49 protein-coding genes, 5 tRNA genes and 1 rRNA gene (1 of these 55 only partly in view) are annotated in these 48,854 nt (G+C 47.7%); 30 read left to right on the top strand and 25 right to left on the bottom strand.

Going from position 1 to position 48,854, the window contains the following annotated elements; genetic code table 11:
* From FJM67_RS03995 to FJM67_RS03980, 4 genes are all read right to left on the bottom strand, one after another.
* A 16S ribosomal RNA gene (locus tag FJM67_RS03995) occupies positions 1-79 on the bottom strand; the annotation flags it as partial.
* A 366-nt stretch (positions 80-445) separates the two neighbouring features.
* Positions 446-1,804 (bottom strand): aldehyde dehydrogenase family protein, encoded by a 1,359-nt coding sequence (locus tag FJM67_RS03990; RefSeq protein WP_140587375.1) that lies wholly within the window; start codon positions 1,802-1,804, stop codon positions 446-448.
* Positions 1,805-1,881: 77 nt separating this feature from the next.
* Positions 1,882-3,108, bottom strand: a complete 1,227-nt coding sequence (locus FJM67_RS03985; protein WP_140587374.1) for an MFS transporter — start codon at positions 3,106-3,108, stop codon at positions 1,882-1,884.
* 24 nt (positions 3,109-3,132) lie between these two features.
* Positions 3,133-4,719: a GMC family oxidoreductase gene (locus tag FJM67_RS03980; RefSeq protein ID WP_140587373.1), complete on the bottom strand. Its 1,587-nt coding sequence runs from the start codon at positions 4,717-4,719 to the stop codon at positions 3,133-3,135.
* A gap of 245 nt (positions 4,720-4,964) precedes the next feature.
* Between FJM67_RS03980 and FJM67_RS03975 the strand changes: the two genes are divergently transcribed.
* The 3 genes from FJM67_RS03975 to hpaR all read left to right on the top strand — a co-directional run bounded on the left by FJM67_RS03975 (position 4,965) and on the right by hpaR (position 7,599).
* Entirely contained in the window at positions 4,965-5,906 is a 942-nt protein-coding gene (locus tag FJM67_RS03975) for a helix-turn-helix domain-containing protein (protein ID WP_181161424.1), read from the top strand.
* Between the two features lie 30 nt (positions 5,907-5,936).
* Positions 5,937-7,112: an MFS transporter gene (locus FJM67_RS03970; protein ID WP_140587371.1), complete on the top strand. Its 1,176-nt coding sequence runs from the start codon at positions 5,937-5,939 to the stop codon at positions 7,110-7,112.
* Between the two features lie 64 nt (positions 7,113-7,176).
* On the top strand, positions 7,177-7,599 hold the full coding sequence (hpaR, locus tag FJM67_RS03965; protein WP_140587370.1) for a homoprotocatechuate degradation operon regulator HpaR: 423 nt from the start codon (positions 7,177-7,179) through the stop codon (positions 7,597-7,599).
* Between the two features lie 95 nt (positions 7,600-7,694).
* Here hpaR and tyrS read toward each other — a convergent pair whose 3' ends face one another.
* Positions 7,695-8,999 carry a tyrosine--tRNA ligase gene (gene tyrS / locus FJM67_RS03960; RefSeq protein WP_140587369.1) on the bottom strand — a complete coding sequence of 435 codons (1,305 nt, stop codon included), beginning with the start codon at positions 8,997-8,999 and terminating at the stop codon, positions 7,695-7,697.
* Between the two features lie 99 nt (positions 9,000-9,098).
* Between tyrS and FJM67_RS03955 the strand changes: the two genes are divergently transcribed.
* Complete coding sequence (locus tag FJM67_RS03955; protein ID WP_140587368.1) at positions 9,099-10,379, top strand: peptidoglycan DD-metalloendopeptidase family protein; 1,281 nt, start codon at positions 9,099-9,101, stop codon at positions 10,377-10,379.
* A gap of 142 nt (positions 10,380-10,521) precedes the next feature.
* Here the strand turns inward: FJM67_RS03955 and trxA are convergent, their stop codons facing one another.
* From trxA to lptM, 6 genes are all read right to left on the bottom strand, one after another.
* Complete coding sequence (trxA, locus tag FJM67_RS03950) at positions 10,522-10,848, bottom strand: thioredoxin TrxA (protein WP_140587367.1); 327 nt, start codon at positions 10,846-10,848, stop codon at positions 10,522-10,524.
* A gap of 101 nt (positions 10,849-10,949) precedes the next feature.
* Complete coding sequence (locus FJM67_RS03945) at positions 10,950-11,651, bottom strand: HAD family hydrolase (RefSeq protein ID WP_140587366.1); 702 nt, start codon at positions 11,649-11,651, stop codon at positions 10,950-10,952.
* A 6-nt stretch (positions 11,652-11,657) separates the two neighbouring features.
* A complete protein-coding gene (locus FJM67_RS03940; protein ID WP_140587365.1) occupies positions 11,658-12,326 on the bottom strand; it encodes a DUF484 family protein in 669 nt (222 codons plus the stop codon).
* Positions 12,327-12,335: 9 nt separating this feature from the next.
* Entirely contained in the window at positions 12,336-13,166 is an 831-nt protein-coding gene (gene dapF, locus FJM67_RS03935) for a diaminopimelate epimerase (protein WP_140587364.1), read from the bottom strand.
* 11 nt (positions 13,167-13,177) lie between these two features.
* Positions 13,178-14,431: a diaminopimelate decarboxylase gene (lysA, locus tag FJM67_RS03930; RefSeq protein WP_140587363.1), complete on the bottom strand. Its 1,254-nt coding sequence runs from the start codon at positions 14,429-14,431 to the stop codon at positions 13,178-13,180.
* 18 nt (positions 14,432-14,449) lie between these two features.
* Positions 14,450-14,566 (bottom strand): LPS translocon maturation chaperone LptM, encoded by a 117-nt coding sequence (lptM, locus tag FJM67_RS03925; RefSeq protein ID WP_140587362.1) that lies wholly within the window; start codon positions 14,564-14,566, stop codon positions 14,450-14,452.
* A gap of 259 nt (positions 14,567-14,825) precedes the next feature.
* Between lptM and FJM67_RS17470 the strand changes: the two genes are divergently transcribed.
* Positions 14,826-15,560, top strand: a complete 735-nt coding sequence (locus FJM67_RS17470; protein ID WP_181161423.1) for a hypothetical protein — start codon at positions 14,826-14,828, stop codon at positions 15,558-15,560.
* Between the two features lie 63 nt (positions 15,561-15,623).
* Here FJM67_RS17470 and argH read toward each other — a convergent pair whose 3' ends face one another.
* Positions 15,624-17,024, bottom strand: coding sequence for an argininosuccinate lyase (gene argH / locus FJM67_RS03915; RefSeq protein ID WP_140587361.1), 1,401 nt, complete (start codon positions 17,022-17,024; stop codon positions 15,624-15,626).
* A 151-nt stretch (positions 17,025-17,175) separates the two neighbouring features.
* On the opposite strand from argH, the gene hemC reads away from it, so the two are divergent.
* From hemC to FJM67_RS03895, 4 genes are read left to right on the top strand one after another with little or no spacing between them, the layout of a single operon-like run.
* Positions 17,176-18,105: a hydroxymethylbilane synthase gene (gene hemC / locus FJM67_RS03910; protein WP_140587360.1), complete on the top strand. Its 930-nt coding sequence runs from the start codon at positions 17,176-17,178 to the stop codon at positions 18,103-18,105.
* A 2-nt stretch (positions 18,106-18,107) separates the two neighbouring features.
* A complete protein-coding gene (locus tag FJM67_RS03905; protein WP_140587359.1) occupies positions 18,108-18,860 on the top strand; it encodes a uroporphyrinogen-III synthase in 753 nt (250 codons plus the stop codon).
* Positions 18,860-20,056: a uroporphyrinogen-III C-methyltransferase gene (locus FJM67_RS03900; protein WP_181161422.1), complete on the top strand. Its 1,197-nt coding sequence runs from the start codon at positions 18,860-18,862 to the stop codon at positions 20,054-20,056. The genes FJM67_RS03905 and FJM67_RS03900 overlap by 1 nt, the downstream gene beginning before the upstream one ends.
* Positions 20,053-21,282 (top strand): heme biosynthesis HemY N-terminal domain-containing protein, encoded by a 1,230-nt coding sequence (locus tag FJM67_RS03895; protein ID WP_140587357.1) that lies wholly within the window; start codon positions 20,053-20,055, stop codon positions 21,280-21,282. The genes FJM67_RS03900 and FJM67_RS03895 overlap by 4 nt, the downstream gene beginning before the upstream one ends.
* A gap of 44 nt (positions 21,283-21,326) precedes the next feature.
* Here FJM67_RS03895 and FJM67_RS03890 read toward each other — a convergent pair whose 3' ends face one another.
* On the bottom strand, positions 21,327-22,244 hold the full coding sequence (locus FJM67_RS03890) for a hypothetical protein (RefSeq protein ID WP_140587356.1): 918 nt from the start codon (positions 22,242-22,244) through the stop codon (positions 21,327-21,329).
* Positions 22,245-22,298: 54 nt separating this feature from the next.
* Positions 22,299-22,484: a hypothetical protein gene (locus FJM67_RS03885; protein WP_140587355.1), complete on the bottom strand. Its 186-nt coding sequence runs from the start codon at positions 22,482-22,484 to the stop codon at positions 22,299-22,301.
* A gap of 89 nt (positions 22,485-22,573) precedes the next feature.
* Between FJM67_RS03885 and yaaA the strand changes: the two genes are divergently transcribed.
* A complete protein-coding gene (yaaA, locus tag FJM67_RS03880) occupies positions 22,574-23,353 on the top strand; it encodes a peroxide stress protein YaaA (RefSeq protein ID WP_140587354.1) in 780 nt (259 codons plus the stop codon).
* Here the strand turns inward: yaaA and prmC are convergent, their stop codons facing one another.
* From prmC to hemA, 3 genes are read right to left on the bottom strand one after another with little or no spacing between them, the layout of a single operon-like run.
* Entirely contained in the window at positions 23,354-24,202 is an 849-nt protein-coding gene (gene prmC, locus FJM67_RS03875) for a peptide chain release factor N(5)-glutamine methyltransferase (protein WP_140587353.1), read from the bottom strand.
* Between the two features lie 10 nt (positions 24,203-24,212).
* The gene (gene prfA, locus FJM67_RS03870; RefSeq protein WP_140587352.1) at positions 24,213-25,301 is read right to left on the bottom strand and encodes a peptide chain release factor 1; all 1,089 of its coding nucleotides are present in this window, start codon (positions 25,299-25,301) and stop codon (positions 24,213-24,215) included.
* Between the two features lie 3 nt (positions 25,302-25,304).
* Positions 25,305-26,573 (bottom strand): glutamyl-tRNA reductase, encoded by a 1,269-nt coding sequence (gene hemA, locus FJM67_RS03865; protein WP_140587351.1) that lies wholly within the window; start codon positions 26,571-26,573, stop codon positions 25,305-25,307.
* 229 nt (positions 26,574-26,802) lie between these two features.
* On the opposite strand from hemA, the gene FJM67_RS03860 reads away from it, so the two are divergent.
* The 13 genes from FJM67_RS03860 (at position 26,803) to FJM67_RS03800 (ending at position 34,623) form a co-directional block, all read left to right on the top strand.
* Positions 26,803-28,518, top strand: a complete 1,716-nt coding sequence (locus FJM67_RS03860) for a tetratricopeptide repeat protein (protein WP_140587350.1) — start codon at positions 26,803-26,805, stop codon at positions 28,516-28,518.
* Positions 28,508-29,083 carry a lipoprotein insertase outer membrane protein LolB gene (gene lolB, locus FJM67_RS03855; RefSeq protein ID WP_235889976.1) on the top strand — a complete coding sequence of 192 codons (576 nt, stop codon included), beginning with the start codon at positions 28,508-28,510 and terminating at the stop codon, positions 29,081-29,083. The genes FJM67_RS03860 and lolB overlap by 11 nt, the downstream gene beginning before the upstream one ends.
* Positions 29,080-29,949, top strand: coding sequence for a 4-(cytidine 5'-diphospho)-2-C-methyl-D-erythritol kinase (gene ispE, locus FJM67_RS03850; protein WP_140587348.1), 870 nt, complete (start codon positions 29,080-29,082; stop codon positions 29,947-29,949). Before lolB ends, ispE begins: the two co-directional genes overlap by 4 nt.
* 48 nt (positions 29,950-29,997) lie before the next feature.
* Positions 29,998-30,945: a ribose-phosphate diphosphokinase gene (locus tag FJM67_RS03845; RefSeq protein WP_140587347.1), complete on the top strand. Its 948-nt coding sequence runs from the start codon at positions 29,998-30,000 to the stop codon at positions 30,943-30,945.
* 66 nt (positions 30,946-31,011) lie between these two features.
* The gene (locus FJM67_RS03840) at positions 31,012-31,590 is read left to right on the top strand and encodes a 50S ribosomal protein L25/general stress protein Ctc (protein ID WP_140587346.1); all 579 of its coding nucleotides are present in this window, start codon (positions 31,012-31,014) and stop codon (positions 31,588-31,590) included.
* A 16-nt stretch (positions 31,591-31,606) separates the two neighbouring features.
* Entirely contained in the window at positions 31,607-32,191 is a 585-nt protein-coding gene (gene pth / locus FJM67_RS03835; protein ID WP_140587345.1) for an aminoacyl-tRNA hydrolase, read from the top strand.
* A 24-nt stretch (positions 32,192-32,215) separates the two neighbouring features.
* On the top strand, positions 32,216-33,307 hold the full coding sequence (gene ychF / locus FJM67_RS03830; RefSeq protein ID WP_140587344.1) for a redox-regulated ATPase YchF: 1,092 nt from the start codon (positions 32,216-32,218) through the stop codon (positions 33,305-33,307).
* A gap of 101 nt (positions 33,308-33,408) precedes the next feature.
* Positions 33,409-33,483: transfer RNA gene (locus tag FJM67_RS03825), tRNA-Gln, on the top strand.
* A gap of 18 nt (positions 33,484-33,501) precedes the next feature.
* Positions 33,502-33,578, top strand: a tRNA-Met gene (locus FJM67_RS03820).
* Between the two features lie 16 nt (positions 33,579-33,594).
* Positions 33,595-33,669: transfer RNA gene (locus FJM67_RS03815), tRNA-Gln, on the top strand.
* Between the two features lie 12 nt (positions 33,670-33,681).
* A tRNA-Met gene (locus tag FJM67_RS03810) sits at positions 33,682-33,758 on the top strand.
* A 20-nt stretch (positions 33,759-33,778) separates the two neighbouring features.
* Positions 33,779-33,853: transfer RNA gene (locus FJM67_RS03805), tRNA-Gln, on the top strand.
* A 104-nt stretch (positions 33,854-33,957) separates the two neighbouring features.
* Positions 33,958-34,623: a TIGR04219 family outer membrane beta-barrel protein gene (locus FJM67_RS03800; protein WP_140587343.1), complete on the top strand. Its 666-nt coding sequence runs from the start codon at positions 33,958-33,960 to the stop codon at positions 34,621-34,623.
* A gap of 84 nt (positions 34,624-34,707) precedes the next feature.
* Here FJM67_RS03800 and clpB read toward each other — a convergent pair whose 3' ends face one another.
* From clpB to rluD, 3 genes are all read right to left on the bottom strand, one after another.
* Positions 34,708-37,290: an ATP-dependent chaperone ClpB gene (clpB, locus tag FJM67_RS03795; protein WP_140587342.1), complete on the bottom strand. Its 2,583-nt coding sequence runs from the start codon at positions 37,288-37,290 to the stop codon at positions 34,708-34,710.
* A 106-nt stretch (positions 37,291-37,396) separates the two neighbouring features.
* Positions 37,397-38,140, bottom strand: a complete 744-nt coding sequence (pgeF, locus tag FJM67_RS03790; protein WP_140587341.1) for a peptidoglycan editing factor PgeF — start codon at positions 38,138-38,140, stop codon at positions 37,397-37,399.
* Positions 38,141-38,166: 26 nt separating this feature from the next.
* Positions 38,167-39,144 carry a 23S rRNA pseudouridine(1911/1915/1917) synthase RluD gene (rluD, locus tag FJM67_RS03785; RefSeq protein ID WP_140587340.1) on the bottom strand — a complete coding sequence of 326 codons (978 nt, stop codon included), beginning with the start codon at positions 39,142-39,144 and terminating at the stop codon, positions 38,167-38,169.
* Between the two features lie 122 nt (positions 39,145-39,266).
* Here rluD and FJM67_RS03780 point away from each other — a divergent pair, with 122 nt between their 5' ends.
* A complete protein-coding gene (locus FJM67_RS03780; RefSeq protein WP_235889975.1) occupies positions 39,267-40,091 on the top strand; it encodes an outer membrane protein assembly factor BamD in 825 nt (274 codons plus the stop codon).
* A gap of 55 nt (positions 40,092-40,146) precedes the next feature.
* Here the strand turns inward: FJM67_RS03780 and FJM67_RS03775 are convergent, their stop codons facing one another.
* Positions 40,147-40,359 (bottom strand): cold-shock protein, encoded by a 213-nt coding sequence (locus FJM67_RS03775; RefSeq protein WP_140587338.1) that lies wholly within the window; start codon positions 40,357-40,359, stop codon positions 40,147-40,149.
* 471 nt (positions 40,360-40,830) lie between these two features.
* On the opposite strand from FJM67_RS03775, the gene FJM67_RS03770 reads away from it, so the two are divergent.
* The gene (locus FJM67_RS03770) at positions 40,831-42,042 is read left to right on the top strand and encodes an ammonium transporter (protein WP_140587337.1); all 1,212 of its coding nucleotides are present in this window, start codon (positions 40,831-40,833) and stop codon (positions 42,040-42,042) included.
* Between the two features lie 61 nt (positions 42,043-42,103).
* Entirely contained in the window at positions 42,104-42,598 is a 495-nt protein-coding gene (locus FJM67_RS03765) for a tRNA-uridine aminocarboxypropyltransferase (protein WP_140587336.1), read from the top strand.
* On the opposite strand, the gene FJM67_RS03760 is transcribed toward FJM67_RS03765, so the two are convergent.
* The 3 genes from FJM67_RS03760 to FJM67_RS03750 form a co-directional block, all read right to left on the bottom strand.
* The gene (locus FJM67_RS03760; protein WP_140587335.1) at positions 42,595-43,293 is read right to left on the bottom strand and encodes a fumarylacetoacetate hydrolase family protein; all 699 of its coding nucleotides are present in this window, start codon (positions 43,291-43,293) and stop codon (positions 42,595-42,597) included. The genes FJM67_RS03765 and FJM67_RS03760 overlap by 4 nt on opposite strands.
* 6 nt (positions 43,294-43,299) lie before the next feature.
* Positions 43,300-43,845: a DUF2058 domain-containing protein gene (locus FJM67_RS03755; protein ID WP_140587334.1), complete on the bottom strand. Its 546-nt coding sequence runs from the start codon at positions 43,843-43,845 to the stop codon at positions 43,300-43,302.
* A gap of 120 nt (positions 43,846-43,965) precedes the next feature.
* The gene (locus FJM67_RS03750; protein ID WP_140587333.1) at positions 43,966-44,175 is read right to left on the bottom strand and encodes a cold-shock protein; all 210 of its coding nucleotides are present in this window, start codon (positions 44,173-44,175) and stop codon (positions 43,966-43,968) included.
* A 349-nt stretch (positions 44,176-44,524) separates the two neighbouring features.
* Here FJM67_RS03750 and FJM67_RS03745 point away from each other — a divergent pair, with 349 nt between their 5' ends.
* The 3 genes from FJM67_RS03745 (at position 44,525) to FJM67_RS03735 (ending at position 47,528) form a co-directional block, all read left to right on the top strand.
* Positions 44,525-45,526 carry a 2-hydroxyacid dehydrogenase gene (locus tag FJM67_RS03745; RefSeq protein ID WP_140587332.1) on the top strand — a complete coding sequence of 334 codons (1,002 nt, stop codon included), beginning with the start codon at positions 44,525-44,527 and terminating at the stop codon, positions 45,524-45,526.
* 64 nt (positions 45,527-45,590) lie between these two features.
* Positions 45,591-46,463 carry a LysR substrate-binding domain-containing protein gene (locus FJM67_RS03740; RefSeq protein WP_140587331.1) on the top strand — a complete coding sequence of 291 codons (873 nt, stop codon included), beginning with the start codon at positions 45,591-45,593 and terminating at the stop codon, positions 46,461-46,463.
* Between the two features lie 111 nt (positions 46,464-46,574).
* Entirely contained in the window at positions 46,575-47,528 is a 954-nt protein-coding gene (locus FJM67_RS03735; protein ID WP_140587330.1) for a LysR family transcriptional regulator, read from the top strand.
* A gap of 61 nt (positions 47,529-47,589) precedes the next feature.
* Here the strand turns inward: FJM67_RS03735 and grxD are convergent, their stop codons facing one another.
* Positions 47,590-47,922: a Grx4 family monothiol glutaredoxin gene (gene grxD, locus FJM67_RS03730; RefSeq protein ID WP_140587329.1), complete on the bottom strand. Its 333-nt coding sequence runs from the start codon at positions 47,920-47,922 to the stop codon at positions 47,590-47,592.
* 200 nt (positions 47,923-48,122) lie between these two features.
* Between grxD and argF the strand changes: the two genes are divergently transcribed.
* Positions 48,123-48,854: the 5' portion of an ornithine carbamoyltransferase gene (argF, locus tag FJM67_RS03725; protein ID WP_140587328.1), read on the top strand. The gene runs 174 nt beyond the window's last position; 732 of the gene's 906 nt are visible here — the first part of the coding sequence; it begins with the start codon at positions 48,123-48,125; the stop codon falls past the right edge of the window.

Genomic DNA, 48,854 nt, shown 5'->3' with positions numbered 1-48,854 from the left:
CTCTGTGCTACCGCTCGACTTGCATGTGTTAAGCCTGCCGCCAGCGTTCAATCTGAGCCATGATCAAACTCTTCAGTTTAAAAAGTTTGCTCACACTCGTGAATCACGTCTGACTTTAACTATATTCTTCAACCCGAAGATTAAAGAACGTAAAGCGAATTGACATGGTCACTCGTATAAGACTTCAAGTTTTTTGAGAAGTCTCCAGCGAGCGCCCACACAAATTATCTGATTATCTATTTTAAAGAGCGGTGACACCTCAAACATCAGCTAATCTAGCTAGTGTTTTGCAGTCCTTAGCGACCTGCCGTGTCAGTGGGTGCGTATATTACAGCCGAGAATTTTTAACGCAAGCACTTTTTTTCAATTATTTTAAAAAATCTAAAAAAAGCCCGGAAACGCTATTCGCGCAACCGGGCAAAGACACTCAGCGAGAGTGAGTCGTTTACTTAGCTCGGTTCACTACTTTACGAACCGTATATTCCAATAGACCTTCTTTACCAAATTCAACACCAAGACCTGACTGCTTGTTACCACCAAAAGGAACATAAGGTAGCACTTCCGCATGGTTGTTTACCCAAACTGTTCCAGAGTCAAGTTGCTCCACAACCCAATCCAGCTCCTCACCTGGTTCTCCCCACACGGATCCACCAAGCGCAAACTCTTCGTGTTTAGCAAGCGCCATAACTTCTTTCACATCATCGAAAGGAATGATTGGCAATACAGGGCCAAACTGCTCATCGCAGACAACAGGTAGCGCATGTGCTGGGTTTTTAACTAAAGTAGGCGCAATAAAGTAACCATTTAATCCCTCGGGAAGTGCTGGCGCAATTACTTCAGCACCAGCCGCTTTTGCTTGTTCGATCATGGCGGTGACGCTTTCGTACTGCTTTTCATTCTGCACTGGACCAAAAGTTACACCCTCTTCCATGCCATTGCCGACGACTTGCGCTGCGGCGATGTTAGCCAGTGCTTCACACATTGCATCGTAGTTCGAACGATGAACGTACAAACGCTTCAAGCAGGCACAGGTTTGCCCCATGTTCAAGAATGAAGTCATAAATACTTTTTCAGCAATTTCCGTGACATTGGCACTTTCTAAAACGATGCCAGCATCATTGCCACCCAATTCTAAGGTGACTTTTTTCAGATCAGAAACGGCCAAGCCAGCCAGATGCTTACCTACACCAGTCGATCCGGTAAACACTAGTTTTTTCACACCTTGATGCTGGACTAAAGGTTCACCGATTTGACGTCCACCAATAACAACCTGAACTAGGTTAGGAATCGTATTCGCGTTGATGATTTCAGCCAAGCGGATGGTGTTCACTGGGGTTAGAGAAGAAGGCTTGATGATCACACTACAACCCGCTTTTAGTGCAGGCATGATATGCCAAACAGCGATCATAAGAGGCCAGTTCCACGGTGTAATGGAAGCCACGACACCCACTGGAAGTCGTTGAACTTCTACGTAGCGCTCTTCACTATCCTCGATAATTTCAGGCTCAATTGATAGATCCGCTGCGTAACGAGTCCAGCCAACCGCCCCACCAACTTCAATCTGTGCAAGGAACAATGGCTTACCCTGCTCACCTACAACAACTTCGGCTAACTCCGGTGCCGCTGCTTCTATCGCATCTGCAATTCGATGTAACGCAGCTGCGCGCTCCTCAACTGAAGTTTGGCGCCATACATTGAATGCTTCATTTGCCGTTGCAACGATTGTATCAAGTTGCTCAATATTGGTTTCGTTAACTTCGGCAAAGATTTCTTTTGTTGCTGGGTTTAATACTTGAATAGACATTGGAATCACCTTGTTATTTTTTGATTAGACGAGAGAGCGTCCCTCTCTCGTCTTGGCATCATTGGTTAAAAAGGAATCTAAGGGGTTGCAAGCGCTACCGGCTTACCTACTTTTACGGGTGCCGTTTCGGTCAACATAAAGGACAACAGTAAGGCAATAACAGAACCACCCGCTGCGATCCACATCACGATATCAAGGCCATAAGCATCAGCCGCGAACCCTGCTAGCACGGGGGTAACAAAGCCCCCAACGATTTCGCCTACACCCATGATTAAACCCAGTGCTGTTGCCACTTGGGTAGAGGAAACAGTTTCCGCTGGGATGGCAACCATAAAGATGGCAAAACATCCCAAGCCAGTGTAGGTAAGGAATATCAATGGCAACATGGTGCTAGCATCATCAACATATAAGAGCACCATCGGGCAGCAAGTTGCGATAACAGTAAAGAATATCAATGTTGGTTTGCGGCCAAAGCGATCAGACAATCCAGGGATCAAAAATCCCCATATAGCCCAAGCAAACCCTAGACTGGTCATTACATTGCCCATGGTTTCCGGCGTAAAGCCTTTCACTTCCATCAAATAAGTTGGAGTAAAAGAAACGATGGTGATAAACCAGGAAATATAGAAACAGGCGATCAGCACGCACAACACGACGTTGCGGTTTTTTAGCAAGGCCTTAATATCGCCTTTGTTGCCAATAGAGTGCCCCATATCCACATCCGCGTGGACATGTTTATTGCGTACTACCAACAACATAAGTGCCGCGATAACTAAACCTGGAATAATGGTGGCGTAAAACGCGCTACGCCAGCCATACTCAGTCGCCAACCAGATAAGGATAGGTGGGGCTAGTACCGCCCCAATTAACCCTGGAGCGGTGGCATTAACAATGCCCACATTGAGACCGCGACGCTTCGGTGCGGATGCAGCGACTAGTAGAGATTGAGAAATAGGCAACACCGGCCCCTCCGCAATCCCCATAAGCGCACGGAAAAACAATAGGCTCAGGAAGCTCGTCACCATACCAGATAGGGCAGAGCACACAGTGAAGCCGATTACGGACAGAATCAAAATGTATTTTTTTGAATCTTTCCGATCCGCATAGGCTCCTAACGTAATCCCTGAAATTGCCCATGCTAAAGCCAGCACTGACGACAGCATACCAAGATGACTGTTATTCAGGTCTAGGTCCTTTGCGACAAACGGAAACAGGAAGGAAAGCGCCAATCGATCGAAGAAAACAAAGCCAAATCCCAAAAATAGGACGGCTAGCAGTCGATTTTCATAGGTATTAATTTTCATCTAAGTGTTCTCTAGATCTTCTTGCTATTTGTTCAACATAAACTCGGCGCAACGCTCGGCGATCATAATGGTCGGAGCATTTGTATTACCAGATACCAACGTTGGCATCACGGAAGCATCACACACGCGCAGCCCCTGAACACCATTGACACGTAGTTCAGTATCCACCACAGCAGTTGCATCTGAGCCCATGCGGCAAGTACCAACTGGGTGATAAACCGTTTTCGCGTGACTACGAACGTGTTCGACGATTTCATCATCAGAAATGTCGTACTTAGCAGATGGAGCCAATTCTTCGGTTACTAGGCCATCGTAAGCTGGCGCCCGTAGAATCTGACGCGCTAACTTGACGCCACGAACCAACGTTTGCACATCGTCTTCATGGGACAATGCACCACTCTCGAAAATCATCGAATCTTTTGGATCGTTGCTACGCAACTTGGCAAAACCACGCGACTTAGGACGCAAGAAACATGGGTTGATAGATAGACCATGTCCTTCCATCGGCTCACGATCCACATCTCCCATTAGAGTTGGAATAACGTGGAACTGCACATCTGGACGACCACAGCCTGAGGTATCAACAAAGCCGCCACACTCCACAACGTTGGAAGTTAGCAGACCAGTTTTGAAGAAAGTCCACTGGAAGCCGTGCTTGAGAGCTTTCAGACCTTGGTCATTACCAAGCAAGCTGATTGGGTCTTTAGTACGAGCGTAGACACTGACTTCCAGATGGTCTTGGTAGTTTTGACCAATTTCTGGAGCATCGTGTAGTAGCGGGATGTTATGTTCAGCCAAATGTGCTTTCGGGCCAACACCGGACAACATCAGAATTTTAGGGGTAGAGAGAGCACCTGCGGCCAATACGATTTCTTTACTTGCTTTAACCACTTCAGTTTGGCCCGCGCCGTTACGCAGCTCTACACCCGTTGCTCGCTTGTTTTCGTCAAAAATGATTTTATTGACATAACAACCAGTACGAATGGTCAGATTCGGGCTGTCTTTTACTTCAGCAAGATAAGTTGCAGCCGTACTGCCGCGACGGCCGTCGAACGTCGTCGTATGGTAGAAACCAACACCCGCTTGGCTTGCACCATTAAAATCATCATTGTAAGGGATGCCAACTTGCTGGGCCGCTTTGATAAAAGCACAGCTAAGAGGATGACGATGACGGGTATCACTGACCTTCAGTGGGCCGTCAGTACCGTGATACTCACCAGCCAGGCGCATGTGGCTCTCGGAGCGTTTGAATGCTTTGAGTACATTATCCCAACCCCAACCAGTACAACCTTGACGCTCCCATTCTTCGTAGTCTTCTTTCTGACCACGAATGTAGACCATCGCATTTAAAGAACTCCCGCCCCCGAGAGTACGCCCTTGTGGAACGTAAGTGATACGGTTTCCAGCATCAGGCTGGGGCTCACTGGTATAAATCACTGAGCGTTTCGAACCGATAACCCGCACGAAGGTGGCAGGCATGTGGATAAACAAGGAATCATCCGCTGGACCGTCTTCCAATAGAAGCACTCGGGCACCGGATTTAGTTAAACGATGGGTAATGGCACAGCCGGAAGAGCCGCCACCAACAACGATGTAATCAAAGGACTGCATAGTAAACCTCGTGATTGTTTTTGTTCTTTTTCTGTATGTACAGACTCGAAAATAAGTTTACTCAGCACTACACTTCGATTTTTAACTTAACGGGACAATAGAATTAATCAGGCAAGACGAAAAGCGCATAAAGCCGTCAATTAGTTAACATGTTTACTAATTTTGCTATTCTCGGTATGATCGAGAACTGTCGGCTCTTTAACCATTGACTCTCAACACGCATGACAAGAATAAGAGAGGAAAAGATGTCTTTATCTAACGAAATAGTGATCTCAACGAAGCATGTTCCCGTGGCACAAAGACACGACTTTTGGGTAAGCAACGTTGATAAATATCTCATTGATATTGATTGCCCAGCTCAGCGAAACACTGAAATTGAAGCCATGCTCACTCAGCGGGATTTGGAAGTCCTACGGGTAAATGAAATAGCCGCCAACACTCATTCGGTTCACAGAAGTTGTCTAGGGATCGAGAATGACAAGCGCGACAGTATTTTTGCGTGCCTGATGACAAAAGGGAGCGGTTATTCCTACCAAGGTACGTTAAGTGCTCAGCACTCTCCCGGAGATATGGTGATCTACGACACGAGCCAACCTTACGGCCACGGTTTCCCAGATGACATGAGCATGTACGTATTAGATATGCCCAGACATCTATTTGAGGAAAACCAGCTTCCAAACGGTCAGCTGTTAAAAATTGATAAGCATCTCACCAGTGGTGCCTCATCAACCGAAGCAATATTGAAGCTGCTACGCCAACCTCTTAGTGGCAGAGAAAGCATCATCCGAGCGGAAGAAGTAATCCAGCATATACAGTCTCTGCTAACTGTTGCTACTGGAAAAAAATCCAATAGTTACTTGAGACTACTGTTTCGCCAGTGTCAAGAATACATAGATAGTCATTTGGCAGAAAACGATCTGAGTGTCGACCATCTAAGCCAGCATTTTGCCGTGACCACACGCCAATTATCACGCGCCTTTGAAAGCCACGGGGTAGCCGTCAATCGCTATATCTGGCGCGAGCGCTTGAAGAAAAGCCGAGAAGAGCTGATCTGCTCACCACATCTTTCTATTACCGAGATAGCGTTCCGTTGGGGCTTTAACCACTCGGCACACTTCAGTCGTGCCTATAAGCAGTGCTTTGGCGAAACCCCTAGACAAACACAAACGCGCTTTAATCCACACTAAATAGGTGTGAACTTCAATATAGGAGACAAAATGAAGCCAACCCCCATGCCAACCCTGGTATTAATGGCGATGGTCAGCCCAATTGCATTAAACGCGGTATTACCCGCGCTGCCACTGATCTCTGACGACTTGTCTGTCTCCACGGGTGTCGCCCAGCTTAGTCTATCCCTGTATCTAGCGGCATTAGCAATTGGCCAACTTTCTATCGGGGGATTGACGAGTAACTTTGGTTTGAAACGCAGCCTTCATATCGGTCTGTTTAGTTTTCTTATTGGTAGTGTCTTTGCGTTGATGCACTGGAGCATCGAGATGTTATTGCTGGGGCGCATCCTTCAAGGGTTTGGCGGTGCAGCGATGATGTCCATTTCTCGAGCACTATTAGTAGAGAGTTATGGCTCGAAGGTAGCCCCGCAAAAAATGGGCTACATCATCATGGCCATCGCCTTATCACAAAGCATTGCACCGCTATTGGGCAGTTATATTAGCAATTGGTTTGGCTGGGGTTATATTTTCTTGATGTCCGCCATTATGAGTATGGTGCTATTGGTGTTAAGCCACACCCATGTTTCTGCAAACGCGAATAGTGCAAAACGCAGCTCAATAAAGCAAACCTTGCAACAATATCGCACTTTACTCAAAAATAATGAGTTTCGCGCCCACGCTGCAGCGAACACCTTGTTAGCCTGCAGTTTTTACTTTTTCGTTAGCGCTTCTCCCCATTTGACCCGCAACTTTGATGCCGAAGGGATCCATTTTGGCTATTGGTTTATGACCATCACCCTTGCGTTTATGTTAGGTGGCTACCTGAGCACCTACGTGAATCGCTTTTTAGAGGTCAATCAAGCCATCAGTCTTGGTAATATGGTGGCGCTTTCCGGCGCTATTTTGATGGTTGGCGCTGGCGCAGTCTACGAAGTGGGATACGCTTCACTTTTCTTACCGATGTGTTTAGTTACTCTCGGACGTGGTATCAGCCAACCTTCATACCAATCTGCCGCTATCGCTGGCGGTTCCGCCAATGCGGGTATGGCGGCGGGCTTAATGGGGTTCTTACAGCTTGCTTTCGGGGCGGTTTGCTCTCAGGCCTCCCCCACTCTCACTCAAGGTTGGGCTCTGGCTTTGCCGATTTTAGTGCTACTTTGTACGTTTTTTGCATCAGGAGTGCATCACATCGCTAGGCGCAAACAAGTGCTATCAACTCCGTGATTTGCCTTTATAATCGCCTTTTTTATCAAACCCTGTTGGATCAGTATCACCATAAGCCCAATTTATGAAAAAACTTGAAGAATCTCTTACCCTACAACTGCTTCGTGCACGGGAATCGGCGATGACTTTTTTCCGCCCGGTACTCCAAGAAGCCGGCTTCACAGAACAACAATGGCGCGTTTTGAGGGTATTGAATGACCACGGCGAGCTTGAAGCAAAACAACTTGCCGACCTATGCTGCATACTGAGCCCTAGCCTTACTCGCATTATCAATCGCTTTGTAGAAGATGGCATGATAAGCCGCCGACGCTCATCACAAGATCAGCGTATTACACTGCTCGAACTCACCGACGCAGCACGAAAGCTGGTTGACGATCATAGCCCTGATGTGGATGCAGCCTACGCCAAACTTATTGGCCAGTTAGGGGAAAAGAAATTAAATCAGTTAAGTAAATTGTTGGATGAAGTCATCAAGCTCGACCCTTAATCCGCTAAAGCTGATAGAGTTTACTAGAAGCTTCTCACCCAAAATAAAAAGCCCGCTTTTGAAGCGGGCATTATTATTGGATGCTAGAGCAATGCTTACAGTGCAAAAAGGTGGTGTTTTTTCTTACCAAGCTTCACGAGGAAGTACTTGCCGTAGTAACCATTTTCCGCCACAAAGATATCAGCAGCACTCATATTGTCATCCATGCCTTTGGCAACACCGTTAATGAAGACAGAATTGCGTTGAAGCGCATCTTTTACCTGTTTACCACTGGCAGCAAGGCCAGCGTCGGCGAGCAAGGTGGTTAGTGGGGTATTCGCAAGCTCTACTCCAGCGAGGGAACTACTTGGTAAACCATCCAACTGAATTTGCTCTAAATCCTGTTCACTCAGTTCAGCCACATCGCCGCTAAATAGCGCTTTGGTAATGCGTTCAGCAGCGGCCAAACCTTCTTCGCCGTGTACCAAACGCGTTACCTCACGGGCCAAAATTGCTTGCGCCTGCGGCTTACCGCCACTGTCTTTGTCAGCTTGCTCGATCGCTTGAATCTCTGCCACTGGCAAGAAAGTAAAGTAGTTGAGGAACTTGTACACGTCCGCATCTGCAGTATTCATCCAGAACTGGTAGAAGGCATATTGAGACGTTTTCGCAGGGTCAAGCCAAACGGCGCCAGATTCTGTCTTACCAAATTTAGTACCATCTGCTTTGGTCACTAAAGGCACTGTCATGCCAAATGCTTGGGATTGATTTTGGCGACGTGAAAGATCAATACCACCAACGATATTACCCCATTGGTCACTGCCACCAATTTGTAAAGTACAACCGTACTCACGATTCAATTCAGCAAAGTCCATCCCTTGCAACAGGGCATACGAAAACTCGGTAAAAGAAATCCCAGCCCCTTCACGATTCAAGCGCTGCTGTACCGACTCTTTGTTGATCATGGCGTTAACAGAAAAGTGCTTACCCACATCACGTAGGAAGTCCAACACATTCATATTGCCAGCCCAATCCAAGTTGTTTACCACACGAGCTGGGTTGGCACACTCTTCGAATTTGATAAATTGACTGACTTGCCCGCGGATTTTATCTGCCCAGCCAGCCACCACATCTGGGGTGTTTAATTGACGTTCAGAGGCTTTAAAACTTGGGTCACCGATCAAACCAGTGGCACCGCCAACTAGGGCAATCGGGTGGTGTCCAGCATCTTGGAAACGCTTCAGCACCAGTAGTGGTACCAAATGGCCTAGGTGTAAACTGTCCGCGGTAGGATCGAAGCCACAATACAGGGTACGAGAGCCTTCGGCCAGATGAGCACGCAGCTCCTCTTCAGATGTCATTTGAGCAATCAGCCCACGGGCTTGTAAATCAGCCAAAAGGTCGAAGTTACCTACTGTCATTGTTGATCCATTTCCTGTTTAGTTGATGGTTAAGGCCTGCCATTATATAGGCAAGATTGATAGAATTCTAAGCACTTAATATAAATTTTCAGGTGCGTTTTGAGACGATATATCTTGCCGTTGCTATCCGTTGTGCTCGTGGGCACCGGCGCTGGGTTATTACTCAGCCCTTCATCTGATCCTGTATTATTGACGCAGACTCAAGTCGCCACCAATCAACCGGTCACAACCCTTATCAGTCAGCCCACAACCAACCAAAGCCCCACCTACGCGCCACCGACCCAGTTAAACATTAGCGTTAAGCCGGGTGACTCCCTTTCAGCCATTTTTCAAAGCCATGGACTCGACGCGGCTCAATCCTACCAGTTGTTACAAACGGAGCACGGAGCACTTCTTAATAAACTGCAACCTGGACAAGAAATTGAAATTCGTTATACACAAAGAGATAACCACGTACATCAACTGATACTTCGCTCCGGTGACGCGACTGAAACGCACTTTAGCTTCCAAGATAATGGTTGTCATAGTAAGCAAATAGCGTTGGCTGTCGAATCAAACAAAGACTATCGAGAGGTATCTATCTCGCGGTCGCTACAGCAAGATGCGCAGGCGGCAGGCCTCTCGGCGGCAACGATTCAAACCATCAGCCAAATTCTTGCCTCAGAGATCGATTTTGCGCTCGATTTACGCACTGGAGACCACCTCGCCGTTCTACTTAACCGTCATACTCGTAACGGCAAAACTGTATCCTCACCCACAATTGAGGCGCTCGCTTTTTTTAACAATGGCAGATATTTTGAGGCTTTTCGCTTCGAAGGTGAAAGCAACACCTACTATCTGACCGCAGATGGCTTATCTCTACAACGGCGTTTTTTACGTGCCCCTCTCGACTATCGGCGAGTGTCTTCGCGATTTAACCCGAATCGGTTGCATCCAATCTTTAAGACGCAACGTCCACATAACGGCATCGATTATGCGGCACCAGAAGGGATTCCAGTACTTGCAGCGGGCAGCGGCAGAATCAGCTTTATCGGGGAGCAAAAAGGGTATGGCAATGTTGTGATCGTCGATCATGGGCAGAGTTACTCTACCTTGTATGCCCACCTGAGTGGTTTTGCAGCAGGGTTACAAGCAGGCGATGACGTATCTCAAGGTGATGAAATCGCCTATGTCGGCCAGACAGGTTGGGCGACTGGCCCCCATTTACACTACGAATTCCGCATTCACGGTCAACACAAAAATCCGTCCACCGTGACGATCCCATACGATGCCCCTTTATCAAAACAAGAGCTAATGACCTTTTTGCAGCAGGTGGCGGGGATCAAACGGGACTTTACCAGTCGTTTCTCAACTCAGTTGAAAAGTAAGATCAATCGATAATTAAAGGGTTAAATCATTTAATAGCAACACAACGGACGATACGAAAGCCATGTTGAGGCAAAATTTGGGCATAAAAAAACCCCAGCTTTGCTGAGGTTTTGAAACAGACCACGTCACTAATGACTGACCTGGTCGAATTAGATTAGATCGCGCTTTCTACGAACTCGACTAGCTGAGACTTGGAAACAGCACCGACTTTAGTCGCTACCACTTCACCGCCTTTCACAACTAGCAACGTTGGGATACCACGTACGTTGTACTTAGGAGCCGTTTCTTGGTTCTCATCAACGTTGATTTTCACAACTTTGACACGACCAGAGAATTCAGCCGCAACATCTTCAAGAACTGGCGCAATCATTTTACAAGGACCACACCATGGTGCCCAGAAGTCAACTACAACAGGCACATCAGAGTTCAAAACTTCTTCAGCGAATTGCGCGTCGGTAATTTGGATAGTGTTTTCGCTCATTACATTTATTCCTTCAATCTAGTTTCGATTTAGCGCTAGTCTACCATCAAAACGGCTCGGTAAAAATCGTAATATCCTAATTACGCTATAGTTGTTTGCTATTAGACAAGTTGCGCCAGTACCTCTGGTAGTTCGTACAAATTATGAATTTCTGCATCCGGTACACAGTCGTCTCGCAACCAACGTCCGGCGCCATGGCGGTTAAACCAGATCGCACGAGCACCAGCATTTAATGCACCAAAAATATCGTCGTCTGGGTTGTCGCCCACGTGAATCAACGAGGTCACCGGTACGGATTTTTGCTTTGCCGCCATAACAAAAATTTCTGGGTCTGGCTTAGCAACCCCCACCTGATCTGCCCGCAAAGCGAACTCAAAATATTCGTTTAGGCTGATATGTGGGTGATGGACATCGGCATTGCCATTAGTAATGACTGCCATAGCATACTGGTCGCGCAACTGCTGTAATACATCTCGCGCTCCAGGATACAAATCAACCCGTTGGCGCCAATCATAAAAGGCGTCAAATGCCATGCGCGCAAAGGATTCCGCTTCTTCCGCTGGCAGACCATAGTCTTTCAACATACGGGTATAGATCAACAAACGTACCCGGGAAACATTGAAGCTGATTGCAGGCTCATCCAGCAGTACTTCATGGCGGTAATGGCTTACGCCACGCTCTCCGAGTGCGCCATAAAAATTCGGGAATCTGTCCTCAAACCAGTGACGCATCGCTAGTTCTGCCCGCATTAATGTGGGATCCACGTCCCACAGGGTATTGTCTAAATCGAAGGTCACTAGCATGCCGTATTACCTCAACAGTCGGAGCACCATAGCACTCAATAAATCGGATAGAAAATCTAAGAACAAGGAGCCCTTGTCTTTATCAAAATGATTCAGTCGGTTAGAGCCAAGCGCTAATACCCCGTGATACACCAGTTGGCCTCCCTCATGGGAAATAAGCGGAAGAATCGCCGATGACATCACTCGATCGCTATCATCAATAAACAGAAACTCCGACTCTCGCACCGAGAGCACGCCGCAGTAGCAACCCTGTTTAGATAGCATAGCCTTAAGGATTGGCTCTGCATCCCGCCAAGGCGCGGTACGCACAGCGCCATCTAGCGGTTCATCACGAAACAACACCAAGGATTGGTAATGCACCTGAAAGTCTTCGGCCATTGACTCACTGACAGCGGCGACAAAATCATCAAGATCCTGACAAGTCAGACACTTGAGTACCAAGCGTCGACTTTTTTTCATGATTGCTTCGTTTTCACGGGCAACGTCCACCAGCCGCTCAAATTGGGCTTTGAAATCGGCCGTAGAAGTACGCAGCAACATTACTTGATGCTCAAGCAGGGAAATGGCTTTACCGGTATTAGGGTGCGGAATAGTTAACTCTTCCAACAAGCCTTGATGACGCGTGAAAAAATCGGGATTTTTCTCTAAAAAGGCAACCACTTCCGCTTCTTGCATTACTGAACCTTATAGATAAATTTGACCATCAAAAACTTTAGTAGCGGGGCCAGTCATGAGAATGGAACTTCCCTCTCCTTGCCAATCGATACGTAGATCACCGCCAGGCAGATGCACCAACACACTAGGAGCCAACCAACCTTGCTTAATTCCAGCAACGACAGCGGCGCAAGCACCGGTACCGCAGGCTTGAGTTTCACCTACGCCACGTTCGAACACGCGCAGATTGATCTCGTCCGCAGACAGCACCTGCATAAAGCCTACATTGACTCGGTTGGGAAACCAGTCATGGGATTCTAGCTGCGGACCAATACGTTCTACCAAGGCATCGCTAAGTTCATCCACCTTCAGTACTGCATGGGGATTACCCACCGAAACCGGTGTCAACTCGACGCTCTCAGCTCCCACTGGCACAGTGTAAAGCGATGCAGTTGTAGCAGGAGTGAAAGGCAGGTCAGCAGGGACAAAACTTGGAGCTCCCATGTCAACCTGCACGTCGCCATTAGCTTGGATATTCAACTGGGCACGACCACGTTTGGTTTCCACCAAAATCGTATTTTTATTGGTCAAGCCTTTCTCGGTAACAAACTTGGCAAAACAGCGAGCACCATTACCACAGTGCTCAACTTCAGAACCATCGGAGTTAAAGATCCGGTAGCGAAAATCTAACTCAGGGTTGGATGGCGGCTCCACTACCAGTAGTTGATCAAAACCAATGCCGCGATTGCGATCACTCAAACGCTGAATTTGTGCAGGATTAAAATATACCTTACGGGACACTGCGTCGACGACCACAAAGTCGTTACCCAAGCCATGCATTTTTGTAAATTTCAATAACATGCTGGCACTCTCTATGCAGGTAACAAGGATTCGCCAGCAAGCTGGTGATCAATCGTTTCACGGGCACGAATTTCGTGGGCAACATCACCATCTACCATTACCTCGGCAGCGCGATTGCGACTGTTGTAATTGGATGACATGGTAAAGCCATAAGCTCCCGCGGAGCGTACCGCTAGCAAGCTGCCTGCAGTGATATCTAACTCACGCTCTTTACCTAGAAAGTCACCTGTCTCACAAACGGGCCCGACTAAATCATAGACCCGTGAACCTTCGCCAGTCGGCTGTAAAGAAACTGGGATGATATTCATCCACGCGCCGTACAAGGATGGGCGGATTAAATCATTCATCGCCCCATCAATAATGGCGAAGTTCTTATGAGCGGTACATTTTAAAAACTCAACTTTGGTCAACAAGACGCCAGCATTAGCAGCAATGGAGCGCCCTGGCTCGAAGGCTAGCATAATGTCGCGGCCTTTCACTTTTTCTAAAATTAATTGTGCGTATTCCCCCGGCTCTGGTGGTACCTCATCACGGTACCGGACACCTAGACCACCACCTAAGTCCATATGTTTGATCTTAATGCCTTTCTCGGCCAACTGATCAATTAAACCAATAAGACGATCGAAGGTGTCTAGGAAAGGCTGCAGTTCGGTTAACTGAGAGCCAATGTGACAATCCACACCCATTACGTCCAAGTTAGGTAAGGAGTTGGCAACTTCATAGATGCGTACTGCATCCAGAATATCGATACCGAATTTGTTTTCTTTCAAACCGGTAGAAATATAAGGGTGAGTTTTGGCATCCACATCAGGGTTAACACGCAACGACACGGGCGCTTTTTTACCCATTTCCCCAGCCACTTTATCGAGACGATAGAGCTCAGCTTCAGATTCCACGTTGAAGCAATGGATGCCAACTTCCAAGGCACGGGCCATTTCCGCTTCTTGCTTGCCTAGGCCAGAGAACATTACTTTCGCTGGATCGCCACCTGCGCGCAATACTCGTTCCAATTCACCACCGGACACAATGTCGAAACCAGAACCCAGCTTGGCCAACACATTTAGGATGGCAATGTTTGAACAAGCCTTCACTGCATAGCAGATCAAAGTTGGGTGGGATGCAAAAGCATTCGCATAGGCGTTGTAGTGACGCTCGAAAGTTGCACGGGAATAGACATAAGTAGGCGTGCCAAACTGTTCTGCAATAGCGGCAAGTGACACATTTTCGGCATGTAATTCAGTGCCGGAGTAGTTAAAAAAATCCAATTCAGTTACCTCAAAAAACTAGCGATCATTGACCAGCTGTGGCGGTTCATTCACCGGCAAATAAAGGGCCCCTTTATTCCCGCAAGCACTTAGCAAAGCAACTAGCGCCAGACCGATTAAATATTTTTTCGCCATGGTCAAAATCACTCAATATTCAATTTGTTGAACAGTATACCGCCCACTGCAAAGTTTCCTACCCCTATGCCGATATTTGGCAAGATTAATTACGTGTTTTCGTTACCCGGACAATGGGTTTTGATATAGTTGCGTATCAAGTGCAGCCACATAAAAGAAGGAGTGGGCTATTTTCGGGAAAGAGCAAACAAACGGATGGCGCGGTAAAGTCGACTGTGTTTGCAAACCATGGTTGTTGGCCTTTATCGGTGCCGTGATTGTGCATCTGATATTTCTGTTGCTCTGGAAAACTGATGCTATTCCTACCGGTACTCCCCCGAAAACTCAGCGTATTGAAATACGATTGATAGATAGTATTCATCAATCTGACAGCGAACTTTCCACAGAGCCAGAGCCAGAGCCAGAGCCAGAGCCAGAGCCAGAGCCAGAGCCAGAGCCAGAGCCAGAGCCAGAGCCAATGTCGGTTCCTGATGTCAAAGCGTCAAGTCAAAGTGACGAAATCGATCCAACAGTGGAAACCGCAACACCACTTCCTTCAGGTTTTCAAAATACTGAGCAACCCATACTGTTAGAAAACATAGGGGCAGAGGAAGATAACTCGAATCCTCAGCAAGGCATTGATTTCAGTGTAGGAGGCCAGGTTGACCTAGTCAGCCCCCACTCGACCGTGCCAACTGGAACCGAGCCGATCTTCTCTGCCGATACTAGGGAGGCGTTAAAACAAGCCGTACGGGACCAAAAAGCCTATGTGGAAAGCAAAATCAAACAACCAGACTTCCCGATTACGGAGGACGCCGATGGCACCCGTTACGTCAATATCAAAGGGGTTTGCTGGAAAATGCCGCCAGAAGGCGAAAGTGGTGATTGGATGATCGTATTCGCCGGCTGCAGTGGGCAAACTAAGACCTTTCACTTTGAATTTAACATCACGCCGGAATTCATCACTAGCGATCAGTTTAACAACTTGCCTTTCTTGAATGGCGGTAATCAGTAACAAATGAAAAGGGAGCTACCTGGAGCTCCCTTTCACGAGTCATACTTTGCTAACGAGTAAAACCTAGCGTTTAGACAATTCTTCGTGGGCGCGAGCAATAGCAGCTCGAACTTGGGCTGGCGCAGTGCCTCCCACATGATCGCGGGCAGCTACTGAACCTTCCAGCGTTAGCACTTCAAATACATCAGCCTCAATCATAGCACCAAAGCCTTGCAGCTCTTCGAGGGTCATTTCAGATAGGTCACGGCCTTCTTTGACACCAAAACCTACTGCCTTACCAACGATTTCATGGGCGTCACGGAATGCTACGCCTTTACGCACTAAGTAATCCGCCAAGTCAGTAGCGGTACTAAAGCCACGTTTGGCTGCTTCATACATGTATTCTTTGCGGGCTTCGATAGCTGGAATCATATCTGCAAAGGCACGCAATGAACCTTTCAGAGTATCTACGGTATCAAACAATGGCTCTTTGTCTTCTTGGTTATCTTTGTTGTAAGCCAAGCACTGGGACTTCATTAGAGTCAGTAAGCCCATCAGGTGACCATATACGCGACCAGTTTTGCCACGCACTAATTCTGGCACATCAGGGTTTTTCTTCTGCGGCATGATGGAAGAGCCAGTACAAAAACGATCTGGCAAGAAGATGAAGTTGAACTGAGCCGACGTCCACATCACCAGCTCCTCTGCCCAGCGGGATAGGTGCATCATAATAACTGACGCCGCCGCCGTGAATTCAATGGCAAAATCACGATCACTCACGGAATCCAAAGAGTTATAGGTTGGGCGCTCAAAGCCAAGTAAATCGGCGGTCATATAACGATCGATAGGGTAAGTTGTCCCCGCCAATGCGGCAGCGCCGAGTGGTAGAATATTGACGCGCTTGCGGCAATCTAGCAGACGCTCATAATCCCGCTGGGCCATTTCATACCACGCCATTAAATGGTGACCAAAGGTCACTGGCTGAGCGGTTTGCAAGTGGGTAAAGCCAGGCATGACGGTATCTGTATTCTGCTCGGCAAGGGATAAGATCCCCTGTTGCAGACGCGTGACCTCTTCTAACAAGAAGTCTATTTCATCACGCATATACAAGCGAATGTCGGTAGCAACCTGGTCATTACGGGAACGACCAGTGTGGAGCTTTTTGCCCGTGATACCGATTTTTTGGGTCAAGCGCGCCTCAATGTTCATGTGCACGTCTTCCAATTCTACCGACCAGGCGAATTCCCCGGCTACGATTTCCGCTTCGATTTCGGTTAAACCCTGAATGATCTGATCACGTTCTTCTTCGGTTAGTACGCCAACTTTTGCCAACATGGTGGCATGGGCAATCGAACCTTGAATGTCTTGTTTGGCCATACGCTGGTCAAACTCTACCGACGCGGTAAAACGTGCCACGAAGGCATCTACCGGTTCAGAAAAACGTCCACCCCACTGCTGGTTGGTGGTTTTATTTGTATCAGTCATTGCTATAAATCCCAGTGTGAAATCAATGTGCGGCAAGATTACCTGAAGCAGCGGGGTTTATAAAGGCTTACGAGGATGACGCTTGGGATAGCAAAGAGTATGATGTAAGCAATTTTATGCGCCAAATCGGATTGAAGTACCAGGAGAAACCGTGAGAAATAAAATCGTCATCGCAACCCGTGAGAGCCAACTCGCGTTATGGCAAGCTAACAACGTTAAAGCCTCACTCGAAGCTCTCTATCCAGAGGTCAAAGTGGAATTGCTGGGCATGACGACTAAAGGCGATCAGATTTTGGACTCACCCCTTTCTAAAATTGGTGGCAAAGGTTTGTTTGTGAAAGAACTAGAAACCGCGCTCCTTAATGGCACCGCCGATATCGCCGTCCACTCCATGAAGGACGTACCAATGGCCTTCCCCGAAGGCTTGGGATTAGCCGTCATCTGTGAGCGCGAAGACCCTACCGATGCGTTTGTTTCGAATAAATATGACTCTATCGACTCCCTACCAGCCGGTGCGGTGGTTGGCACATCGAGCCTACGTCGCTCTTGCCAGTTACGTATGCAGCGCCCCGATTTAGTGATCAAAGATCTACGTGGCAATGTGAATACTCGCCTAAGAAAATTAGACGATGGCGAATACGATGCCATCATTTTGGCGACCGCGGGCTTATTACGTCTTGAGTTTGCCGATCGCATTCGCCAACGCATCAGTGATGAGTTTTCATTGCCTGCCGGTGGACAAGGTGCCATGGGTATCGAATGCCGCAGCGACGATACCGAACTACTGCAGATGCTCGCACCGCTGCAACACCAAGAAACAGCCTACCGAGTTTTGGCTGAGCGTGCGGTTAATGCCCGCTTAAATGGTGGCTGCCAAGCGCCAATCGCCTGTTTCGCCACCCTGAACGGAGAGCAACTATACCTTCGAGCTTTAGTAGGTAGCCCAGATGGTAAACAAATGGTACGCGGCGAGCTAACCGGCCCAGTCAGTCAGGCGGAACAACTTGGTGTGCAACTGGCAGACGATCTACTAAATCGTGGCGCCAAAGAAATTCTAGACGCTGTTTACGCCAGTGCTTAACCGTGAATACCAATATTCTCATCACCCGTCCCGAACCTGAGAACGCGCTTTCCTGCGCGTTCGTTCGGCAATGCGGCTGGACTCCTGTCCCGTTGCCGATGATGTCTATTACCCCGCTAAATAGTCCAGAGCAACAGGCTGCTATTCGTTCCCAGGTGTTTTGCTTAGATGAGTTCCAGTTCGTCTTTTTCGTGAGCAAAAACGCGGCACGCCTAGCACTTGAGTATATCGACGAATGCTGGCCTATGGCTCCGATCAATACTCAATGGATTGGCATTGGCGCGGGTACGACCGAGTTACTAAAACATGGCGGCCTACCAGCCATTTCTAACCCGGGTAATACTACCGAGCAGCTCTTAGAATGGCTAAAACCCGTCAATATGCGTCACAGCAAAGTACTCATTGTGCGGGGACAAGGGGGGCGGCCTGCCCTTGCTGACGGTTTAGAGGCTAAGGGGGCTAAAGTCACTTATTTAGAACTCTATCAGCGCAGTGAGCCAAGCTATACCGCCCAAGATTTGCTGTTCCTAGACCCATTTGAGCTGATTTGGGCCACCAGTGCCGAAGGGGTAGAGAATTTAACCAAGCTTGCCCAACAACATAATGTAGACATATTTCATCGCCCAATTTTAGTACCCAGCGAACGAGTACGTCGCTTAAGCGCAGAACTTGGCTGGCAAAAGGTGATATGCTCCAACGGAGCAGACGATCAAAGCTTATATTTGGCGACCAAAGACCTGTTAGGACGAACATAATGAGTGAGAAGAAAGACGACAACCAGCCAACTAGCACGGATGTGCAAGCAGATGTAAAACCATCGACCTCACCGTCACCAACACCTCCAAGTAAGTCCAGTAATAGCGCGCTTTCAGGTATCGCACTACTGGTTGCAGTGGCAGCCGCTGGCCTAAGTGGCTTCCAGTATTATCAAAACTATATGGCGAAACAGCAGGACAGTGGTGCGGTAACGGCGCTTTCTAGCCAGGTAGAGCAACTAACCAACACAACCGCCACAACGAGCCAACAACTCAAGCAGCTCACATCGCTACCACAACAAGCCCAGCAACTGGCGCGTCAAGCAGATGCCCTATCGCAGCAGCAAGCGCAAAACCAGTCTCGCATGAGCGAAGAACTCGCCGCTCTGTCGGTTAAAATCAACCAACTAGGTCGTACTAGTAAAGCGGATTGGTCTCTCGCTGAAGCTGAGTACTTGATTCGTTTAGCGAACCAACGATTATTACTAGATCGAGATGTGAACAACGCCTTGGCGCTCTTAACCAGTGCAGATCAAATTCTGGCAGGCTTAAAAGACCCGCTACTATTTGATACTCGCAAAGCGATTACGTCTGATATTCAGAAATTAAAGACCATCGAAGATTTTGACCTCGAAGGTCACTACCTGCAACTTGCCGCCCTTTATGACCAAGTAATGGATTTACCACAACGGGAACCTTCATCCCAGTGGCAAGCACAAAGCCAAACATCAACGCCACTACCAGATGTCAGCGACAATTATGGGCAAATGGCCTTGGACGCTTGGGAAGGTTTAAAATCGTTAGTGGTCATTAACTACAATCAAAAACCCGTAGCAGCACTGTTACCGGCAGAAGATTACCAACATGTTGTTACGGCTATTCAAATGCAGCTTGATATCGCTCAAGTCGCGCTAATTAAAGGCGAAGATACTATCTACGCCAAATCACTAGAGCGGGCTGCCGCAGCGGTGAGCGAATTCTTTGATCCAGAATCGCAAACCACTATCGCGTTTATGACTACGCTAACGGCATTACAGCAAGTTGATCCAACGCCGCAGATTCCATTGCCTCGTCCATCTCTTGAGGCCATGAAAGCACTAATGCTGAAATGGAATCAGAATCCTTCTGCTCCAGTACCAGAAGATGTAGTCGCACCAGCAGTTGATAACGACCAGCAGGAGGCCGCTTCCCTATGAGAAAATTCCTCCTCTCCCTAGTTATCATGCTGATTGCTGGCGGTGCTTTAGGACTCCTCATGAAGCAAGATACGGGTTACGTGATGATTTCTTTCAATCATGTCACCCTAGAAACTAGCGTCTGGGTCTTTAGTGTCCTAGTACTCGCTGGGTACTTTGCTTTTCATTGGCTGTGGCGTTTGGTATGGGTATTACTGCACCCAAACTCTTCTTTGTCGAAAGTGACTGGTGGCATTGCCCAAAAACGCGCTGCTCAAAACACTATCAAAGGCATGTTGGAGCTGGTCGGTGGCAACTGGGATAAAGCCGAGAAACTATTGACTTCCAGTGCCGATAAAGTGAGCTATCCGCTAGTGAACTATATTGGCGCAGCGTATGCGGCCAGTGAGCAAGACGAGCATGAGCGCTCCAAAGCGCTATTACGGGAAGCCCATAAAGTCTCCCCCGACGCGGAGTTTGCTATTGGTTTCGCACAGAGCCAAATTCAGTTAAAACAGGGACATTACGAAGGCGCATTGGCAACCCTGCTGCACCTACATAAGTTGAAGCCAAAACATCGCCAAACGCTAAAAATGTTGGTGACAGTTTATACCAAATTGAAGGACTGGGACGCATTGCAGAAGCTCACTCCCACTCTGAAAAAATACGGTATTTTCAAAGAAGAAAACCTACGGGAACTAGAAGGCAATGCTTTTTTAGCCCTGCTGGAACAACTGAAATTTCGCCGCAAAGTTGGTAAAGACAAGGATCAGTTAGCCGAAGATCTGCAAATCTTGTGGGGAAAACTGGACAGCATCCAATCTGATCCACAAATGCAGTTAACTTATGTGACGGCGCTGATCGAATTTGGTGGTGAAGTACATGCGGAGTCTTACTTACGTCAATTGCTAGGTAAAGCAATCACTCCAGAACTGATCACTTTGTATGGCAAATTAAGCTGTACTGACACCAGCAAAGCGCTCAGTACTGTCGAAAACTGGGTGAAAAAGAACCCTGATAATGCGCCTCTTTTATTGACTGCAGGGCGTATTTGCCAGAAACAAAAACTCTGGGGTAAAGCCAAGGACTATTATGAACGAGCGGTCACACTAGATTACGATAGCGAGGCGGTAGATGAGCTGAGTCGCTTGTTAGAGGCCTTTGGGGATCATAAAGCCAGCCATCAACTCTTGTTATCCCGTGTCCAGGCTAGCCCGAAAACACTAGCACGCTTACCTTTGCCATAATACGAATAATCACCTAAATCTAGGGAGGCGTCTGCCTCCCTTTTTTATGATTTTTTCAATAAGCGACGATGTAGCCAACGGGTAAATACCGGAAGAAAGTAAGTAGGTAGCTGCAACGCCCCTGCCAATGGCAGAAACGCCGGCCCGAGTAATGCTCCCGCGATGGTGTAAGTTAATAATACGTTACGGTTGCCCGAGGTAATCGCCGCCATCAATGCCAATTCATGCCCATGTCGCCGATAGCTGAAAAACGCCACGGCGAAAAATAAGGCAACCGTCACCAGAGCAAGTAACAGGTATCCCAGTGCTAATACCTCGTCGTAATCCCATAACCCACGGAAGTCTCCGATCAAGCCAAACGGGAATGCAAAAACCAGCAGTATGGTATAGGGGGAAATCTTGACCAACAGAGGATCAACCTTAGACTTTGGCAAAAAGCGGCGTACACAATAGGAAATCAGCAGAGGGCCCCCAATAAAGATCCCTAAGCGCATAAAATAGCCACCCCAGTTTAGGCTGCTCTCTCCAGTACCGTAGATAGAAATAGGCACAAGGATGACCGCGGGTAGCAATAATGTTGTCGCAATAGTCATTGCCATGGCCATCAAACTATCCAGCCCGAGCGCCCGAACAATAGCGGGCGTAGCAAACAGAGACCCGGTTGCCCCCACTGCCAGTAAAGCAAGGGTCAGTTCATCCCCCAAGTCCCCCATCCAAGCCACCAATAGCAGCAGCGCCATCGTAACTAGAGCGTGCAAGCCCCCATACCACCACACTAGTGAACGACGCATACAGGTCAGTAAATCCGTTAGCGGCATCCCCAACAATGTCAGCATCATGAGCGTGAATAGAACATAAGGTAAAAATGGAAATACCGCAGCCGACCAAGAGGGTAATATGAAACCGAGTACGGCGCTTAAAAACATACCCAGTAACGAATGACGGATAATAAGGGCTAACACTAGGGTGCCTTTTATAAATGAGAAGTGAACTTAAACGGTGGATAACAGATAAAATCAGGAAAGGCGCTGCTTGCGATTTTCTTCAGGTAACTCAGCCATTTCTATAGGCCAGTCCTTGCAAGCTTGGGCAAATGCATCCCGCAGGCGCTCTAATTCCTTTACGTCTTGCACTGCTAAAGACTTTTCTGCTTTAGGCTGTGCTCGCTTGATATCCGGAAATGGTAATAAATTATCCTTCATGAATCGTCTCTATCAGCTCGATAACTAGAACATTGCTACCACTGTATGGATAATTAAGGTTAAACGCAATGACTCGAAATAGGTATTCAATGAAATATGTGATCTCACCCGCTAAGACTTTAGACTTAGACAGCCAACCTCCAGTAAGCTCGTTGACCGTGCCAGAACACTTAGAATACGCCGCTGAGCTCATCTCCACTCTACGCCAAAAGACACCGGCCGATATCGCCAGCCTTATGAAACTGAGTGACAAATTGTCCACGCTTAATGTGGAACGCTACCATAGCTGGCAACAATTGCACGATAGCAGTAACAGCCGTCCGGCACTGTTTACCTTTATGGGTGATGTTTATACCGGTCTTGATGCCTATTCATTAACCGCTGACCAAATCACCTCAGCACAGCAAAATTTGCGTATCTTGAGCGGCTTGTATGGCATCTTGCGCCCGTTAGACTTAATCCAACCCTACCGTTTGGAAATGGGTACAAAGCTAGAAAATGCTAAAGGTAAGGACCTTTACCAATTTTGGGGAACAAAAATTGCCAAGTTTCTCAATCAGGAAATGGGTGACGATGAAGTCCTAGTCAATTTGGCTTCCAACGAATATTTTAAAGCTGTCAGTAAACAGTACCTAAATCACCAAATAATTACCCCAAACTTCCTAGATGAGAAAAATGGTCAATATAAGGTGATTAGTTTTTATGCAAAAAAAGCACGGGGGATGATGGTGCGCTTCTTGCTAACTAACGCAATCACCAACCCAGAAGACCTCAAGGCATTTGATTATTCGGGTTACCGGTACGATGCAAGTCGCTCCACGGCATTAGAACCGGTATTTATTCGCCCGGAATCAGCCCAAGAAAAATAGTTAAACACCGACGGCTAGCCAGCACCCCATCGTGACGCGCTCATGATTATTTAAGTCCCGCTCAGTTGTCACTTGGTCATAACCAGCGGCAGTGAGGATATCCCTTACTTGCTGCCCTTGATCATAGCCGTGCTCCAGTAACAACCAACCACCTCTAGCCAGAAACTGGCGAGCGTCGGAAGTAATTCGCTCAATATCCGACAAACCGTGATTATCTGCAATCAATGCAGTAAGGGGCTCAAAACGTACATCCCCTTGGGTCAGGTGAACATCTTCTGGGTCGATATACGGAGGGTTAGATACGATAACTTGGTAAGTGGTGCCACTGGAGACTTGGCTGAACCAGTCGCTCTGGTAGAACTCCACCGCTAAGCCATTGCGTTTGGCATTGCGCTGTGCCAGTGCCACCGCATCCGGCTGAAAGTCCAATCCCGTCACCCGTGCTAGAGGTCGCTCACTTGCTAGAGCGAGAGCGATGGCTCCGGTTCCTGTTCCGAGATCAAGCACCTTTAACGTGGTATCTTCAGGGATTTTCTCTAGGGCCAGCTCTACCAAGCGTTCAGTATCCGCCCGGGGAATTAAGGTGCAAGGAGCAACCTCTAAATTCAGCGTCCAAAAATCTTGACTACCAATCAAGTAAGCGACCGGCTCCCCTTGCTTGCGCCGTGTAATTAGCTCAGCGAAAGCACCGCTCTGGGAAGCACTTAGATCCCGATCCGGCCAAGTAAACAGGTAAGTTCGAGGACGATCTAGCACATGGCACAACAAACACTCTGCATCCAAGCGACTGGTGTCAGAGTGTTGCTCTAATTGTTGCTGCGCCCAAGTAAGCGCCTGATCAATACGCATGACAGGAGGGTTAGTTATCGCTACTCAAAGCCGCTAACTGCTCTGCTTGATATTCATTAACCAGAGGATTAATGATGGCATCAAGGTCGCCGGCAATCACTTCGTCTAACTTGTAAAGCGTTAGGTTAATACGATGATCCGTGACACGACCTTGCGGATAGTTGTAGGTGCGGATACGCTCGGAACGATCTCCACTACCGACCAGTGAACGGCGCGCTTCAGATTGCTCAGAAGCCGCTTTTTGTTCCTCTGCTGCACGCAATTTGGACGCCAACAGGGCCATCGCTTTCGCCCGGTTTTTATGCTGGGAACGCTCATCTTGACACTCAACCACGACACCAGTCGGGATGTGAGTGATCCGAATAGCCGAATCGGTTTTGTTAACGTGCTGACCACCAGCACCGGAAGCGCGGAAAGTATCAACACGGATGTCAGCTTTGTTGATGTCTATATCACTAACTTCATCCATTTCCGGCAAGATCGCCACAGTACAGGCAGAAGTGTGAATACGCCCTTGAGACTCGGTGGCTGGCACCCGTTGTACTCGGTGAGCACCGGATTCGAATTTCAATTTGGAGTAGGCACCCTCACCGACAATGCGCGCGATGATTTCTTTATAACCACCGTGCTCACCTTCGCTGGCACTCACTACCTCAACCTTCCAACGTTGTAACTCGGCGTAACGGGAGTACATACGGAACAAATCACCCGAGAAAATCGACGCTTCGTCACCGCCGGTACCGGCACGAACTTCTAGGAATACGTTGCGCGAATCATTCGGATCTTTAGGCAACAATAACTTTTGCAGATCTAGCAATAGTTCTTCTTTTTGCTCCTGACCCGCTTTGTATTCCTCTTGACCCATTTCTTTCAAATCTGGGTCAGAATCCTGCATTAGGACTTTTGCTTCTTCAATGTTTTCAAGGGTTTGTTGATATTGTTCAAAGCACTTTACTACCGGCTCTAGCTCGGCATACTCTTTGGAATAAGCTCGGAACAAATCCTGATCCATGATGACGCTGGCTTCACCAAGGTGCGCCTCTAACTCCTCGTAACGCTCAGCTAAGCTCTCGAGTTTAAATCGGATAGAATCTTTCATAGTTTATAGTTCTTGATGCTCTTTGATACCCAACATAGCCGCAGCCACTTCCAGTGCTTGTTGGTCACCTTCAGCACCGGCGTGTCGTAAAAATTGGGTAGGCTCGTTGATTAGTTTGTTCATCAGACTGTGGGCTAATTTCGCCATCACTTGTTCGGCAGCTTGACCTGATTGCAATGCCCGCAGGGCTTTTTCCAGCTCTGCATTTTTTATTGCTTCTGATTGAGCGCGATAGCTTACAATGAGATCCGCTACTTTGCGAGACTCTTGTTTACGCTTGAACTCAGTAATGCCCTGTTCAATGATCGCTTCTGCGGCTAACGCTGCATCCTGTCGTGCCCGCACGTTTTCCTCAATTACCGAATGCAAATCATCGACGGTATAGAGGTAAGCGTCATCCAGCTCTTCGACTTCTGGCTCAATATCCCGTGGTACGGCGATATCCACCAGCAACATGGGCTTGCGACGGCGTTTAATCATCGCCCGCTCAACCATGCCTTTACCGATAATAGGAAGTTGACTTGCCGTAGAAGAAATTACAATATCCGCCTGAGGTAGAGCGTCAGCAACGTCACCCAATAAAATAGCGTGAGCACCGATTTCCTCCGCCAACACTTGCGCTCGTGTTAATGTCCGATTCGCTACTATGATGCTGCCGACACCAGCTTCCTTTAAATGCTTGGCCACCAATTCAATGGTTTGCCCAGCACCGATTAATAAAGCAGTACTGCGACGGGTATCAGCAAAAATGCGTTGTGCCAAACTCACCGCTGCAAAAGCAATAGAAACCGGGTTCTCACCGATTGCGGTGTCAGTACGCACTTTTTTGGCAATAGAAAATGTTTGCTGGAACAAATGCTGCAACTGTGGGCCGAGGGTTTTACTTTCCTCGGCAACGGCATAGGCTGACTTTACTTGCCCAAGAATTTGAGGCTCACCTAAAATTAGGGAATCCAACCCCGCCGCGACTCTCATCACATGACGAATACTGTCATCATCCGCATAGGTATAACAAAACTTGCTCAGATCCTGCACCGGAATATTGTGGTATTCACTCAACCACTGAATGACTTTCTCAGGGCTTTCCCCTTCGTCGATTGCGCAGTAAAGCTCAGTACGGTTGCAAGTAGAAACAATAACCGCCTCGTTAGCGCTATCCGCATTTACCAAGGAGCTCAGTGCGTCTAACATCTTTTCTGGAGCAAACGACACTCGTTCACGTAAAGCAACAGGGGCGGTTTTGTGGTTAACACCCACGGTTATAAGTGGCATCAAGGCACTCGTTTAAGTCGTTGAAGGTCGCATTTTTGTCACGTTGTATTAACGTAACCTTACAGATTAAGGCGGTATTATAAGTGGAATTTCTACTTAATCGCACCCTATCAGGTCAATAAATCGATTAGAATGAAACCCTTCGGGCAAAATACCCTACTTGTTACTGTGATAGGGTTACCGATTTAAGCGAGCGAAACCGAGAATAACGTCGGATATAGGTGGTGTAATGTTGCGAACTTGCGGAATGATCCTACTAGCCATACCCTTGGCGGTTGCACTCGGCTGCGCCCAGAATCCCACCACGACCCGCAGCAAACCGATTGCCCAACCAAGCCCGACACTTAACGACAGTGCTTTTAGTCGCATTTTAGTCGCGGAATTTACATTACAACGGCACGGCCCTAAGGCCGCACTGCCCCTTTACCTAGCGGAAGCAAAGCGACAATCACAGCTAGACATAATCAAAAAGACAGTGCAGCTAGCACTTATCAGTCAAAGCAACAATGCCTTAGACGAATCCTTGAGCCTCTGGCGAGAGGTCGCCCCTGACGATGAGCACCCTTATGCTCTCGGTTTCAGCCTGGCTCTGGACAATGGTGATATCACACAAGGGGCACAACTGATCCAACAAGCTCAAAACGCCGGTGTCGCCCCCTACTTTGTCATACAATATCTAGATCAAAACTTAAGATCAGAGCAAAAAGTAGCCGATGTCAGCGCCCTATTACAGCAATGGCAAGAGGACGAGAGCCTAGTAAAACAGCTGCTCAGTAATCGGCTGGACTTTATACACGGGGACTACACCAGAGTTGTGACACAGCTGCCAACATTATTGCAACAAGTCCCCGACGCGCAACGGGAACAACTTTATATATTATTGTCATCAAGCTATACCGAACTCGGCGACCTACAACAGAGTCGCAACACGTTAATCAAGGCCCTTGAGGTTTTCCCGAGTAGCCAACGTTTGAGAATCAATCTGCTCGGTTTAGAACTAAAAATGGGACGAGTTGATCAAGCAATCGCTGACTTTCATGCTGCCTCAATGCCGTTGTTCTTACGCCAGCAAGTTGGGTTAAATTTCGCCCAACAACTGTCCGAGAATCATCCAGAAAAAGCGCTGATGCTATTAGAAGAAATCCCCAAGGCTGGGGGGTTGGACTATCAGCTCGATTATCTGAAAGCACAGATCCATCACCAAACTGGTGACTTGGCCGCGGCAATCACCTTGATTAAGGGGGTTTACGGCAACTTAGCTTGGAATGCCACACGAGACTTAGCCACTTGGCTTTACCAAGCCAACCAACCAGAACGCATCAACACCTTAGTGATTGAACGGGCGCAGCAAGATAACGACATTGATCACATTTTAGCCATCAGCCAGCTACACCAACAACAGCAGCGTACAGATTTGACCCTTGCGCTCCTGGATCTGGCACTCGACACACACCCGAATAACATGCAACTGCTGTATCGCAAGGCGATTGTGCTAGAAACCAACGCCCAACCAGCGCAAGCACAGCATATACTAAAGCAGCTAGTTAGGGACTACCCAGACAACGCCGATTATTTGAACGCCTTGGGTTATTCTCTAATGGTCAGTCAACCAGACCAATTAACGCAAGCAATCGTTTATGTAGAAAGAGCTTACTCACTAGACGACAGCAACCCAGCCATTATTGACAGTCTAGGCTGGGGTTATTATCTGCGCGGCGAACTCAATCCCGCTCGCACATACTTAGAGCAGGCTTGGGCTCTACTGAAGGACGCCGAAATAGGTGCCCATTTAGGTGAGGTATTATGGCAACTCGGCGAGAAAGACAACGCCCGAACAATTTGGCAACAGGCACTCGCCCGTGACGCCAACTATCCAGTATTATTAGACACCATTAAACGTTTCGCTCCAGAGCTTTTACTATCAAAGGATGACCATGAAAATTAACTGGACAATCTTAATACTAGTACTCGTCTTAGCGACAGGCTGTAGCACGACGCCTCCACCCCAGGCTCCCAATATTCCTAACGATGTTGCGGCAATACTAGAATGGGAAACGGAAGGGCGCGTTGGTATACGCACTCAAGATGATGCCTTGTCGGGAAACTTTTACTGGCATAAAACTCCGAACGCTTTTGAGCTCAATATCGTCGGTCCGTTTGGACAGGGGGCGACGACCTTAAGCGGTGACGACCATAGCGTGACGCTGAAAACCGATGATCGCAGTGTGACCGGCAACGATGCAGAAACCTTGTTGTTTAATGAGCTAGGCTGGCACTTCCCGATTCGTCAAGTCAACTATTGGATTCGTGGTCTGGCACATCCGACTAGCCCTGCTGATATTGTGTATCGTGCCGATGGCAAGCTAATTGAAAAACTCGTACAAGATGGCTGGACCGTAACATACCGGGACTACACTCAGTTAGAGCACTTATCACTACCGCAACGCATGCAAGTTGAGCGCGCACCTTACCGAGTCAACCTTATCATTACCCAATGGGCGGTAAAATGACTTCTATTACCCTACCAGCCCCAGCAAAACTCAATTTATTCTTACACATCAACGGTCGTCGCCCTGACGGTTATCACAATCTACAAACCATTTTCCAATTCATTGACATTGCCGACACACTGCACTTTTCCCTGCATGAGGGAAGCGGCATTCACTTAGAAAACAGCATTGTCGGCGTGGCAGTAGAAGATAACCTTATTTATAAAGCAGCTAATCTGCTACAACCCTTCGCCAAGTCGCTTGGGGCACTGCATATTCGTATCGACAAGCAGCTGCCAATGGGGGGCGGCTTGGGGGGCGGCAGTTCCGACGCGGCGACGACTCTGCTTGCTGCAAACCAGTTATGGCAATGCGGACTTAGCTTAGATCAACTAGCCGAATTTGGTCGCCAGTTAGGTGCAGATGTCCCTGTGTTCGTACGCGGCCACGCAGCCTTTGCCGAGGGCATTGGAGAACTTCTCACTCCAGTCACCCCCAACACCCCGTACTATCTGGTATTAAAGCCCGATTGCGAAGTCGCAACTGGTCAAATTTTTACCGATAAGGATTTGACAAGAGACACTCCGCCAATCACAATACCGCACGCTTTAAAGCAGGGTGGGCATAACGACTTTCTCAAGGTTGTCTTAGCGCATTATCCTCAAGTAAAAGAAGCATTTGATTGGCTTTCAGACTTCGGGCTGGCAAAACTGACCGGCACCGGAGCATGTTTATTTGTAGCGTTTGACAGTCTTGTTGAGGCGGAGCATGTAAAATCCTCCGTGCCTAATCGCTGGCAAGCTTGGGTTTGTCGCGGGCGCAACGAATCAGCTGCGCACCTTGCCTTAAACCGCTGGCTCGAACAACACGCCCTGACGCCGAATTGAGCTTAGCTAATCTGTCTTTCACTGCTACACATACAAAGGGTATACAAAGTGTCCAAGTTGATGGTTTTTACCGGTAATGCCAACCCTGAACTAGCTCGCAGGGTGGTACGCCGCCTAGGACTACCAATCGGAAACGCCACTGTTGGCAAATTCAGCGATGGAGAAATCGCCGTTGAAATCAATGAAAACGTACGTGGTAAAGATGTTTTCATTATTCAGTCCACTTGTGCCCCTAGTAACGATAATCTAATGGAGCTTATCGTTATGGCCGACGCTTTACGTCGTGCTTCTGCTACCCGAGTTACTGCCGTTATCCCTTACTTTGGCTACGCCCGCCAAGACCGTCGTGTACGTTCTGCTCGAGTACCTATCACAGCCAAAGTAGTAGCCGATATGATTTCTGCCGTTGGCATCAACCGTGTACTAACGGTTGACTTACACGCCGACCAAATCCAAGGCTTTTTCGACATTCCCGTAGATAACGTCTACGCAACTCCTCTTCTGCTAGACGATTTACAACGTCAAGGTCATGAAAACATCACTGTTGTATCTCCAGATGTAGGTGGCGTAGTTCGCGCCCGTGCTTTCGCTAAAATGTTGGATGACGCCGACTTGGCAATCATCGACAAACGTCGCCCACGAGCCAACGAAGCGCAAATTATGCACTTGATCGGTGATGTAAAAGACAAAACGTGTGTGTTGGTCGATGACATGATCGACACCGGTGGCACCTTGTGTGCTGCTGCAAAAGCGCTAAAAGAACATGGCGCGTCAAAGGTATTGGCTTACTGTACTCACCCAGTGCTTTCCGGCAAAGCTATCGAGAATATTAGCAACTCTGTATTAGATGAGCTTATCGTGACAGACACCATTCCCCTGTCTACTGCTGCTCAAAATTGCCCACAAATTCGCCAGTTGTCTATGTCTGACATTTTGGCTGAGGCTGTTCGTCGCGTCTGCAACGAAGAGTCAATTAGTGCCATGTTCGGGGCGTAAACCGGACCCCCTAAGCTCGGAACGGGTCGCAGTTCTGGGCAACCTTAACTTTTTTAGGATATCACTATGTCTCTAGTACTAAACTCTGTAACACGTAACGAAGAAGGTAAAGGTGCGAGCCGCCGCCTTCGTAAACAAGGTCTTGTTCCTGCTGTTGTATACGGTGGTAGCGCTAACCCAGTTTCTGTTACTTTCAAAAATAACGAAGTAGCTAAAGCAGTTGAAAATGCTGCATTCCTAACTGGTGTAGTAACTATCAGCATCGATGGCACTGAAGAATCTGTTATCGTTAAATCTTTGCAACGTCACCCAGCTTCTGGCGAAGTGATGCACATCGATCTACAACGCGTAGAAGCAGACAAGAAAATCGTTACTCGCGTACCGCTTGAGTTTATCAACGCTGCGAAATCTGAAGGTGTTAAATCTCAGGGTGGCCGTCTACAGGTTGAAGCGAAACTTGCTGAAGTTCGCTGCCTACCAAAAGACCTACCTGCTTCTTTGATCGTTGACACTATCAACGGCCAACTAGGCGAAATCTTCCACCTTTCTGATGCTCAACTACCAGAAGGCGTAGAATTGGTTGCTTTGTTGAAAGGCGAAGACCACAACCAACCTATCGCTCGTATCGGTAAAGCTAAGCGTTAATCATTGAGGCATCCTTGTGGCAGGTTTTAGATTACTCGTTGGCTTGGGCAACCCCGGCGCTGAATATGAAGATACCCGCCACAATGCTGGCGCACAATGGATAGAAGCACTGGCTCGTATGAGTCAGTGCTCTCTTCGTAATGAAAAGAAATTTTTTGGCCAATTCGGCAAAGTTTTTATAGGTGGGCAAGAATGCTACTTACTGATTCCTACCACCTATATGAATTTAAGTGGCAAAGCCGTTAGCGCTGTTTGCCAATTCTACAAAGTCTCCCCTGAAGAAGTTCTCGTGATCCACGATGAGCTTGATATCCCCCCCGGCACCGTAAAACTCAAAAAAGGTGGTGGTCATGGCGGACATAACGGCTTAAAAGACATTATCAGCAAACTTGGCAATAATCGTGAGTTCGGGCGCTTACGCATCGGCATAGGTCACCCTGGACACGCCAGTCAAGTAGCGGGCTATGTACTCAAAAAGGCTCCGGCGGAAGAGTACCACAAAATTGAACATACTATTGATGAGTCCTTACGCTACTACAGCGACATTGTTGCTGATAACTGGGGTAGCGTGATGAATCATCTACACAGCTTTAAAGCATAATCTAACAGCTTCTAGGATCTTACCATGGGTTTCAAATGCGGCATCGTCGGCTTACCTAACGTCGGCAAATCAACACTTTTCAATGCTCTTACTAAAGCCGGTATCGGCGCTGAAAACTTCCCATTCTGTACCATTGAACCCAACGCTGGCGTGGTAGCAATGCCTGATCCGCGCCTTGATGCACTGGCAGAAATTGTCAAACCAGAGCGCATCTTAGCGACCACTATGGAGTTTGTTGATATTGCCGGTCTAGTAGAAGGCGCCTCTAAAGGTGAAGGTTTGGGCAACAAGTTTCTAGCCAACATCCGCGAGACCGATGCCATTGCTCACGTGGTGCGCTGCTTTGAAGATGACAATGTCATTCACGTGGCAAACCAAGTAAATCCAAAGGCAGACATCGAAGTCATCAACCTTGAGCTGATTTTTGCGGATATCGAGTCGGTTGAAAAACAGATTTTCCGTACTGCAAAAAATGCGAAATCTGGCAACAAAGAAGCCATCGCCCACAAAGAGTTTCTAGAGCGTATCAAGCTACATCTTGAAGATGGTCAACCAGTGCGCACCATGTCCCTGAGCGATGATGAGAAAAAAGCGGTGAAACTGCTGCACCTGCTGACCAGCAAACCCACCATGTACATTGCCAACGTGGCAGAAGATGGCTTTGAAGACAACCCATTCCTAGAGACAGTGCGTGAAATTGCCGCCCAAGAAGGCGCTATGGTGGTACCAATCTGTAACCAGATGGAAGCTGAAATCTCTGAACTTGACGCCGAGGAAATGAAAGAGTTCCTAGATGAGATGGGCATGGAAGAACCTGGCCTAGATCGCGTTATCCGCGCCGGTTACGAACTTCTGGGCTTGCAGACATACTTTACCGCTGGCGTAAAAGAGGTGCGCGCTTGGACAGTGAAGAAAGGTGCTACCGCACCGCAAGCTGCTGGCGTGATTCACACTGACTTTGAGAAAGGCTTTATCCGTGCCGAAGTGGTTGCATACAACGATTTTATCCAATACAAGGGTGAAAACGGCGCCAAAGATGCCGGCAAATGGCGCTTGGAAGGTAAGGAATACATTGTTAAAGATGGCGATGTAATGCATTTCCGTTTTAACGTATAAAATTTTAGAAAAATGCTTGACCCATGAATGGGTTATATGAATAATATCGCGCCACGGACACAGCGGAAGCATTTGCTAAAACAGTGTTCGATGCAGTCTATTGGGGTGTCGCCAAGCGGTAAGGCAACGGGTTTTGATCCCGTCATGCGTTGGTTCGAATCCAGCCACCCCAGCCACTGACTGTTTAAATTGTTGGCTATGTAGCTCAGTTGGTTAGAGCACATCACTCATAATGATGGGGTCACTAGTTCGAATCTAGTCATAGCCACCAATATCCTTTTTGATGTTGGGGTGTCGCCAAGCGGTAAGGCAACGGGTTTTGATCCCGTCATGCGTTGGTTCGAATCCAGCCACCCCAGCCATCAATATCTAAAGGCTATGTAGCTCAGTTGGTTAGAGCACATCACTCATAATGATGGGGTCACTAGTTCGAATCTAGTCATAGCCACCAATTTAGAAATATCTCCTTATTGGGGTGTCGCCAAGCGGTAAGGCAACGGGTTTTGATCCCGTCATGCGTTGGTTCGAATCCAGCCACCCCAGCCATATTTGCATTATTCTTACCTTTTAGTTTGATTTAAGCACTAGACGCTTACATTCCATAACTTATAATGTCGCTTAACACTCCTCACCCATATGGACGACATGTTATGAAAAAAGCCCTGATCGCTTCATCAATTATTCTTGCTGCCGGTGCAGCCAACGCCGACGTAATCGGCCTGACCGCTGAAGCTGGCTACTATATGCCGGATGCAACATTTACCGGTAAGATTCTAAATACAGAATCCAATCCAAGCATGTCTGCAGAAAGCAGCATGTATTACGGTGTTGCTTTTGAACACCCAGTGCCAGTTATTCCTAACGTACGCGTACAGGGCGTCACCTTTGATACCAAAGCCTCTGGCAGCGAAGACACTAGCTTAAAAATCGACACCACGGATTACACGGCCTACTACGAACTACCAGTAATTCTGCCTTGGTTAGAGCTTGATGTGGGCTTTACCTTACGGGCCATGGATGTAGATATGCGAGTAAAAGGCGCTTCTGAATCTGGCTCTGTGGTACTGCCAACTGGCTATGTAGCTGGTTACGTACACATTCCAGGCCTACCACTAAGCATTGGTGGCGAATTGAAAACCTTAAGCATTGGTGACTCTAGCTTGACTGACACTACCATTAAGGTGAAATACGAGTCTCCATTCTTTGTTGGTGTTGAAGCGGGCTACCGCAATGCCAACATGACTCTAGATACCGATGACTTCTACACCGAAGCGGATTTCTCTGGCGCTTACATCGGTGCCTTTGTGGATTTCTAATGCTATTTAGCTGAGATAACGCACAAAAAAACACCAGCTTAATGCTGGTGTTTTTGTTTGCTATGTAAGCACTAGAGGTGACACCTACTTAGAGAATACAAACTCGCCATTAACCACACTGACCTGCACCTTGTCACCGCTGACAAAGTTGCCCGCTAGCAACTCATTCGCCAACGGATTCTCGATCCATTGCTGGATAGCACGTTTTAATGGGCGAGCACCATAGATGGGGTCATACCCCACTTCGGCAAGTTGCTCCATAGCACTGTCAGATAAGTTCAAACTCATACCCATTTCTTCCATACGAGCATTTAGATGAGCCAACTGAATTTTCGCAATGCCCTTAATCTGATTTTGCATCAACGGATGGAAGACCACCGTCTCGTCAATGCGGTTGATAAATTCCGGGCGGAAATGAGTTCCCACCACCTCCATCACCTTGTTTTTGATTTCTTGGTACTGATCATCGCCACGGTATTCTTGGATCACATCGGAGCCAAGGTTAGAGGTCATGACCACGACCGTGTTACGAAAGTCCACGGTACGACCCTGCCCATCCGTCAACCGCCCGTCATCTAATACCTGCAACAAAATGTTGAAGACGTCGGGGTGTGCTTTTTCGACCTCATCCAGTAGCAATACCGAGTAAGGACGACGGCGCACTGCTTCCGTTAAATAACCCCCCTCTTCATAACCCACATAGCCCGGCGGAGCACCGATCAAACGGGCTACCGAGTGTTTCTCCATAAACTCCGACATATCGACGCGAACCATGGCTTGTTCCGTATCGAACAAAAATTTCGCCAGAGATTTACAGAGCTCAGTTTTACCAACACCAGTGGGGCCGAGAAATAGGAAAGAGCCGTTCGGACGATTCGGGTCAGCCAACCCAGAACGGGAGCGACGCACCGCATTCGAGACAGCGTTTACCGCTTCATCCTGACCAATAACGGACTCATGCAGAGCATCTTCCATGCGCAACAACTTCTCCCGCTCACCTTCCAACATTTTATCAACAGGGATGCCCGTCCAGCGGGAAACCACTGTAGCAATCTCTTCTTCAGTGACACGATTGCGCAGTAACTGATTGGTAGTTGCGCCACTCTCCTCTGCCTGGCTGGCTTTCTCGATCTCTGCCTCAAGCATGGGAATAACGCCATATTGCAGCTCCGACATCTTCGCCAAATTACCTTGGCGACGCGCCTCTTCCATTTCTTGCTTGACTGACTCTAACTCTTCTTTGAGCTTCTGGGCGCCCTGTACTGCCGCTTTTTCCGCATTCCAAATTTCTTCCAAGTCCGAGAACTGCTTTTCTAACTGGTGAATTTCCGCTTCGAGTTCCTTCAGACGCTGTTTAGAAGCTTTATCTTTTTCCTTCTTCAGCGCCTCTTGCTCGATCTTCAACTGGATCAAACGGCGCTCTAAGCGATCCATGTCCTCTGGCTTAGAATCCATTTCCATACGAATACGGCTAGCCGCCTCGTCAATCAAGTCAATGGCTTTGTCTGGCAGCTGGCGGTCGGTGATGTAGCGCTGGGAAAGCTTCGCCGCAGCAATAATCGCCGAGTCAGTGATATCTACTCCGTGATGCACTTCATAGCGCTCTTTCAGACCACGCAGTATGGCAATGGAGTCCAATACCGAAGGTTCTTCCACTAGAACTTTTTGGAAACGACGTTCAAGCGCAGCATCTTTCTCGATATATTGACGGTATTCATCTAAGGTCGTTGCCCCCACACAGTGGAGCTCCCCTCGGGCCAAGGCAGGCTTGAGCATATTGCCGGCATCCATGGAACCTTCTGACTTACCAGCACCCACCATGGTGTGAATCTCATCAATAAAGAGAATCACCTGCCCTTCTTGTTTGGCAAGCTCATTCAATACCGCCTTGAGGCGTTCTTCAAACTCACCGCGATACTTAGCACCAGCAATAAGTGCCCCCATATCCAGCGAAAGCACTTTCTTGTTTTTCAACCCTTCCGGCACTTCGCCATTGACGATACGTTGTGCTAGGCCTTCCACAATCGCCGTCTTACCTACACCAGGCTCACCGATTAATACAGGATTGTTTTTACGACGGCGCTGTAACACTTGAATAGTACGGCGTATTTCATCGTCTCGCCCGATCACTGGATCGAGCTTACCCTGTGCCGCCCGCTCGGTGAGGTCGATGGTATATTTGGATAAGGCTTGACGGCTCTCTTCCGCATTCGGGTCATTCACCGCATCACCACCGCGTACCGAGTCAATCACGGCAACAATGTCACCTTTCGAGACACCGGTAGCTTGCAGTGCTTTGGCTAAATCGCCTTTGCTATCAAACATCGCCAATAGCACGAGTTCGGAGGAAATATACTGGTCTTTGCGCTTCTGGGCTTCTTTATCGGCTAAGTTTAGTAAGCGCCCCATTTCAGGGGACATTTGCACATTGCCGTCGTGATTGTTTACCCGTGGTAAACGCTCTAATAACTCGTTGAGTTTTTCACGAAACTTAGCAACTTGAATGCCGGCCTGCTGTAATATTGGGCGGGTGCTACCGCCTTGCTGATCCAGCAACGCCACCATCAGGTGTAACGGTTCGATATAGTTGTGATCAAGCCCAAGCGCCACCGACTGAGCATCAGAAAGCGCGACTTGGAGTTTGCTAGTTAAACGATCGATACGCATGGGTGTCCTCCGCTGAAACGATCTTAATTCATAGTTACTAGCTTTATAGGACCGAGGAAAAAGTTTTCAATGGTTAGGGTGTCATTTTTTTGACAGTCGTCAGATTCTAGCGATGTTCGAGCCAAATTAATGTGGCCTGACGCCCGGTAACGCCATCGCGACGATAGGAGTAAAAACGCTCCGAATCACTGAATGTGCAGTGCTCACCACCGTAAACCTCGGTCACCCCGACTTGGGCGAGACGCAGCCGCGCTAATTGATAAATATCAGCCAGCCATTTGTTGGCGTTAACGGGATGGGGCACAAACGCCAACTGAGCTTCAGCCTGATGAGAGATGAATGCCTGACGCACGTCTTCACCCACTTCAAAGGCTTGTGAACCAATCGCTGGCCCCAACCACACGAGTACATCGTCGGGATCAGCAAACTTTGCAACAGCTTGCTCCAAGATACCATCACACAGACCACGCCAACCAGCATGCACCGCTGCCACTTGCGTTCCTATCCGGTTAGTTAGCAATACTGGTAAACAGTCTGCTGTCAAAACCACACAGGGTACATGGGGGATTTGTGTCCAAGCCCCGTCTGCCGCCTCGACATCACTCTCGTAAGGCAACTCTTTAACGCGAATACTGTGCGTCTGATTTAGCCAAGCTGCAGAGAGATCAACGCCTACCTGCTGCTGTAACAGGGCCCGATTGCGACCAACCAACTCAGGGTCATCTTGTACATGTAAGCCAAGATTTAGCCCAGAATACTGCCCCTGACTGTAGCCATCACGCCGGGTAGTGGACAACGCCTTCACATGGAAGGGAGCCGGCCATTGGGGGATCAGAAATTCAGTATTCATCGTTACATTCATCCGATTTCATCTAATCAGATAAAATCTGCGTCAGCTACATCACGCAAATCGTTCTCAAGCACACTTAGCAGGTGCTGCATATCTTGCGGTAGACCCACTTCCCATTCCATCCATTCGCCGGTGGCTGGGTGGGTCAACTCTAGACGCTTAGCGTGTAGCGCCTGACGCTTGAATGAGCGCAACGCATCTTGAAGTTCCTCGGAACAACCTTTAGGCATTTTTAAACGCCCAGCATACTGAGGATCACCCACCAAAGGATATTGAATGAAAGCCATATGGACGCGAATCTGGTGGGTACGGCCAGTCTCTAGCTTCAAGCGAATATGGGTATGGTGGTGATAACGTTTAATGAGTCGGTAATGGGTAACCGCATCTTTACCGTGAATCGGCTCCACAGCCATCTTTTGACGGTTATGGGGATGGCGACCAATAGGCTCATCCACCATGCCACCACCGGTCATCACGCCAATAGTTACAGCTTCGTACTCACGGCCCATACTGCGCTCTTGTAACTGCGCCACCAAGTCGGTTTGTGCCAGTAGCGTCTTGGCTACCACCATTAAGCCAGTGGTTTCCTTGTCCAAGCGGTGCACAATACCTGCCCGCGGCACAGATGCGGTCTCTGGCGCATGGTGTAAAATAGCGTTAAGCAAGGTGCCATCTTGATGACCTGCAGCCGGGTGCACAACGACACCCGCCGCTTTATTGATAACTAAGATATGTTCATCTTCGTAGACGATATCTAATGGAATGTCTTGTGCATCATGGTCAGACTGCTCCTCAAGCTCCACATCTAGGGTGATCATCTCGCCGCCAAATAGCTTCTCCTTGGGCTTGGCGGCTACGCCGTTCACCAATAGCACACCATCTTTTATCCAAGACTGGATGCGAGAACGGGAAAAATCACTGAACAGTTCCGTCGCGATTTGGTCAAACCGTTGATTCGCGTATTCAAATGGTACTTGGGCTTCTTTTACTATGCGCTCTGCCATACAATGTCATTACTTATTTAATAGTCGCGATCATCAACACACGGTTGATGCGCTGGATTTTTGTTCGGGCCGACGCCCAGGTAAATGTAAGGTTGTAAGTATACATGGGATTGCTCTCCAATATGTCGCGTACCGCTTTGATATCGGTACTTTTTTTTCTGCTCGCAGGCTGTGCCAGCACTCCGTCTGACGACATTGATCTACCAGAACGCACTTACTACGATAAAGCAATGGAAGCACTGGATGACAATTTGCCAACGACCGCTGCTCGCCATCTTAAGGACTTGGAAACTCGTTACCCCTTTGGTGAATTGACTGAGCGTGCCAAATTAGACTTGATTTATGCTCAGTTTGAAGCGGGTGACTATATTGCTTCCCATGCGACAGCTGAACGCTTTATTCGTAACTATCCAAATCATATCGCCTTAGATTATGTCTACTATATGCGCGCCCTCTCTACCTATAAAGGTGCTGAAACCTTTCTAGGGCGATATCTGGATTTGAATCCAGCAGAACGGGATGCCAACGAGTACAACAAAGCATTTGGTGAGTTTGCTGACCTGCTGCAACGTTATCCCAGTAGTGAGTATGCCCCAGACGCTAAAGCGAGAATGATTTATTTGCGGAACACCATTGCGCAGCACGAAGTGCAGGTCGCCCATTACTATTTCAAGCGTAAAGCGCCTTTATCCGCTTTACGCCGTGGGCAAGAAGTCATTCAGAATTACCCAAGCACACCTGCAGTGGAAGAAGCCTTGGCGGTAACGATTCAGGCTTATATGGATTTAGGCCAGTTAGATTTAGCCAAATTGAATCTATCTGTTTTGATAAACAGCTACCCAGAAAGTCGCTTTGTTGACGATAAACAACGCTTTATTCCGTTCGAACTACCTCGTGAAGCAAATCCTGACACGCTTTATTGGGTCAGCTTAGGGCTGATTGATTAGCTAGAAACAAAAATGCCAGAGCGAGCTCTGGCATTTTTGTTTAAATTCGACAGAATTAAACGATGGTCACATTTTCAGCTTGGGGACCCTTTTGGCCCTGAGTAACTTCGAAAGTCACTTTTTGGCCTTCTTGAAGAGTACGGCGACCAGTGCCGTTGATAGCACGAAAGTGTACAAACACATCCGATCCGCCTTCACGCTCGATAAAGCCGAAGCCTTTCTCATCGTTAAACCATTTGACGATACCGGATACTAATTCACCTGACATAAAAACCTCATTTCTTATTTGCTGATTTAAGATCAGCTTTCATCATTATCATAGCAATTGCTACTTCGTTCCTTGGTGCTGTTGCCCATGATCAACCTTAGCCATCATCGCAACACACTTCGATAATATGCCGAGGCAAACAAAATGGAAAGAGTGTTTTCATTTTCTACGCACACTTATATCGGCATGAATAACCAAGCCGAAAGGCTCAGCCTAACCATCAGGCTAACGCAACAATATGACAATTTTTCGACAGCCAACTCACCATGTCGTCCACTACTACTGCGCGCCCAATATTTGACCACCCCAAAATATAGCGCACTAGCATATAGCACATCGGCACAATTCCTGCATATTTCATCCTAATGCGATGGAATCCCTACCTATAGTTAGCGATTAATGCATCAAACAACAGCATGGATAACAACAATAGCACCCACTTGGTGCAAAAAATTAAATTGAGGACTCTCTGTGGACCACATTAATAGTGCAGTCGAAACGCTTGTTTCGAGTTCCAACACCCTTTTTATCTTGCTCGGCGCCATAATGGTGTTCGCCATGCATGCGGGCTTCGCATTTTTAGAAGTGGGCACCGTTCGCCATAAAAACCAAGTAAACGCCTTGGTAAAAATCATGACCGACTTCGCTATTTCAGCGCTCGTTTACTTTTTCGTCGGTTATCAGATCGCCTATGGCGTCACTTTCTTTGATAGTGCGACGGTACTAGCAGAAAATAACGGCTATGAACTGGTTAAGTTTTTCTTCCTGATGACATTCGCAGCCGCTATCCCTGCCATTATTTCCGGCGGTGTAGCTGAGCGGGCTAGGTTTTATCCCATGCTGATCTCTGCCGCTATCATTGTTGGCGTAGTGTACCCATTTTTTGAGGGCATTATCTGGAATGGTAACTATGGCTTCCAGGACTGGCTCGCAGCTACCTTTGGTGCCAGTTTTCACGATTTCGCCGGCTCTGTCGTTGTTCACGGTGTCGGGGGATGGGTTGCCATTGCGGCGGTAGTGCTGCTTGGCACACGTAATGGTCGCTTCCGTAACGGCCGTTTAGTGGCATTTGCACCTTCCAATATCCCATTTCTTGCTCTCGGTGCGTGGATTCTTTGTATCGGCTGGTTTGGCTTCAATGTGATGTCAGCGCAAACCCTGGACGGTATCAGCGGTTTAGTCGCCGTTAACTCTCTAATGGCTATGGTAGGCGGCATCATCGCAGCCATGCTACTAGGTAAAAATGACCCAGGCTTTATTCACAATGGCCCTCTGGCAGGATTGGTTGCTGTGTGTGCTGGCTCAGATATTATGCACCCCATTGGTGCCTTAGTGACTGGCGCTGTCGCAGGAGCTCTATTTACTTGGTTATTCACGGCGATCCAACAAAAATTAAAAACTGTAGATGACGTCCTTGGGGTTTGGCCATTACACGGAATTTGTGGCGCTTGGGGTGGTATTGCTGCCGGTATTTTTGGTGCTGAATCTTTTGGCGGCTTAGGCGGTGTCAGCTTCTTGACCCAATTAGTTGGCACGCTTACAGGCATTACCGTAGCATTAATCGGTGGGTTTGCGGTTTATGGCGCGACTAAAGCCATCAGCGGCCTACGCCTATCCGAAGAAGACGAGTTTAACGGTGCCGATCTGTCTATCCACAAAATTGGATCTATCGGTAAAGAGTAATTACAAGCGGTTGTGTGAACGTTAAAATGGGAGCTCTCGCTCCCATTTTTGATAACGACTCATGCATATTTGGTTATTAACTCACTCTCAAGAACTGCTTAAGGCGAATGGTACCGGTCAGCTGGTTAAAGCTGTCTTAGGAAATCAATGCCATATTGTCGAATGGAGCAGAGTCAATCCTCCAACCTCCATTCTGGAACTATCGCCAGACGACACGCTACTCATCTATCCAGAGGACACACAAGACTCATTCTCGTCCATCGAGGACGTTGGTAGTGCAACACCATGGAAAAACTTCATTATTCTTGATGGTACATGGCAACAAGCGCGGAAAATTTATAACCGCAGCCCTTATCTACACGGTTTGCGCAAGCACGCTATCGAACATCTTACTTCTAGTTATATCAGACGCCGCAATCAGGTTGTGGGTGGCTTATGTACCGCGGAAATTGCCATTTACTTACTTGAGCAACAACTTGAACGCAAAAATGCAAAAAGCCTCAAAGAGCGCTTCGAGGCCTTTAATAGACAAACTGCTAGCGTCGACGAAAACTAGTTTATCGTCACTTGGATACTACCAAGCCCCGCCACAGTAACCATCATTGTTTCGCCAGCTACTACCGGGCCGACATTCTCAGGAGTTCCGGTCAATATCACATCTCCCGGTGCGAGACTAAACTGCTGAGATAGCTTAACGATTAATTCCGGCACAGACCAAATCAAGCAGGACAAAGTACTGTTCTGTTTCTCAATTCCATCCACAGACAAGCTGATCACGGACTCTGGTGATGGCGCCCAAATAGATTGCGGGACAATTGCGGATATCGGAGCGCTTTGATCAAAGGCTTTACCGGCATCCCAGGGACGCCCTTTAGCTTTAGCGGCACTTTGCAAGTCACGACGGGTCAAATCAATACCTACCGCGTAGCCATATACCGCTGCTTTAGCTTGCTCTAGGGTGAAATCACTCCCCCCTTGGGACAAAGCAACAACAAGTTCCGCTTCATACTCTAACTGCTGAGTGGCGCTGGGGTAAGCGATGCTTACGGACTGATTCAAATCAACAGGAACCACGCACTCTCGGTCTTTACAGAAAAAAAATGGTTCATCTCGGGTTGGATCATCGCCCATCTCAATAGCATGTGCGGCGTAATTTCGTCCTACACAAAAAACGCGACGCACAGGAAAACGCTCAGACGCTCCAACAATGGGCAATAAAACCACCGGAGCGGGATTAAAAACGTAAGACATAAGTCGTTACCACATCAAATCATCAGGAATTTGGAAATCTGCGTACGGGTCATCTTCATCTTCAACCGCATCAGATTTGGTATTCAACACTAGGACAAAGGTTGGCTCTTTTTGCTGAATTTTCTCAGCAATGCCTTTGGGAACCAGCACATATTGTTCATCTGACTTGAGCAACCCTAGGCGCCCTTCTGATAGATCTTTGTGCATTTTCTCAGACAAGTACAATTTTTTGATTTTCTTGTCATCGGTGAAGTTGTACGCAAGATCGCCATCTTCCCGAGCAACCGTGTTCTGAAGAATCATTTGACGAATCTGACCAAGTACCGCAGTGCGCTCTATTTCACGCTGGCGAGCCAGGTTTAACTCTCGATCTTTGGCGGCTTTTTCTTCCCGCTGACGTTGTAGCTCTGCCTTGCGCTCTTCTTCAGCTTTGTTGTCCAGCTTACCATTTTTGATTTTTTGCTTAGTCTGTAGTTTTTCTGCTTTGATTTGGTTGGCTTTTTTCTTGTTAACCACACCGGCTTTGAGCAACTGCTCTTGTAGTGATGCCATAGTTTCCTCCATTGCAATGCAAGGATTATAACGCCATCCATGTTGGGCGCCAGCTTCTCCCAAAAAAACAAAAGGCAGCCAATTGGCTGCCTTTTATGAGTTTAGTTTCTAAAGTAGAAATTAAACTGGAGTAACGTTCTGAGCTTCTGGGCCTTTTTTGCCTTGAGCTACTTGGAACTTAACTTTTTGACCTTCTGCTAGGGTTTTGAAACCGTCAACGTTGATAGCAGAGAAGTGAACGAATACGTCTGGACCTTGTTCTTGAGTGATGAAACCAAAGCCTTTAGTTTCGTTGAAGAATTTAACGGTACCAGTAATTACGTCAGACATTTTTATATCCTGTTTTATCAATAAGTGATTGAGCCGAGGCTCGGTAGTGCTAAAAAAACGCGGTAGTACTTATGATCTAACAGGACCCTATCCTTAGAAAAGATCGAGCAACTCTGGGACATAAATAGTGCCAACTCTTTTTAACGAGCTTCATTGTAGAACTGTTGAAATGAATCGGTCAATCAGCAATCCGATTATTTTTTCTGCAAACGACCAGAAAACGACCATTTTTTTCCAAAACCGATTGAGCAATATCAAACCTTCCCCATGTTAATTCAACAAGCCCTATTTATCCTATCAACCCCTGCTATATTGCAGGCTACTTGGCAATAAACTCAGAGGTGCAACCATGAAAGTAGCCGTTTTCTCGTGCAAACCCTATGATAGACGCACACTGCAACAGGCAGCCGAAGCCTATCCGGATGCGCAGTTGCACTTTTTCGAGAGTCGTTTAAGCATGGAAACCATCTCCCTAGCAGAGGGATTTGATGCCGTATCTTGTTTTGTGAACGATGACGTGAATCGTGAGGTTTTAAATCGCTTACACAACATGGGCATCAAAGGTATCGCCCTACGCTGTGCTGGCTTCAATAACGTCGATCTGTACTTTGCCAAAGCCAATAATATTCCGGTGTATCACGTCCCGGATTACAGCCCTACCTCCGTTGCAGAACATGCTGTGGCACTCATCATGGCGTTAAACCGCAAAACCCACCGCGCCTACCACCGCGTAAAGGAAGGCAATTTCGCTCTTGAAGGACTAATGGGATTCAACCTAGAGGGCAAAACCGTTGGCTGCATTGGTACGGGGCGTATCGGCAAGGCGTTTTGTCGCATCATGTCTGGATTTGGTTGTCATGTATTATGCTATGACATTACTCCTGATGAAGACTTACTCGACCTTGGCTGCGAATATGTAGACTTGGAAACCATATACCAGTCCTCAGACATTATCAGCCTACATTGCCCACTGAATGCCTCTACCCATCACTTAATCAATAAGACTTCTCTCGCTAAGATGAAGCAAGGGGTCATGATCATAAATACCAGCCGTGGCGCTTTAGTTAACGCTCAAGAGGCTATTGATGGCCTGTACTCCGGTAAAATCGGCTATTTGGGATTAGATGTTTATGAACAGGAAGGCGCGATTTTCTTTGAGGATATGTCAGACCACATTATTCAAGATAGCGTTTTTCAGCTGATGCTATCCTTCCCTAACGTGATCGTCACAGGTCATCAGGGGTACTTTACGGATATTGCGTTGAAACATATCGCCGACACGACCATGGAGAACCTAAGAGCCATCGCTAGCGGCGATAGCACCTCTAGGGAACTCACTCACAACCACTAACTCTTGCCCGACAAAAATGTGTGAAGTGGATGCATAACCTGATCTAGACAGTTACTATGCAGGGATGAAGATCACCCTACGTCAACTCCAAATTTTTGTCGCCATAGCCAGAACTGGGTCAGTTACCGCCGCTGCCCAGCAAGTGGCTATTAGCCAGCCAGCGGCATCACAAGCCCTGAGGGAATTGGAATCCCTCCTAGACAAAACTCTGTTTACGCGAAACGGCAAACGCCTGCAAATCACAGAGCAAGGACGATCTCTACTTCCTCAGGCCAGAGCAGTATTAGAACAAATCGATCATATAGAGTCGCAACTCTCTCCCGAAGAACTGACCGGTACGCTTCATATTAGCGCTAGCGTGACCATCGGCAATTATCTTATGCCAGCGATGATCGCTGAATTTCGACAACGACATCCTCAGCTTCACTTCGAGCTCAGCATTTCCAACACACCTGGAGTGATTCGCGATTTGGTCAATGGTAAAGCGGAAATAGGCTTTATCGAAGGTTTTTGCCAGCACCCAGATCTAGAAGCTGAGCTGTGGCAACAAGATGAACTCGTGGTATTTAGTGCTGCTCATAGCGCTATCGCCGATACGCTCGACCTTGATGACCTGCTCAAAGCCGAGTGGGTGATGCGGGAAACAGGCTCTGGAACACGCATTTTATTAGAACAGGCCCTTGGTGCCCGCGTGCAAGACGTGAAGGTTTCATTGTCACTGACGCATATAGAAGCAGTAAAACAAGCGGTGATACAAAACTTGGGCTTAGGCTGCTTATCCCAATTGAGCCTACAACAAGAGCTGCGCATGGGATTGATAAAACATCACCAAACCCCATTACAGCTGACTCGCACTCTGTTAATAATAAAACCTAGAAATAATGCTTTGACCGATAGCGCGACACAGTTCTTGGCCTTTGCTCGGGAATTACGATAACGCCTTCACGAATAATTTTTGTCTCACCATCAAGCTTTAAGGTTGTACTTTCACCATCAGCAGCTAAAATCATTCATTGAATTTTGGGCTGAGCAAAACCATATAAAACATATGAATATTAACAAGATTGATCTGAACCTTTTGATTTACTTGGACGTTCTATTGCGAGAATGCAATGTCACCCGTTCAGCCAATAAGCTCAATATTACTCAGCCTGCTATGAGTAACGGCCTTAAACGTTTGCGCGACCTGCTCGGTGATCCTCTCTTGGTACGCACTAGTGAGGGGATGAAACCCACTGAAAAAGCTCTGCGTTTACAGCCTATTGTGCGTAAAGTACTACTGGAACTAGAAGAAGCATTGCAGCCCGAGGCGGACTTCAACGAGCGCACATCCACTCGCGTATTTCGTATCATGGCCAGCGACTATGCTGCCTCAACTGTCATTCCAAGACTGTTAACGCGATTGCGGGAAAACGCACCCGGCATCACCTTAGACATCATGACCCCAAGCGACGTGACTTTTCATGATGTTGAAGCCGGCAAAATTGATATGGCTATTAACCGCTTTGAAGAGCTACCGCAATCCTTTCATGAAAAAAGCGTTTGGCATGATACTTTTGTCTGCATGATGAGTTCTGAGAACCCGGTGGCGCAAAACTTTACCCTTGATACTTATTTAGAAGCACAACATATCTGGGTAAGTAAAACGGGCTTTGGTGTTGGGGTCGGCATGGACCCGACGGATGTGCAAAAGCTAGGCTGGGTGGATGAAGCCCTACAACAACAGGGACGCAAACGCAGCATTAGGGTATTTACCCGTAGCTACCATACGGCGATGCACTTGGCCCTAGAGCAAGACCTTATCGCTACGTTACCGCGTAAAGTTGCCATGATTAACCGCAAAAATCCCAATCTAGTGATTTTAGAACCCCCGTTTACTATCCCTCCAATTGAATTAAAAATGATTTGGAGCCCTTTATTACATCACGATGCCAGCCATATTTGGTTTCGTAAGCAAGTCATCGAATTGGCAAACGAGTTAAAATCGCAAAGCAAGTTTTAGCTATCACTAACAAAAACGCGCCCACAAGGGGCGCGTTTTTAGTTACAAAATGGACTTGCTATCAAGACTCAGCGCTATCAGCCGCTGCTTCGTTGATCAATGTCTGCAGTTCACCGTTTTGTGCCATTTCAACAATAATGTCACAACCACCTACTAACTCACCTTTCACCCAGAGTTGTGGGAAAGTTGGCCAGTTAGCATATTTAGGTAGCTCAGCGCGAATATCTGGGTTTTCCAAAATGTTCACAAATGCAAAACGCTCGCCACAGGACATCAATGCTTGTACTGCCTGTGCAGAAAAACCACACTGTGGCATACGGGGGGTACCCTTCATGTAAAGCAAAATAGCATTGTTGGAGATTTGCTCTTTAATAGTCTCGATAGTGTTGCTCACGGCATCAACCTCAAATTAAGTAGTTTGGCATCTTCAGCCAAATTTGTTCGCAAAAACGTATGCCAAGTTTATGTGGACGGGCTTTAGTTTTACAACCCCTAAAACGTAATTCTGTTGACATTATGCTCTTTACTAAATGCGACCTCTGTATTAAATTGCTCGATTCCCTTTTAATAAGTAGGTAAATAAAGGAGCAAATTGTGTCGCCGAGACATTTTCTTACTCTGAAGGATTTGTCACCTTCGGAGTTGAAACAGTTGATTTCCCGCGCCTCTGAGCTGAAGGCGATGCATCGGGCAGGGACTGATTACCAGCCACTAAAAAATAAGGTGCTGGCGATGATTTTTGAGAAATCATCAACCCGAACTCGCGTATCGTTTGAAGCTGGTATGGCGCAATTCGGTGGACATGCCTTGTTCTTATCTCCACGCGACACACAATTAGGTCGTGGCGAACCTGTTGAAGACAGTGCTCGGGTTATCTCCAGCATGGTTGACGCTGTGATGATCCGTACTTTCGGACACGACATTGTTGAAACCTTTGCGGCAAATTCTCGTGTCCCAGTTATCAATGCCCTAACGGATGATTACCATCCTTGTCAGTTGTTAGCCGACATGCAGACTTATCAAGAACACCGTGGCAGCATTGAAGGCAAGAAGGTGGTTTGGGTAGGCGATGGTAATAACATGTGCCATTCCTATATGAATGCCGCGAGCATGCTAAATTTCCAATTGGTTGCAGCTTGCCCGAAAGGCTATGAGCCAAATCCCGCTATAGTGGCAGAAAACCAAGCTAACGTGACGGTACTTCATAGTGCTCAAGAAGCAGTAGTGGGTGCAGATTTAGTGGTGACCGATGTATTTGCTTCAATGGGACAAGAAGAAGAGCAGCAGCAACGTCTGCGAGATTTTTCTGGTTTCCAAGTCAACAAA

The sequence above is a fragment of the Maribrevibacterium harenarium genome, from assembly GCF_006385675.1.
Lineage (GTDB): Bacteria > Pseudomonadota > Gammaproteobacteria > Pseudomonadales > Marinomonadaceae > Marinomonas > Marinomonas harenarium.
This window is presented reverse-complemented; position numbering and strand designations above follow the sequence as displayed.

Excerpts from the sequence above, each read along its gene's own strand:
- FJM67_RS03990 (WP_140587375.1), bottom strand. The coding sequence starts at position 1,804 with ATGTCTATTCAAGTATTAAACCCAGCAACAAAAGAAATCTTTGCCGAA.
- FJM67_RS03985 (WP_140587374.1), bottom strand. The coding sequence starts at position 3,108 with ATGAAAATTAATACCTATGAAAATCGACTGCTAGCCGTCCTATTTTTG.
- FJM67_RS03980 (WP_140587373.1), bottom strand. The coding sequence starts at position 4,719 with ATGCAGTCCTTTGATTACATCGTTGTTGGTGGCGGCTCTTCCGGCTGT.
- FJM67_RS03975 (WP_181161424.1), top strand. The coding sequence starts at position 4,965 with ATGTCTTTATCTAACGAAATAGTGATCTCAACGAAGCATGTTCCCGTG.
- FJM67_RS03970 (WP_140587371.1), top strand. The coding sequence starts at position 5,937 with ATGAAGCCAACCCCCATGCCAACCCTGGTATTAATGGCGATGGTCAGC.
- hpaR (WP_140587370.1), top strand. The coding sequence starts at position 7,177 with ATGAAAAAACTTGAAGAATCTCTTACCCTACAACTGCTTCGTGCACGG.
- tyrS (WP_140587369.1), bottom strand. The coding sequence starts at position 8,999 with ATGACAGTAGGTAACTTCGACCTTTTGGCTGATTTACAAGCCCGTGGG.
- trxA (WP_140587367.1), bottom strand. The coding sequence starts at position 10,848 with ATGAGCGAAAACACTATCCAAATTACCGACGCGCAATTCGCTGAAGAA.
- FJM67_RS03945 (WP_140587366.1), bottom strand. The coding sequence starts at position 11,651 with ATGCTAGTGACCTTCGATTTAGACAATACCCTGTGGGACGTGGATCCC.
- FJM67_RS03940 (WP_140587365.1), bottom strand. The coding sequence starts at position 12,326 with ATGCAAGAAGCGGAAGTGGTTGCCTTTTTAGAGAAAAATCCCGATTTT.
- dapF (WP_140587364.1), bottom strand. The coding sequence starts at position 13,166 with ATGTTATTGAAATTTACAAAAATGCATGGCTTGGGTAACGACTTTGTG.
- lptM (WP_140587362.1), bottom strand. The coding sequence starts at position 14,566 with ATGGCGAAAAAATATTTAATCGGTCTGGCGCTAGTTGCTTTGCTAAGT.
- argH (WP_140587361.1), bottom strand. The coding sequence starts at position 17,024 with ATGACTGATACAAATAAAACCACCAACCAGCAGTGGGGTGGACGTTTT.
- FJM67_RS03900 (WP_181161422.1), top strand. The coding sequence starts at position 18,860 with ATGAGTGAGAAGAAAGACGACAACCAGCCAACTAGCACGGATGTGCAA.
- FJM67_RS03895 (WP_140587357.1), top strand. The coding sequence starts at position 20,053 with ATGAGAAAATTCCTCCTCTCCCTAGTTATCATGCTGATTGCTGGCGGT.
- FJM67_RS03885 (WP_140587355.1), bottom strand. The coding sequence starts at position 22,484 with ATGAAGGATAATTTATTACCATTTCCGGATATCAAGCGAGCACAGCCT.
- yaaA (WP_140587354.1), top strand. The coding sequence starts at position 22,574 with ATGAAATATGTGATCTCACCCGCTAAGACTTTAGACTTAGACAGCCAA.
- prmC (WP_140587353.1), bottom strand. The coding sequence starts at position 24,202 with ATGCGTATTGATCAGGCGCTTACTTGGGCGCAGCAACAATTAGAGCAA.
- prfA (WP_140587352.1), bottom strand. The coding sequence starts at position 25,301 with ATGAAAGATTCTATCCGATTTAAACTCGAGAGCTTAGCTGAGCGTTAC.
- hemA (WP_140587351.1), bottom strand. The coding sequence starts at position 26,573 with ATGCCACTTATAACCGTGGGTGTTAACCACAAAACCGCCCCTGTTGCT.
- FJM67_RS03860 (WP_140587350.1), top strand. The coding sequence starts at position 26,803 with ATGTTGCGAACTTGCGGAATGATCCTACTAGCCATACCCTTGGCGGTT.
- lolB (WP_235889976.1), top strand. The coding sequence starts at position 28,508 with ATGAAAATTAACTGGACAATCTTAATACTAGTACTCGTCTTAGCGACA.
- ispE (WP_140587348.1), top strand. The coding sequence starts at position 29,080 with ATGACTTCTATTACCCTACCAGCCCCAGCAAAACTCAATTTATTCTTA.
- FJM67_RS03840 (WP_140587346.1), top strand. The coding sequence starts at position 31,012 with ATGTCTCTAGTACTAAACTCTGTAACACGTAACGAAGAAGGTAAAGGT.
- ychF (WP_140587344.1), top strand. The coding sequence starts at position 32,216 with ATGGGTTTCAAATGCGGCATCGTCGGCTTACCTAACGTCGGCAAATCA.
- FJM67_RS03800 (WP_140587343.1), top strand. The coding sequence starts at position 33,958 with ATGAAAAAAGCCCTGATCGCTTCATCAATTATTCTTGCTGCCGGTGCA.
- clpB (WP_140587342.1), bottom strand. The coding sequence starts at position 37,290 with ATGCGTATCGATCGTTTAACTAGCAAACTCCAAGTCGCGCTTTCTGAT.
- pgeF (WP_140587341.1), bottom strand. The coding sequence starts at position 38,140 with ATGAATACTGAATTTCTGATCCCCCAATGGCCGGCTCCCTTCCATGTG.
- rluD (WP_140587340.1), bottom strand. The coding sequence starts at position 39,144 with ATGGCAGAGCGCATAGTAAAAGAAGCCCAAGTACCATTTGAATACGCG.
- FJM67_RS03780 (WP_235889975.1), top strand. The coding sequence starts at position 39,267 with ATGTCGCGTACCGCTTTGATATCGGTACTTTTTTTTCTGCTCGCAGGC.
- FJM67_RS03775 (WP_140587338.1), bottom strand. The coding sequence starts at position 40,359 with ATGTCAGGTGAATTAGTATCCGGTATCGTCAAATGGTTTAACGATGAG.
- FJM67_RS03765 (WP_140587336.1), top strand. The coding sequence starts at position 42,104 with ATGCATATTTGGTTATTAACTCACTCTCAAGAACTGCTTAAGGCGAAT.
- FJM67_RS03760 (WP_140587335.1), bottom strand. The coding sequence starts at position 43,293 with ATGTCTTACGTTTTTAATCCCGCTCCGGTGGTTTTATTGCCCATTGTT.
- FJM67_RS03755 (WP_140587334.1), bottom strand. The coding sequence starts at position 43,845 with ATGGCATCACTACAAGAGCAGTTGCTCAAAGCCGGTGTGGTTAACAAG.
- FJM67_RS03750 (WP_140587333.1), bottom strand. The coding sequence starts at position 44,175 with ATGTCTGACGTAATTACTGGTACCGTTAAATTCTTCAACGAAACTAAA.
- FJM67_RS03745 (WP_140587332.1), top strand. The coding sequence starts at position 44,525 with ATGAAAGTAGCCGTTTTCTCGTGCAAACCCTATGATAGACGCACACTG.
- FJM67_RS03740 (WP_140587331.1), top strand. The coding sequence starts at position 45,591 with ATGAAGATCACCCTACGTCAACTCCAAATTTTTGTCGCCATAGCCAGA.
- FJM67_RS03735 (WP_140587330.1), top strand. The coding sequence starts at position 46,575 with ATGAATATTAACAAGATTGATCTGAACCTTTTGATTTACTTGGACGTT.